Below are 57671 nucleotides of genomic sequence, written 5' to 3'. Positions count from 1 at the left end.
TCCTGGTTACAGCCGGGGCAGCGGTACGTCTTGACGGACGCCCCGGCGCCGATCCCGCGTACCTGCCAGGCACCGTCGGACCACTGCTGCACCGAGGCGACACCCTGCCGGACCCGGTCGGCGTCCAGGTTGGCGTTCTCGTCCCGGCGAGGGCGATTGCGACGGGGGCTCACAGTCACCAAGCGTACGGTCCGTCTGGTGCGGCGGCCCGGCCGGTCACCAGGACGCGGGCTCGTCCAGTGGCTCGCTGACCTGCGCCCCGCCCAGCACCGTGGCCGCGTCCTCCTCGTCGTACCCCTGTGCCGGCCAGCCGAAGTTGGCGGTCAGGTGGGCCCTGGGAAAGCCGAGCAGCTCAAGTTCTCCGACCTGGGTATCGATATGGGCCGGTTTGCCGCCGACAGTCCGGTTCCCCTCGGTGCGGGTCCCGGCGATGCCGATGGCGTACTGCAACTCGACCTGGATCGCGCCCGGGGTGCTCCCGGAGACCATCATCTGCACGCCGAACGCCGCCGGGAACGGTGCCACGGTCACCTCGCACCTCGTGAGCCGTGTGCCCGCCGGCAGCGTGGTGAGCCGCAGCGGGCCACCGCAACGGTGCGCCTGGTCGAGCCGCAGCGCGGCGGCCACGTCGAACAGGTCCCGCTCGTCCGGCCCGCTGCCGCTGGCCCGGGCGTACACCCCGGGGGCGGGTTGCCAGTGTCGCAGCCACGCCAGCACGCCGTAGGGCCCCTCGGCGTGCGACACCGACCCGTCGTAGACGCCGTCCTTGACCAGCTCCGGGACCAGGGCCGGCAGGCCCTGGGCGCGCATGGGCAGGGCGTCCGCGGAGGCGGCCAGCTCCACGGTGACGGTGCGTCCGCCGACGTCGAGCCGCGCCAGCTCCACGCCGCTCTGCACCGACCAGGAGAGATATCGGGGCCCGTCCGGGGCGAACCCGAAGTGCAGCACGTTCGGGTCCGTGCCGACCAGGTCGGGTCGGGCGGCCGCACCCGGCACGCCGTCGAGCCGGGGCGGCGTCACGGCCTGCACCGCGTCAGTCGGCGGGCCCAGCCCTGGAATGACGACGTCCAGGCCGGAGCCGGAGAGACTCACCGGGCCGAGGGCCACGCCCGCGCCGAGCACGGCCACCACCCCCAGCACCGAGGCGGCGGTGGTGCGTCGGCGGCGGATCCGGGCCCGGCCACGGGACACCGCGACGGCCAGCAGCCGGTCGGTGTCCACAGTGCCCTCGGCGCGCTCGCGCAGCGTCTGGTCGATCCGCTGGTCGAGGTCTGTCACGGTCGGCTCCCGTTCGTGGCCGGGGCACCGCAGCGCTCCCGGAGGTTGGCGAGCGCCCGCATCGCGTGGGTGCGGACGGTGACCGGTGAGCAGTCCAGGATCTGGGCGATGGTCTGGTCGTCGAGGTCCTCGTAGTAGCGCAGCACCAGCACCGCCCGCTGACGGTCGGGCAGGCCGAGGATCAGCCGCCACATCTCGTCGCGGTCGGCCGCCTCGCCGCCGAGGTCGCCACGGTGCGCCCGCTCGGCGAAGGACTCGACGACCAGCTCACGGCTCGATCGACGGCGCCACCAGGAGTTGTTGGCGTTGACAAGCATGCGACGCACGTACACGTCGGGCCGGTCGGCGCGGACGATCCTGCGCCACTGCACGTACGCCTGGGACAGCACCTCCTGGGTGAGGTCCTCGGCCCGGTGCTCGTCACCGGTCAGCAGCCGGGCGAGCCGGACCAGCGCCGGTCCCCGGCTGCTGACGTACTCCTCGAAGGTCACACCCTGCAGACGCCCTGGGCGCCTCGTGGCGTTTACCCGCTCAGTGGTGCGAGTGGTCGCGGAAACCGCGACGGGCCTTGCGACCCAGGTAGCCGGCGGTGACCAGATGCTCCAGCAGCGGCGCGGGCGCGAAGCCCGGCTCGCGCAACTCCAGGTACAGCTCGCGCTGGATCGCCAGCGCGACGTCCAGCCCGACCACGTCGAGCAGCTCGAACGGGCCCATCGGGTAGCCGCAGCCCAGCTTCATGGCGTGGTCGATGTCGTCGGCCGTCGAGTAGCTGGCCTCCAGCATCTTCACCGCGTCGTTGAGGTAGGGGAAGAGCAGCGCGTTGACGATGAACCCGGACCGGTCCGCGCAGACCACGCCGGTCTTGCCGAGCGTGGCGCAGACGGCGCGGGCGGTGGCGGTGGCCTCCGGGGAGGTGCGGATCGTGCGGACCACCTCGACCAGGGGCATGACCGGGGCCGGGTTGAAGAAGTGCAGCCCCACCACGTCGGCCGGTCGGTGGCTGGCCATCGCCACGTCGATCACCGGCAGCGAGGAGGTGGTGGTGGCCAACACCACGCCCGGCTTGCAGATCTCGTCGAGGCTCGCGAAGAGCGCCTGCTTCACGCTCAACTCCTCGACGACCGCCTCGACCATCAGGTCGACGTCGGCGAGGTGGTCGAGCGTGGCCGACCAGCTGATCCGGCCGAGCGCGGCGTCCCGGTCGGCCTCGGCGAGCTTGCCGCGCACCACGCCCTTGTGCAGCGAGGTCTGCACCGCCTCGCGGAGCGTCGCGGACTTCTCCAGGCCACGGGCCACCGACACGACCTCGTAGCCGGCCCTCGCGAAGACCTCGACGATCCCGGTGGCCATCGTCCCGGAACCGACCACGCCAACCTTGGCGATCGCGCGCGCCCCGTCGGCGGCCGCCGCGTCCGTGGCCAGCGGCGTCGCCTCGTCCGGTACGACCACCGGCGAGCCGGGCCGCTCGTAGGTGTAGAAACCCCGACCGGACTTCCGGCCGAGCAGTCCCGCGGTCACCATCTGCTTGAGCAGCGGCACCGGGGCGTGCCGGCGGTCCCGCCCGCCGCGCCGGTACATGGTGTCCAGGATCTCGTACGCGGTGTCCAGGCCGATCAGGTCCATCAACGCGAGCGGGCCCATCGGCAGGCCGCAGCCGAGCTTCATCGCGGCGTCGATGTCCTCCCGGGCGGCGTAGTGCGACTCGACCATGGCGACCGCGTGGTTGAGGTAGCCGAAGAGCAGCGCGTTGGCGATGAAGCCGGCCCGGTCGTTGATGGTGACGTCGACCTTGCCGAGGCGGGCGCAGAGCGCCTCGACATCGGCGACCACCTCGGGTGCGGTGACGACCGTGCGGACCACCTCGACCAGCTTCATCACCGGCGCGGGGTTGAAGAAGTGGATCCCGATCACCTGGTTGGGCCGGGTGGTGGCCACCGAGATCTCGGTGACGCTCAGCGACGAGGTGTTGGTGGCGAGGATGGCCTCCGGCCGGCAGACCCGGTCCAACTCCGCGAAGATCCGCTGCTTGAGGTCCAGGTGCTCGGGCACCGCCTCGATGACCAGGTCGACGGAGTGCAGCGCGTCCAGCCCAACCGCGAAGTGCACCCGCTCGTGCAGGGCGTCTCGGTCGGCCACGGCGAGCTTGCCCTTGGCGACCGCCCGGTCGGTGGAGCGGGTCAGGGTGGCTCGGCCACGCTCCAGCGCCGGCTCGGAGATCTCCACCGCCACCACGTCGACACCGTTGCGGGCGAAGACCTCGACGATGCCGGCACCCATGGTGCCCAGCCCCACCACACCCACGGTGCTGAACTCGCGCGCCACGACCGGCCTCCCCAGACACTCCGCACGGCCCCTGAACGGCCGCTAAGGCTATGCGCGCGAGTCTGCCACGTGACGATTGGTTGTCGCGACGCCGTGGCCTATTTCACCGCCGGCGACGTGACGTCTCACCGCCGGCGACACGACACGGACCCTAGGCGGCGGGACCGGTGGTCAGGGCCAGCAGCTCCGCCACGAACTCCGCCGGGCGCTCCAGGTGCGGGCTGTGCCCGCAACCGGGCAACACCACCTCGTGGTACGCGCCGCCGGCCGCCGCGTACCGCTCCAGCACCGACCGGGTCTGGCCGATCATCGGCTGCGGCGGGCAGACCTCCTCGCCGGGCCAGCCGGGCACGAGACCCAACGAACCCAGGTACGCCAGGTCGAACAGTGAGGTGTCCGAGACGATGACGTCGGCGTCGCCGCGTACCCAGGTGATCGGAGGCTTCTCGGCGACGGCCACCAGCTCGTCGGCGAGCCGGAAGTGGGTCGGCGCGAGGGCGTTGAGCACCCCGCGCGTGCCCGGCGCGGTGCCCGGCCAGTTCTCCGACGGCTCCGCCGTGCCCGGGTAGCTGTCGTCGCCGGTGGCGGTGGAGAGCACGGTGTCCAGCAGCAGGTCCTCGTCGGCGCCCAGCGCGGCGGGATCGGCCACATAGGTGGCTCGCAGGACGGCGCGCGGGCTGGCCGGAGTGTCCGCGCTCCGGTCGCCGGCGGCGAGCAGGGCGACGAAGTCCGGATTTGCCGTGCCGGCGCCGGTGCCGGCGAAGTCGGGGGTGGTCGGCGTGCCGGTCAGGTCGCGGGTGCCACCGAAGCCGTACGGGGAGACCGGTGCCGCGAGCAGGAGCGCGCCCACCCGGTGTGGATTGTCGACGAGCAGTCGCATCGCCACTCCCCCACCGAGGGAGTGCCCGACCACCACCGGGCGGGTGTCGCCGGCGCCGAAGAGCGTCGGGTCGTCCAGCAGCGCGGCCACGTCGTCGGAGAAGTCCCGCAGGCCGCGAGTGGCGTCCACCGGGGCCGTCGCGGAGTCGCCGTACCCCCGCAGGTCGGGGGCGACCACCCGCAGCGTCGGCGGCAGCCGACGGACCAGCGGCTCCCAGAACAGCGCGGACGAGCAGTTGCCGTGGATCAGTAGCACCGGGGTGCCGTTTGGCGGGCCGGCCACCCGGACCGCCTGGGTGATGCCGTTCGCCGTCACGATCCGTTGCTCGGTTTCCATCCGCGGCATGCTGCCACGCCCGCCGGTGCCGGTCCAGGTGCCGAGCAGCCACCCCGGGTGCGGCCCAGGTGTGGGCCGCACCCGGGTCGCCGGTCAGCGCCGGGCGCCGGGCGGCGTGGCCAACGGCAGCGGAAGGGTCGGCCGGACGTCCCGCCGGGACGGCCCGAAGCTGAGCCCCACCGGGTCGGTGTGTGCCACCCCCGGGTCGAACAGGCGCAGCTCGGTACGGCCGAGTCGGATCACGTCACCGTCGCAGAGCCGTTCCACCTCGGTGATCCGACGGTCGTTGAGCCAGGTGCCGTTGGTCGAGCCAAGGTCCCGCAGCGACGGGCCCTCCGGGGCCAGCCACACCTCCGCGTGGCGGCGGCTCAGATGCGGGTCGCTGATGACGACGTGACCGGTCGGCGCCCGGCCGACCACCTGCGGTTCGACTCGAAGTCGGAAGCTCGCCCCGCGCATCGGCCCACCCGCCACCGTCAACAGCGGCATAAGTTCTGGAAGTTCCTCCATGGACAGTCAGCCCTCCACCCCACACCGTCACTCCGCGCGTCAGCCTGCCACCAGACGGTAATCATCGACACCGACCGGCCGGTCAGCTCCTCGTCACCTCCCGGCCACCCGCCGTTCGACGATTCGGCCGGACCGCGTTCGTCATCGATGGCCTGACCTGCACTGACAAACGATCAGGCGAAACGGCACGACGCCGGGTCGGCCGGTTACGATCCGGACCTACCAGTGAGTAATCCTCGGGTCTAGACTTCCGCCATGACGGCTGTGCATGTCCCGGGTCTTCCGATCATCGAGGCGGGTCGACTGGTCTCCACCAGCCCGGCCACCGGCGCCGAGGCCGGCCGCTTCCCGGTCGCGACCGAGGCCGACGTGCGGCGGGCCGTCGAGGGCGCCCGCGTCGCCGGCGGATGGTGGGCCGGGCTCGGCTTCGCCGACCGCCGCGAACGGATGCTGCGGTGGCGTGCCCTGCTGGCCACACGCATCGAGGAGCTGGCCGAGCTGGTGCACGTCGAGGGTGGCAAGCCGATCGCCGACGCCATCGTCGAGGTCGTCACCGCGATCGAGCACATCGACTGGGCCGCCCGCAACGCCAACCGCGTGCTCGGCCCGCGCCGGGTGCGGTCCCGGCTCATCCTCGCCGAGTTCTCCGCGCACCTCGAATACCAGCCGTACGGCGTGGTCGGCGTGATCGGCCCGTGGAACTACCCGGTCTTCACACCGATCGGTTCCGCCGCGTACGCGCTGGCCGCCGGCAACGGTGTGGTGCTCAAGCCGAGCGAGTACACGCCCGCCGCCGGCCAGTGGCTGGTGGACAGCTTCGCCGAGGTGGTGCCCGAGCAGCCGGTGTTCGCCGCCGTGCACGGGCTGGGCGACGTGGGCGCCGCGCTGTGCCACTCCGGGGTCGACAAGCTGGCCTTCACCGGCTCGACCGCCACCGCCCGCAGGGTGATGGCCGCCTGCGCCGAGACGTTGACCCCGGTGCTGATCGAGGGCGGCGGCAAGGACGCCATGATCGTCGACAGCGACGCCGACCTGGACGCCGCCGCCGAGGCGTGCGTCTGGGGCGGCATGACCAACGCGGGCCAGACCTGCATCGGCATCGAGCGGGTCTACGCCGTCGACTCGGTCTTCGACGCCTTCGTCGACAAGGTGGTCACCCGCGCCGGCCGGCTGACCGTCGGCCCGGAGGGCACCGACATCGGCCCGATCACCATGCCCCGGCAGATCGACGTGATCCGCCGGCACATCGACGCCGCGATCACCTCGGGCGGGCGCGCCGTGCTCGGCGGTCCGAGCGCGGTGCAGCCGCCGTACGTCCACCCGACCGTGCTGGTGGACGTCCCGGAGGATTCGGCCGCCGTCCGCGAGGAGACCTTCGGCCCCACGCTGACCATCAGCCGGGTCCGCGACGCCGACGAGGCCGTCACCCGCGCCAACGCCCTGCCGTACGGCCTGGGAGGTTCGGTCTTCGGCCGGCGCCGCGCGGTGTCCATCGCGCGGCGGCTGCGCTCCGGAATGGCCTCGATCAACTCTTCACTGACCTTCGCCGGCATGTCCACCCTGCCGTTCGGCGGGGTCGGCGACTCCGGCTTCGGGCGGATCCACGGGGAGGACGGGCTGCGCGAGTTCGGCCGGGCCAAGGCGGTCACCCGGCGTCGGGCCCGATCGCTGTTGCCGTCGATGACCTTCGAACGCACCCCGACCGACGTGGCACGACTCGTCAAGGCCATCAAGGTGATGTACGGGAGATGAGTGTCGGATAACCGATCTCGGCGAAGATCAGCGTATCCACATGTTTATAGGCGGTGTCTGCGGCGGTACATTGCGTTAAATGGGCCCCAATCGATTGCGCTACCGCCTTGTCGACAGCGAGCAGTCGTGGAGTGCGCGGCGGCGCCAGCACCGCTCGGACTGGCTGGCGCGCACCTTCCCCGAGATCGGCGACATGCACGTGGTCGATCTCGGTGGCCGGCTCGGCACCTGGCACCGCGCGACCGTCCGGCCGGCCCGGGTGACAGTCGTCAACCTGGAGCAGCCGCCCGCCGCCGTGCCGGACTGGGCCCACGTCGAGCAGGCCGACGCCTGCGACCTGCCCCCGCGCATCGTCAAGGGCGGCTACGACCTGGTCTTCTCCAACTCGGTGCTGGAGCATGTGGGCGGGCACGAGCGCCGGCTGCGCTTCTCCGCCGCCGCCCGGGCGATGGCCGACCGGCACTGGGTGCAGACGCCCTACCGCTACTTCCCCATCGAGCCACACTGGATCGCGCCCGGGATGCAGTTCCTGCCGGTGCGACTGCGCACCGCGCTGGCCCGACGTTGGCCGTTGGGGCACAAGCCGACCCGCAGCCACGACGCGGCCATCCACCAGGTGCTCTGGACCGAGCTACTGGACCGTTCGCAGATGCGCCACTACTTCCCCGACTCGACGATGCTGGTCGAGCGGGCGTTCGGCCTGCCCAAGTCGTTGATCGCGGTGCGTAACGGCGGGTGAGCCGATCAGAAGAGCGTCAGCTCGTCCTTCTCGATGCCCCGCAGCCGGTCGTAGTTCACGACCACGCACCGGATGCCCCGATCGGCGGCGAGCACCCGGGCCTGCGGCTTGATCTCCTGGGCGGCGAAGACCCCGGCCACCGGGCTGAGCAGCGGGTCACGGTTCATCAACTCGAGGTAGCGGGTCAACTGCTCCACGCCGTCGATGTCGCCCCGCCGCTTGACCTCGACGGCGACCGCGCCGGCGTTGGCGTCCCGGCACAACAGGTCGACCGGGCCGATCGCCGTCATGTACTCGCGGCGGACCAGCGTGAACCCCTCACCCAACGCGCTCGGGTTGGCGGCCAACAACTCCTGTAGGTGCGCCTCCACCCCGTCCTTGCGCAGGCCCGGGTCCACACCCAGCTCGTACGAGGTGTCCTGGAAGATCTCCTCCAGGGTGATCCGCAGCTCCTCGCCGGCCTTGTTGACCACCCGCCACACGCCGGGCGCCTCCTCCAGCCGACAGGGCGGGCTCATCCAGTTCAACGGCTTGTAGGCCCGGTCGTCGGCATGGATCGACACCGACCCGTCCGCCTTCACCATCAGCAACCGGGTGGCCGGCGGCAGGTGAGCCGAGAGCCGTCCGACGTAGTCCACCGAGCACTTCGCAATGACCAACCGCACCCGACGAGGGTAGCCGAGGACCCACCGGTCGCCACCGAGCGGCACTGGCGCGTCGATGCGATGCTGAGTTCGTGTTCGAAGTCCTCACCGGCACCGGCCTCGCCGCCTCAGCGGGGTTGAACGCCTACATTCCCCTGCTCGCCCTCGGTCTGCTCGGTCGCTACACCGACCTGATCGACCTTCCCAGCGGCTGGACCTGGCTCGGCAACGGCTGGGTCATCGTCATCCTGGCCGTGTTGCTCGCCGTGGAGATGGTGGCCGACAAGGTGCCGGTGGTCGACCACGTCAACGACGTGGTGCAGACCGTGGTCCGACCCACCGCCGGCGGCCTGGCCTTCGGCGCCGGCTCCTCGTCGGAGACGGTGACGGTCAGCGACCCGGGGAGTTTCTTCTCGTCCCACCAGTGGGTGCCGGTCGCCACCGGCGTGCTGCTGGCCCTGGGCGTGCACCTGCTCAAGTCCGCGGCCCGTCCGGTCATCAACGCCACCACCGCCGGGTTCGGTGCGCCGGTGGCCAGCACCGCCGAGGACGCCACCAGCGTGGTGGTCTCCCTGGTGGCGATCATCCTGCCGGTGCTGGTGCTGGCGTTCCTGCTCGGCCTGGTGGTCTTCGTCTACTGGTTCCTCCGACGGCGCTCCGAGCGCCGCCGGGAACGCGAGGCGGCCCGCGCCGCCGGCTTCCGCGTCTGACGCTCGATCGACTCGGGTTCCTGCAAACCGGGCCATCCCCGCGGCGGGACACCCCGCCTTCCGGAAACCCGAGTCGATCACCCTGGCCGGCGGGCAGGTGAATCGAGGGATGGCCGACTCGACAAAAGCCTAGGATCGGGGCAAAGACCTAGAGGAGGTTGGCATGACCGCAGCGTTGGAGATGCCCCGGGTCCAGGAGTGTGTGGTCGCCGCGTGCGCGTACAACCAGTCGGGTGACTGTCACGCCTTCGCGATCACGATCGGCAGCATGGACCACGCGCACTGCCACACCTTCGTCGAGTCGCCCATCCGCGGTGGCGTGGACGGCCTGACCGCCCAGGTGGGCGCCTGCCAGCGGTCCGACTGCCGGCACAACGAGCAGTTGGAGTGCCACGCGTCCTCGATCAGGGTCGGCCCGGACAACGACCTGGCCGACTGCATGACCTACGCCGGCCGCTGACCACCCACAGCGGGGTCAGGCCAGGTCGTTGGCGCGTCGGATGACAGTCACCAGGTCGTCGATGATGCCGGTGAGGGCGAAGTCCTTCGGGGTGAACACCCGGGCCACCCCGGCCGCCCGCAGGGTGTCGGCGTCACCGGCGGGGATGATGCCGCCCACGACCACCGGCAGGTCGGCCCGGCCGGCGGCGCGCAGCCCGTCCAGCACGGCGGGCACGGCGGCCAGGTGCGATCCGGAGAGCACGGACAGCCCGACCAGGTCGACGTCCTCCTCGACGGCGGCGGCGACGATCTGCCCCGCGGTCAGCCGGATGCCCTGGTAGACGACCTCGAAACCGGCGTCGCGGGCGCGTACCGCGATCTGCTCCGCGCCGTTGGAGTGCCCGTCCAGCCCGGGCTTGCCGACCAGCAGCCGCAGCCGGCCGCTGCCCAACTCCCGAGCGGTGGCGGTGACCCGCCCGCGGACGGCGGCCAGGCCCGGGTCGCCACCGCTGCCGGCGGCACCGGCCAGGCCGGTCGGCGCCCGGTACTCGCCGAAGACCTGCCGCAGCGCCCCGGCCCACTCGCCGGTGGTCACCCCGACCCGCACGCACTCCAGGGTGGCGGGCATCAGATTGGCGGTGGTCGCGGCGTCCGCGCGGAGCCGGGTCAGGGCCGCGTCGACGGCGTCCGCGTCCCGGTCGGCACGCCACCGGTGTACGCCGGCAGCGGCGGCCGCCTCGACCGCGGGGTCCACCCGCTCGACGGCCTGCGCGCCGGCGGCGGTCAGCGGGGAGGGCTCGGTCTCGGCGTACCTGTTGACCCCGACGACCACGTCGGCCCCGGACTCCATCCGACGGCGGCGCTCGGCCAGCGAGGCGACCAACGCGCTCTTGAGGTAGCCGGACTCCACGGCGGCGACCACGCCGCCCGACTCCAACACCTTGTCCAGCTCGACCCGCGCCCCGGTGACGATCTCGTCGACAAGCGCGGTCATCACGTGCGAGCCGGCGAAGAGGTCGGGGTATTCGAGCAGGTCCGACTCGTACGCCAGCACCTGCTGCATCCGCAGCGACCACTGCTGGTCCCACGGGCGGGGCAGGCCGAGCGCCTCGTTCCAGGCGGGCAGTTGCACGGCGCGGGCCCGCGCGTCGCGGGACATCGTCACCCCGAGCATCTCCAGCACGATGCGCTGGATGTTGTTCTCCGGCTGCGCCTCGGTGAGGCCCAGCGAGTTGACCTGCACGCCGTAGCGGAACCGCCGTTGTCTGGCCTCGGTGACCGCGTACCGGTCCCGGGTGATCTCGTCCCAGAGCACGCCGAACGCGCGCATCTTGGCGATCTCCTCGACGAAGCGCACCCCGGCGTTGACGAAGAACGACACCCGCTGCACCACGTCGCCCATCCGCTCGGCCGGGACCTGACCGGAGTCGCGGACCGCGTCGAGCACGGCGACCGCGGTGGCCAGCGCGAACCCGACCTCCTGCACGGGCGTCGCGCCGGCCTCCTGGAGGTGGTACGAGCAGATGTTGACCGGGTTCCACCGGGGCATCTCCCGCAGCGCGTACGCCACCACGTCGGCGGTCAGCCGCAGCGACGCCGCTGGCGGGAAAATGTACGTCCCCCGGGACAGATACTCCTTGACGATGTCGTTCTGCGTGGTGCCGGCGCAGCGGGCCAGGTCGGCGCCCTGTTCCCGCCCCACGGTGCCGTACAGGGCGAGCATCCACATCGCCGGGGCGTTGATGGTCATCGAGGTGTTCATGTCGGCGAGCGGGAGACCGTCGAAGAGCGCCCGCATGTCGCCGAGGTGGGCCACTGGCACGCCGACCCGACCGACCTCACCGGCGGCCAACTCGTGGTCCGGGTCGTACCCGGTCTGGGTGGGCAGGTCGAAGGCGACCGAGAGGCCGGTCTGCCCCTTCGCCAGGTTGCGGCGGAAGAGGGCGTTGGTCGCGGTGGCCGACGAGTGGCCGGCGTAGGTGCGCATCACCCACGGGCGGTCCCGCTCGGGCAGCCGCCCCGAATATGCCGTCTCATCCATGGCCGGAGTTTAAGTTACCCCCCGGTAAAACGGGTTGTGGAAAACCACACACGTCCATGTCGGGGACGTCCGGGTGGGAAACGGCCGCGGTGGCGCGCACCGCCACCCCCGGGGCACCGGGCCGGCCTGGTCAGGCGCACACTTGACGACATGGATGACGAGCTGGCCATCTCCGTCCGGGGGCTGCGCAAGGCGTACGGCGACAACGTCGCGGTGGCGGGCGTGGACCTCGACGTCCACCGCGGTGAGGTGTTCGCGTTGCTCGGGCCGAACGGCGCCGGCAAGACCACCACGGTGGAGATCCTGGAGGGTTACCGACGCCGCGATGCCGGCGAGGTCACCGTGCTGGGCACCGACCCGGCGCACCCGGACGCCGACTGGCGCTCCCGCGTCGGCATCGTGCTCCAGGGCACCGGCGAGTTCGACGAGCTGACCGTGGCCGAGGTGATCCGGCACTTCTCCGGCTTCTATCCCGACGCGGACGACCCGGACAAGGTGATCGAGCGGGTCGGGCTGGCCGACAAGGCGAGAGCCCGTACGCACAGCCTCTCCGGTGGGCAGCGGCGTCGCCTGGACGTGGCGCTGGGCATCATCGGTCGCCCCGAGCTGCTCTTCCTCGACGAGCCGACCACCGGTTTCGACCCGGAGGCCCGCCGCGAGTTCTGGGAGCTGATCCGCGACCTCGCCGCCGCCGGCACCACCATCGTGTTGACCACCCACTACCTGGACGAGGCGGAGGCGCTCGCCGACCGGGTCGGCGTGATCGCCGGCGGCCGGCTGGTCGCGGTGGCCGCCCCCGCCCAGCTGGGCAACCGGCAGGAGGCGCTGGCGACGGTTTCCTGGCGTACCCCGGACGGGGCGCTGGAGAGCACGCAGAGCGCGACGCCGACGGCCCTCGTGGCCGATCTGGCCGCGCGCCACGGCGGCGAGGTGCCGGGGCTCACGGTGACCCGGCCGACCCTGGAGGACGTCTACCTGAAGATGATCGGACACGCGCGATGACGACCACGACGAAACCGGCCTCCGCGGTCGCCGCTCCTCGGGGCCAGCGGCCGAACGCTGGCGCGCTCGCCCTGCGCCAGGGCCGACTGGAGATCACCCAGTTCCTGCGCAGCCGGGAGTCCGTGGTCTTCACGATGGGTTTCCCCATCATCATGATCCTGATCTTCGCGTCGATCTTCGGCGGCACGATCGGCGGCGGGGTCAAGTTCACCCAATACTTCATCACCGGCATGATCGCGACCGGCCTGATGACTGTCAGCTTCCAGAACCTCGGCATCTGGATCCCGATCGAACGGGACCGGGGTGTGCTCAAGCGCTACCGGGGCACCCCGATGCCCAAGTGGGTCTGGTTCGCCGGCAAGGTGATCATGGTGGTGGCGATCGGCATCGCCGAGACCGCGCTGCTGCTGGCCGTCGCGGTGGCGCTGTTCGACCTCGACCTGCCCGGCACCGCCGGGAAGTGGTTGACCTTCGGTTGGGTCGCCGTGCTCGGGGTGACCGCCTGCACCCTGTGCGGCATCGCCATCTCGTCGCTGGCCCGCACCGCCCGCAGCGGCTCGGCGGTGGTCACTCCGGTCGCCCTGGTGCTCCAGTTCATCTCCGGGGTGTTCTTCGTCTTCACCGACCTGCCCACCTGGATGCAGCAGGTCGCGGCGCTGTTCCCGCTCAAGTGGATGTGCCAGGGCCTGCGATCGGTCTTCCTGCCGGAGAGCTTCGGCGCCCAGGAGCCGGGCGGCTCGTTCGAGCTGGGGCGGGTCGCCCTGGTGTTGGCCCTGTGGTGCGTGATCGGTGTGGTGCTCTGCCTGACCACCTTCCGCTGGACGACCAAGCGCGACGGCTGACCCGTTCCCTGGGCCCCGGATCGCCCCGAGGCCTGTCAGACTTTGCCGATGGCCGCTCGACCAACCCGGCGTGGTCTCCTGCTCGCTGGTGCGGGAGCGACGGCGCTGGCGGTCGGGCTCGGCTGGGCGGCCCGCGACCTGATCCGTCCCTCGCCGGCACGGCCGACGCCCCCGGACGCGCCGGCCGGTGACGAGCGCCTGACCAGCCGGCCGTCCACCGCACGGGGCCGCTCGGTCGACTTCTACACCGCCGTCCCGGACGGGCACGGCGACGGCCAGGGGCTGCCGGTCTGCCTGGTGCTGCACGGCGCGTCCACCACCGCACGCGACTTCCCCGGGCTCGGCCTGGGGCGCTTCCTGACCGACGCGGTACGCCGAGGCGCACCGCCGTTCGTGCTCGCCGGAGCGACAGGCGATCGCCTCTCCTGGCGCCCCGCCGGACGAGACGACCCGCAACGGATGGTGCGGGAGGAGTTGCCGGCCTGGTGCGCCGAGCGGGGCTTCGACACCACCCGGCTGGCGGCCTGGGGCTGGTCGATGGGGGGCTATGGCTCGCTGTTGCTCGCCGAGACCTGGCCGGGCCTGCTCCGGGCGGTGGCGGCCTGCTCCCCCGCCGTCGCGCCCGGCGACGCCGTCTTCGCCGGTGTCGACCGGCTGCGCGGCACCCCGCTGGGCCTCTGGTGCGGTCGGCAGGACGACTTCCTCGACGACGTGCAGGCGCTGGAGCGGGCCCTGCCGGAGCCGGCGGTCCGCGTGGAGTACGCCGACGGCCGACACGACTTCCACTACTGGGGCTCGGTCGTCCCCAGCGCGTTGGACTTCGTCGCGGCGGCGCTGGACGCGCCGGCCGGCCCCACCTGAGCCGGCCGCGAGGCCCGCGAACGGGCCCGCGCGGCTGCCGGTCTCAGTACGTGTAGAAACCCTTGCCGCTCTTGCGGCCCAGGTCACCGGCGGTGACCATCCGCTGGAGCAGCTCCGGCGGGAAGAACTTCTCGTCGGCCGTGTCGGCGTAGATGTTCTTCATGGCGTGCAGCAGCACGTCCACGCCGGTGAGGTCGATGGTGGCCAGCGGGCCCATCGCGTGCCCGAAGCCCAGGCGGCAGGCCGTGTCCAGGTCCTCGGCGGACACCACGCCGGACTCCACCAGCTTGGCCGCCTCGGCGACCAGAACGGTGATCAGCCGGGTCGTGACGAAGCCGGCGATGTCCCGGTTGACCACCACCACCGTCTTGCCGACCTCCTCGGCGAAGGTCCGTGCGGTGGCCAGCGTGGCGTCGCTCGTCTTGTAACCGCGGACCAGCTCGCAGAGCTGCATCATCGGCACCGGGGAGAAGAAGTGGGTGCCGACGACCGCCTCCGGCCGCTCGGTCACCGCGGCGATCTGGGTGACCGGAATGGCCGAGGTGTTGGTGGCGAGCACCGCGTCGGCCTTGCAGATCTTGTCGAGGGCGCGGAACACCTCGTGCTTGATCTCCAGCCGCTCGAAGACGGCCTCGACCACGATGTCCGCGTCCGCCGCCGCCTCCAGGTCGGTGGTCGGGGTGATCCGGGCCAGCGTCGACTCGACCTCGGACGCCTCGATCTTGCCCTTCTCGGCGAACTTCTCCAGTGACTTCCGGATGCCGCCGAGCCCTCGGGTGGTGGCCGCGTCGTCCAGGTCGCGCAGCGTCACCTGCCAGCCCGCCTGCGCCGCCACCTGGGCGATGCCGGAGCCCATCAACCCCGCCCCGACGACCGCGAGTCGACCCGCCATCTACTTCTCCCTCGCTGCGATTGGGTGCCTGCCTGGCACCCTAAGGGTCTGTGTCGAAGCCCCGGGCCGGCCCGTGGCGGGCCCAGGACTCTGACACAGACCCTAGTCGGCGAGCCTGAACGATGGCTAAGTGGCGGTCGGGCCGGGTGGCGGGGTTCCGGCCTCAGATCTCCAGCGACGGCTCCTGCGGTGTGGTGCCCCGCTCCACCGCCACCCCGAGCGCCCGCAGGTCGGCCACGAAGTCCGGATAGCCCCGGTCGACGTGATGCACGTGGGAGACCTCGGTGACCCCCAGCGCACACAGCCCGGCGATGATCAGCCCGGCACCGGCACGGATGTCGGTCGCCTGGACCGGGGCACCGGAGAGCCGACCCCGCCCACGGACCACCGCGTGGTGCCCGTCGGTCTTGATGTCCGCGCCGAGCCGCATCATCTCGTTGGCGAACATGAACCGGCCGTCGAAGATGTTCTCGGTGATCAGGGAGGCGCCGTCGCTGACCGCGGCCAGCCCGATCGCCATCGGCAGCAGGTCGGTGGCGAAGCCGGGGTACGGCAACGTCACCACGTCCACCGCCCGGGGCCGGTCGTCCATCCGTACCCGGAAGCCGTCCCCCCGGGTCTCCACCAGGCCGCCGGCCGCGACCACCTTGTCCAGCGCGACCTCCAGGTACGCCGGGTCCAGCCCGGTCACCGTCACGTCGCCCCGGGTCATCGCCGCCCCGAACGCCCAGGTGCCGGCGACGATCCGGTCCCCCACCGTGGCGTGCCGGACGGGGTGCAGACCCGGCACGCCGGTGATCCGCAGGGTGGACGTGCCCGCGCCGGAGATCCGGGCGCCCATCTGGTTGAGCATCGTGCAGATGTCGACGATCTCCGGCTCCCGGGCCGCGTTGTCGATCATCGTGACGCCCTGGGCCAGCACCGCCGCCATCACCAGGTTCTCGGTCGCGCCGACGCTGGGAAAATCCAGCACGATCTCCGCGCCACGCAGCCCGTGCGGAGCGGAGGCGATGACGAAGCCGTGCTCACCGGAGATCTCCGCGCCCATCCGGGTCAGCCCGGAGATGTGCATGTCCAGCCCTCGTGACCCGATGGCATCACCGCCGGGATGGGCCACCCGCACGTACCCCCGGCGGGCCAGCAGCGGGCCGAGCACACAGATCGAGGCGCGCAACCGGCGAACCAGGTCGTAGTCGGCCTCCGCCCCGGGCTGCTCGGGCACGTCGATGGTCACCGAACGGGACCGGGCCACGCCGCCGCGGGCGACCATCGGGTCGACCGGGTCGTCCGCGTCGAACCGGACGTCGCAGCCCAGCCGACGCAGCACCTCGCCCATGATCGCGATGTCGGTGATCCGGGGAACGTTCGTGATCACGCTGCGGCCCGGGGCGAGCAGCGCGGCGGCCATCAACTTCAGGGCCGAGTTCTTGGCGCCGACCACGTGTACGGTGCCGGCCAGCCGGACGTCACCGTGGACCCGAATGACGTCGACATCGTTGACCGCCGGGTCGCCCGCGTCGCCGGGGCCCACCACCACCGGCCAACTGGGGGCGCTGTCCGGCCGCGCCGGGATGGTCAGGTCGGGAATCCGTAGGCTGTGCGTCATGGCCGTCCACCTCACGCGCATCTACACCAAGGCCGGCGACGCCGGCATGACCAGGCTGAGCAACAACGAGCAGGTGCCGAAGACCGATCCACGGATCGCCGCGTACGCGGACGTCGACGAGTGCAACGCGGCGATCGGCGTCGCGCTCGTCCTGGGCGGGCTCGACCAGGAACTGCGGGACGTGCTGGGGTCGGTGCAGAACGACCTGTTCGACGTCGGCGCCGACCTGTCCACCCCGGTCGAACCGGAGCCGAAGTACCCGCCGCTGCGGGTGACCGAGGAGTACGTCGAGCGCCTGGAAGGCTGGTGCGACGAGTACAACGCACGCCTGAGCAAGCTCGACTCCTTCATCCTCCCCGGCGGCACCGCGGGCGCGGCGCTGCTGCACGTGGCGCGGACCACCGCCCGGCGCGCCGAACGGGCAGCGTGGGCGCTGGTCAGCCACGATCCGGAACGAACCAGCACGCTCCCGGCAAAGTATCTCAACCGGCTCTCCGATCTGCTCTTTATCCTGTCAAGAACGGCAAATCCGGCGGGAGACGTGCTATGGGTGCCGGGCGGCAAGCGCTAGAACGTCGGCGCACCGCACCACGTCGAGGTATGAGTTCCCAATCTGCCCGCCACCACGCGTAGCCAGGGCCCGACTCCCGCCCCCATGATCCACTCGGGATCATGAATACGCGGCATCCAGCCCAGCGGAACACCCCGACTTCAAGAGAGTCGAGTCGAAAACCGCGCCAGACCGACGCACAGCGGCAACATGGGGTTTCCGGGGGAGCCCGCCCGGCGCAGGGATCAAGCCTGACCGCCCGGAGCCGGGTGGGCTCCCCCGGAAACCCCGAGCGCAACCACAAGCGAGCCAGGCGGGGCCCCCAAGAACCCAGGAGCAACCACAGACGACCCGATCAGGCAGCCGGCCAGTCCTGGGAGGCCATACGCGGCGAGACCGCCCCCGGAGGGGCGGCCTCGAGCCAGGACAGGAAACCGGTGACGGTCGACCGCGCCATGGCGATCTCCACCGGTGCGTGGTGACTGGTACACCGGAGGATCACCCAGTCGGCCGGCATGGAGAGCCGTTCCTGACCCTCCGGGAGTCGTCGGCGCTCGACCGCCAAATCTTTGCGGGAGAGAACCCGCTTGGGTCGGATCGCGAAGCTGAACATCCTGTACCACCGCAGTTCGTCACCGGCGAACCGGCCGAAGCCGGGCGACCAGCCACGGCCGTCGAGCATGGTGGTGACGCGGACGCTGAGCCGGATGATGCCACCGCTGCGGGTGACCAGGGCTCGCCGGACGAAGAGGGTGAGCAGCGCGCCGACGATGACGACAACGCCGATCCCGATTCCTTCGACGATGTCCATCCCCGGTGTGACTCAGCGGCTCTGCGCGGAGACCGGGGTTGCGCTCTCGGCCAGCACGATGACGCCGTCGGCGCTCACCGAGAGGAAGCCGCCGGCCACCTCGTAGGAGACCTGCTCACCGCCGGCGAGCTTGATGCGGACCTGACCGGGCTCCGCGAGCTGGCCGAGCAGCGGCGCGTGCCCCGGCAGGACACCGAGCTCGCCTTCGGTCGTCCGGGCGACGAGCATCTCTGCGTCACCGGACCAGACCTTCTCCTCGACGGCGACGAGCTCGACGTGAAGCTGCTTTGCCACGCTGTCTCCTTGCTGCGGCGACGGATTGCCGAAAGTCTAGCCTGACGCACAGGCGCTCCCAACGCGGGTGGCGAGAACCGCGTCACGACTACTTGGTCTTGTTGACGAAGTCCGGATGCTCCAGCAGGAACGGATCGAGCTGCTCGCTGTGCAGGGCGGTGAAGAAGTCCGCAACGGCCGGCTGGAACTGCTCGCCGAGATAGACACCCCTGTTGTTCGTGAGTTCACCACCGGCGAGCTTGATCATTTGGATGGTGTTGGGGCGGATGTCCTTCAGGGCGAGCCCGAAGTCGACAACGCTGCTGCCCCGACCGTTGAAGATCAGCGACTGGCCGGCGGCGCGGAGCACCTTGTCCAACTTGATCGGGTTGGCCACCACGTCGGCGCTGAACGCCTGGCCGACCATGGCCTTGACGAACTGCTGCTGGTGGCGCTGCCGGCCGTAGTCGGAGTCCGGGACGCCGTTCTTCGGATAACGCTGCCGGACGTAGTCCAGGGCCTGCCACCCGCTGAGGTGTTGGTTGCCCTTCTTGTAGATCGCCTGCGGGCCGACGTAGCCCTCGCCGTACGTCTTGCCCGGCCGCGGCTTACCGTCGGGCTGCTTGTGCTCGGACTTGACCTCGCGCTCGATGTACATGTCGACGCCGCCCATGGCATCGACGATCTTCTGGAAGCCGGTGAAGTTGATGATGGCGCCGGCGTCGAACCGTTTGATGCCTGTCACGTTCTGCACCGTGGTGGCCAGCAGTTCGAAGCCGCGCGCCGCGTCGGGGTTCGCTCCCGGCACCTTGCTGCCGAACGACATGGCGGCGTTGATCTTCGTGGTCTCGCCGGGGAAGTCGGCCTTCTTGAACGCCGGGATGGGCACGTAGAGGTCGCGCGGCAGCGAGAACAGGTAGGCCCGGTCCATCGAGGCCGGCACGTGCAACACCATGATCGAGTCGGCCAACGGCGCGGCCGTGGGCGTACGCGGGTCGATGCCGACGAGCAGGATGTTGAGTGGGCCCTTGATGTCGCTCTTCTTCGGCTGGGCGCCGGCCGCCTGGTCGCCGAACAGGTCAGCCTTGCCGACGGCGCCCTCGTAGCGGGCCATCAGGACCTCCGCGCCGACCAGCACCGCACCGCTGAGCACGACCAGCACGGTGCCGAACACCGTGCAGATCCTGGCCCAGCGCGGGACGCCCCGCCAGACGGACGACTTGCGGCCACGCTTGCCGGCCTTACCCACGAGCAGCTCCGTTCGTTACGCCCACACGAGGGAAGACGGGCGCACGTCGTCGAAAGGTTGCAAAGATCAACGCTCGTCGGGTGAGCGTGCGGATCGACCGTATCTCGGGTGGCGCGCAACGAACGACCCCGAGTAACGGACCGCGACGATGGTAAGACGCGAAGGTGAACAAAAGACTGCCCCGGCATTGCCGGGGCAGTCTTTTTGTTACGGGTCGAATCGGGGCTGATCAGCCCTTCATCAGCTCCTCAGCCTTGCGCTCCAGGTCCTCGAGACCGCCGCACATGAAGAACGCCTGCTCGGGGAAGTGATCGTACTCACCCTCGCTGATCTTCCGGAACGCCTCGATGGTCTCCTTGATCGGGACCGTCGAGCCCGGTACGCCGGTGAACTGCTCCGCCGCGTAGGTGTTCTGCGAGAGGAAGCGCTCGATCCGCCGGGCCCGCGCCACAGTGATCTTGTCTTCCTCGGAGAGCTCCTCGATACCGAGGATGGCGATGATGTCCTGCAGGTCGCGGTAGCGCTGCAGGATCCGCTTCACCTCGGTGGCGACCTGGAAGTGCTCCTGACCGACGAACTCCGGGGCGAGGATCCGGGACGAGGACGCCAGCGGGTCGACCGCCGGGTAGATGCCCTTGTCGGAGATCGACCGCTCCAGGTTGGTGGTCGCGTCCAGGTGGGCGAACGTGGTGGCCGGGGCGGGGTCGGTGTAGTCGTCCGCCGGCACGTAGATCGCCTGCATGGAGGTGATGGCCTGGCCCCGGACCGAGGTGATCCGCTCCTGGAGCTCGCCCATCTCGTCGGCCAGGGTCGGCTGGTAACCCACGGCGCTCGGCATCCGGCCGAGCAGGGTGGACACCTCGGAACCGGCCTGCGTGAAGCGGAAGATGTTGTCGATGAAGAGCAGCACCTCCTGCTTCTTCACGTCGCGGAAGTACTCCGCCATGGTCAGCGCGGAGAGCGCCACCCGCAGCCGGGTGCCCGGCGGCTCGTCCATCTGGCCGTAGACAAGTGCGGTCTTGTCGATGACGCCGGACTCGGTCATCTCGGCGATGAGGTCGTTGCCCTCACGGGTGCGCTCACCCACGCCGGCGAACACCGAGGTACCACCGAAGTTGCGGGCAACCCGGGTGATCATCTCCTGGATGAGCACCGTCTTGCCCACGCCCGCGCCGCCGAACAGGCCGATCTTGCCGCCCTTGACGTACGGGGCGAGCAGGTCGATGACCTTGATGCCGGTCTCCAGCATCTCGGTCTTCGGCTCCAGGTCCGCGAAGGCCGGGGCCTTGCGGTGGATGCCCCACCGGTCGTCGGCCTCGAACGTCTCACCCTCTTTGAGGTTGAGCACCTCGCCGATCGCGTTGAACACGTGGCCCTTGACCGCGTCGCCCACCGGCACCGTGATCGGCTCACCGCGGTCGCGCACCTCGGCGCCACGGACCAGACCGTCGGTCGGCTGCATCGAGATGGCACGGACCAGGTTGTCACCCAGGTGCTGGGCGACCTCCAGGGTCAGCGTCTTCTCACCGCCGGACAGGTTCACCGTGACGTTGAGGGCGTTGAACAGGGGCGGCATGGCGTCGCGCGGGAATTCGGCGTCGACGACCGGGCCGATGACCCGGACCACGCGACCCGTGGCCGTCTTGGTCTCTACTGGTGCAGTCATCACACTTCACTTCCCGACGCGGCCAGCGCGTTGGCGCCGCCGACGATCTCGCTGATCTCCTGGGTGATCCCGGCCTGGCGAGCCGAGTTCATCTCGCGCGTGTACTTCTCGATCATCTCTTCGGCGTTGTCGGTGGCGCTCTTCATCGCCCGCCGCCGTGCCGCCGACTCACTCGCCGCCGACTCGATCAACGCCGCGTAGATCCGCGTGTTGATGTACCTCGGCAGGAGCGCGTCGAGCAGCGCCTCCGCCTCCGGCTCGAACTCGTACGCCGGCAGCAGCCCCTCGGAGGGCGGCCGGTCCTCCACCTGCATCGGACCAATGATCTTGGTAACCGGGTTCTGCGTCATGAGCGAGTGGAACTCGGTGTAGACGATGTGCAACTCGTCGACGCCGAGCACCCCGTCCGCCCCGGCACTGCCGTCGGCGTCGTCCGCACCGGCCGTGAACGCCTTGATCAGCGTCTCACCGACGGTACGGGCGTCCTCGAACGACGGCTGCTCACTGAAGCCGGTCCAGTTCGCCTCGATCGGCCGGTTGCGGAACCGGTAGAACCCGACGCCCTTACGCCCGATCACGTAGAGCACCGGCTCCTTGCCGTCCGCCTTGAGCCGCGCGATCAGCGACTCCGCCATCCTGATCGCGTTGGAGCTGTAGCCGCCGGCCAGACCACGGTCACTGGTGACCAGCAGGACGCCCGCCCGCCGCACCCGCTCGCGCGGGGTGAGCAGCGGGTGGTCGATCCGAGCGTTGGACGCCAGCGCCGTGAGCACACCGGTGATGGCCTGGGCGTACGGCAGGGACGCCTGCACCCGGGCCTGAGCCTTGGCGATCCGGCTCGTCGCCACGAGCTCCATCGCCTTGGTGATCTTCTTCATCGACTTCGCCGAGCGGATCCGTTGACGAAGAACGCGTACCTGGGCGGCCATCAGATCAGCTCTCGGCCGGGCGGTCGGTCGCGCTGTCGCGGAAGCGGGTCACCGTCTCGCGGTTCTCGTCGCCCTCAAGCGGTGCGGCCGGCGCGTCGTTGACCGTGCGCTCGTCGTCCTTGTTGAGGAAGACCTGCTTGAACTCGGCGATCGCCGCGTCCAGCGAGCCGACGATGTCGTCGCCCCACTGGTTGTCGGCGATCCCGGCCAGCACACCCTGGTGCTTGTGCCGCAGGTACTGGAGGAACTCCGCCTCGAAGCGACGGACCTCGCCCACCGGGATGTCGTCGAGCTTGCCCTCGACACCGGCCCAGACCGAGACGACTTCCTGCTCGACCGGGAACGGCGAGTAGTTCGGCTGCTTGAGCAGCTCGACGAGGCGTACACCGCGGTCGAGCTGGGCCCGGGAGGCCCGGTCCAGGTCGGAGGCGAAGGCGGCGAACGCCTCCAGCTCGCGGTACTGGGCGAGGTTGAGCCGCAGCGAACCGGCGACCTTGCGCATCGGCTTCACCTGCGCGGCGCCACCGACCCGGGAGACCGAGGTGCCGACGTTGATCGCCGGACGGACGCCCTGGTTGAACAGGTCGGTCTCCAGGAAGATCTGGCCGTCGGTGATCGAGATGACGTTGGTCGGGATGAAGGCCGAGATGTCGTTGGCCTTCGTCTCGATGATCGGCAGACCGGTCATCGAGCCGCCACCCAGCTCGTCGGAGAGCTTCGCGCAGCGCTCCAGCAGGCGGGAGTGCAGGTAGAAGACGTCACCCGGGTACGCCTCACGGCCCGGCGGGCGACGCAGCAGCAGCGACACGGCGCGGTACGCCTCGGCCTGCTTGCTCAGGTCGTCGAAGACGATCAGGACGTGCTTGCCGCCGTACATCCAGTGCTGCCCGATGGACGAGCCGGTGTACGGGGCCAGGTACTTGAAGCCGGCCGGGTCGGACGCCGGGGAGGCCACGATGGTCGTGTACTCCATCGCGCCGGCCTCTTCCAGCTGGCCCTTGATCGAGGCGATCGTGGAGGCCTTCTGACCGATGGCGACGTAGATGCAGCGGACCTGCTTCTTCGGGTCGCCGGTGCGCCAGTTGTCCCGCTGGTTGAGGATCGCGTCCAGGGCGACGGTGGTCTTACCGGTCTTACGGTCACCGATGATCAGCTGCCGCTGGCCCCGACCGATCGGGGTCATCGCGTCGATGGCCTTGATGCCGGTCTGCAGCGGCTCGAACACCGACTGGCGGGACATCACGTTCGGAGCCTGCAGCTCCAGCTCGCGGAAGCCCTCGTTGGCGATGTCGCCGAGGCCGTCGATCGGCTTGCCGAGCGCGTCGACCACGCGGCCGAGGAAGGCATCGCCGACCGGAACGGAGAGAACCCGCTCGGTGCGCTTGACGCGCTGCCCCTCCTCCAGCTTGGCGGAGTCACCGAGAACGACGACACCGATCTCCCGGACGTCGAGGTTCAACGCCACGCCGAGCGTGCCGTCCTCGAACTCCAGGAGCTCGTTGGTCATGGTCGAGGGCAGGCCCTCGACGTGGGCGATGCCGTCACCGGTGTCGGCGACGGTGCCGACCTCCTCGCGGGAGACGTCGGACGAGTAGGAAGAGACGTAGCGCTCCAGGGCGCCGCGGATCTCCTCCGTCGAGATGGTCAGCTCGGCCATCCTCTGCTTCCTTAAAATTCAGGGGCCCGGGATACCTAGTACCGACCGGTCCGAATGGCGTCTGTCATTCCGGGCGCTGCGGCGGCGAAGCCGCCCCAAACGCTGAGGCGGCGGAGCCACCGCATCGCTTGGGCGGCGAAGCCACCGCATTGCTGGGCGGCGAAGCCGTTCAGCGCTTCGCGAGCGCGTTGCGGGTCTCGTTGAGGCGGCGCAGGATGGTGCCGTCGTACAGGTCGGAACCGACCCGCACACTCACGCCACCCAGGACGTGCGGGTCGACCGTCTGCTTGACGGAGACCTCTCGACCGTATATCGCGGCGAGGCTCGCACCCAGCCGGCGTTCGTCCTCGTCACTCAACGGGGCCGCGACTGTCACGTACGCCACCTGCCGGTCGCTCCGCTCGGCGGCGAGCTCCACCAGCCGGGTCAACGCGCCGGTGAAGGAGCGCCCCCCGAACCCGCTGAGCGCCACCTCGACGAGGCGGACGGTGACCGGGCGGGCCTTGTCGGCGAGCAGCTCGCGGGCCAGGGTGGCCCGCTGCTCGACCGGGGCGACCGGGTCGGCGAGCGTGTTGCCCAACGCCGACTGACCGGCCACGACCTGACCGAAGCGGAACAGCTCGTCCTCGACCTCGCCCAGCTCTCCGGCGGAGTCGGCGCTGGCCAGCAGCGCCTCCACGCCGAGCCGCTCGGCACCGTCGAGCAGCTCCGACGGTGCCGACCACCGGCCGGCGACGAGCGACACGAGCAGGTCGAGCGCGTCCGCGCCGATCCGCCCGCCCAGCATGTCGCCGAGCAGGGCCCCGCGGTCCTCGCCGGACCGGGACGGCTCGGAGAGCGCCCGGCGCAGCCGCGGCTCACGCCGCAGCAGGGTCGCCACGGAGAGGATGGCGTCGGCGGTGGAGGCCACCGCCGACGGCTCCGCGCCGCGGACGTACGCGTCGAGGCGCTCGGCCGCGACCTTGTACGACTCCCGGCTGGCGGCCTGCATCAGCGGGCCCCCGTGCTCTCGAGGCCGCTCAGGAACCGGTCGACGGTGCCCTTGCGTCGCGCCTCGTCGGCCAGCGACTCGCCAACGATCTTGCTGGCCAGGTCCACCGCGATCGTGCCGACCTCGGCGCGCAGCTCGCGCACGATGGTGGCCCGCTCGGCGGCGAGTGCGTCCTTGCCCGCCTGGATGACCCGGTCGGACTCTTCCCGCGCCTTGGCGAGGATGTCCTGTCGGATCCCCTCGGCGTCGGCCCGCGCGTCGTCACGGATCTTGGCGGCGTCGGTCCGGGCCTCAGCGAGCTGGGCACGGTACTGCTCGAGCAGCTGGTTCGCCTCGGCCTGGGCGGCCTCGGCACGCTTGATGCCGCCCTCGATCGCGTCGACCCGAGCCTGGAACGTCTGCTCCATGCGGGGGAAGACGAACTTCATCAGCACGAAGCAGAGCACGGCGAAGGCAACCGAACCGACGATCAGCTCCTGCCAGAGCGGGATGATCGGGTTGTGGGTCGTCTCACCACCCTCGGCGGCAAGGAAGTACATGGGAAACCTCCCGGTCAGAGGGGCTGGATCAGCCGGCGGTGCCGGACCAGACGAAGCCGAACGCGACACCCAGCAGCGCCAGGGCCTCGATAACGGCGAAGCCGATCCAGACGTACGGCAGGGTCATCCGGGACGACTCCGGCTGGCGGGCGGTCGACTGGATGTAGGCGGCGAAGACCAGGCCGACGCCGATGCCCGGGCCGATAGCCGCGAGGCCGTAGCCGATGGCGGCGGTGCTGCCGGTTACTTCGGCGAGAACGCTAGCGTCCATTGGTGGTTCCTCCTGGTGATCACGCGTGACTGTCACGCGGGACGACAACGGTTGGTGCGAAGTGGATCAGTGCCCGTCGGCGAGCGAGCCCTGCACGTAGCTCGCGGACAGCACCGTGAAGACGTAGGCCTGCAGAACGATCACCAGGAACTCGAGGAAGGTGAGCGCCACGGTCATCACCCAGGACAGCACCGACACCGGCGCCAGCCAGGCGTTCGACTGGATCATCGCGAACCCGCCGAGCGTGAAGACCAGCAGGATCATGTGACCCGCGAACATGTTCGCGAAGAGACGGACGGCCAGAGTGAACGGCCGGAAGAGGAAGGTCGAGGCGAACTCGATCGGAACCAGGATCGGCAGGATGTACCACGGAGCCGGCGGGATCATCGCCGACTTGAAGTACTTGAAGAAGCCGTGCTTGCGGATGCCGATCCAGATGAACATCACGTAACTGATGGCGGTGAGGATCACCGGGAACGCGATGTGCGAGTTCGGAGAGATCTGGAAAACCGGCACGATCGCGAACAGGTTCGTCACCAGGATGAAGCAGAACAGCGTGGTGAAGTACGGAGCGAACCGCACACCCGCGTGCCCGATCATGTCGACCGCGATGTTGTTCCGCACGAAACCGTAGATCGACTCGGCGAGCCACTGCTTCTTGGTCGGCACGAGCTGCGGCTTCCGGTACGTCGCCAGGAAGAAGATGATCAGGACGCCGACCGCGATCCAGACCATCGCCGTGATCTTGGTGAACCAGTAGGAGTCGTGTGCGCCCCAAGGCAGGATGCTGGGCAGGTAGAAGTCTTCCACGCTGGGTGGGAATATCGCCTGGCCCGCTGCCAGAACGTTCGCCTGTCCGAACACCGCGTCCCTTCCTAAGTAGGCGTGCCGAGCCGGCGGACGACCAGGATGATGCCCCCGGTCATGCCGAGCACGACGCCGATGCCGGTGGCGATGCCGCCGGTCTCGAGCCACTGGTCGACCAGCCAGCCAACGAAACCCCACACGAGCATGCCTCCGATGAGGTAGCTGAGCGCGGTCCAACCCTGACCGGCGCCGGACGGAATGTCGTCCGGTTCGCCGGCGGGACGGGGGGTTTGGTCACCAGCCATGACGGGGCGAACGATATCAGCTGGGAAGACGAGGCTGTGCCTCACCCCCCGCACAACCGTCGTTGTGTGGGCACTTCGTGGGCTCCGTCGTCTGTGGGCACGGTACTCCCCTTCCGCCCGTCGCAAAATGACCGGAGGCCGACACGTTGCCGCGCGTCCGACAGGTGGGACGACCGGGTCGTGGCCAGGTCAGTCCCGCGGTCGGCGAGCGTGCACCGTGGTCAGCCACCAGATGTGCACCGCCGTCCACACTGCCACCCCGGCAACGATGCCGAGGCAGAGCGGGATCAATCCGGCCCAACCGGACGAGGCCACCGCCACCATCACCACACCCAGGAGGGTGAACTTCACCGCGTACAGGCCCAGCCCCAGCGGCAGCAGCAACTGTGGGTTGATCTGGTCGGCCCAGGCCAGCACCACTGTCGTGAGGGTGTAGCTGAGCACCGTGACGCCCACGCCAGCCGCCGCGCCGAGCGCGGCCGTCGCGCCGTCGGTCACCCCGCCCACCACCGCGGCGAGCACCGCCAACGCCGCCGACGCACCCAACAGGACCGGCAGGTGCCGCAGCCGCCACCGCCGATCGGTCTCGGGCGCGACCACCCCGGGCTCAGCCACGGGGGTACGCCGGAAACGCCGCGACCAGCTCGGCCACCTCGGCACCGATCCGGGTCAGCTCGTCGGCACCACCCGGTGCTCCGGGATCGGTGCGCACCGCGCGGGTGATGAGGGTGGCCACCTGCCGCAGCTCCCCCTCCCGCATGCCCTGGGTGGTCACGCTCGGAGTGCCCACCCGCAGGCCGGAGGCCACCATCGGCGGCTGCGGGTCGTACGGGATGGCGTTCTTGTTCAGGGTGATCGACGCGGCGTCGCAGCGTCGCTCGGCCTCCGCGCCGGTCACCCCCACCTCCCGCAGGTCGATCAGGGCGAGGTGGGTGTCCGTGCCACCGGACACCTGGCGCATCCCCTCGTCGGCCAACCCGGCCGCGAGCGCCTGGGCGTTGCTGACTACCTGCCGGGCGTACGTCTGGAACTCGGGCTGGGCGGCCTCGCGCAGCGCGACCGCCTTGGCCGCGACGGCGTGCATCAGCGGGCCACCCTGGGTGAACGGGAAGACCGCCTTGTCGATCCGCTGGGCCAGCGACTCGCGACAGAGGATCATGCCGCCGCGCGGGCCGCGCAACACCTTGTGGGTGGTGGCGCAGACGACGTCCGCGTACGGCACCGGGGACGGGATCGCCCGGCCGGCGACCAGGCCGATGAAGTGCGCGGCGTCCACCATCAGGTACGCCCCCACCTCGTCGGCGATCTCCCGGAACCGGGCGAAGTCGATCAGACGGGGGTACGCGGTCGCGCCACAGATGATCAGCTTGGGTCGGTGCGTCCGCGCCAGATCCCGTACCTCGTCGTAGTCGATCAGCTCGGTGTCCGGGCGGACCGGGTAACCGACCGGGCGGAACCACTTGCCGGAGAAGTTCACCCGGCTGCCGTGGGTGAGGTGCCCGCCGTGCGGCAGGTCCATCGCCAGCACGGTGTCCCCCGGCTGCACCAGCGCGGCGTACGCGGCCAGGTTGGCGCTCGCCCCGGAGTGCGGCTGGAGGTTGGCGTGCTCGGCCCCGAAGAGCTCCTTGGCCCGGGCGATGCCGATCTCCTCGGCCCGGTCCACCTCGGCGCAGCCGCCGTAGTAGCGCCGGCCCGGATAGCCCTCGGCGTACTTGTTGGTGAGCGTCGAACCGAGCGCGGCCAGCACCGCCGGCGAGGTCAGGTTTTCGCTGGCGATGAGCTGCAGGCCACCCCGCAACCGGTCCAGCTCGCCGAGGACCACCCCGGCGATCTCCGGGTCGGTGGCCCTGAGCTGGGCGAAATCCGGCCCCCAGAAGGTGCTCGTCTCGGTCTCCACAGCGAACGAGTCTAGGGGGCCGCACACTGGGACCTGTGAGATGCCTGGTCACCGGAGCCACCGGATACATCGGCGGGCGGCTGACGCCGCTGCTGCTCGCCGAGGGTCACACCGTGCGGTGCCTGGCCCGCAAGGCGGTCCGGCTGCGCGATGTGCCCTGGGCCTCGGCGGCCGAGATCGTCGAGGGGGACCTGAGCCGGCCGGACACGTTGCCCGCCGCCTTCGCCGACGTGGACGTCGCGTACTTCCTGGTGCACTCACTCGGCCGGCCCGACTTCGAGGCGGCCGACCGGGCGGCGGCGACGAACTTCGCGGCGGCGGCCCGCGCGGCGGGCGTACGCCGAATCGTCTACCTGGGCGGGCCGCAGCCGGCGTCCGACGCGGAGGTCCCCTCCCCGCACCTGCGGTCCCGCGCCGAGGTGGGCCGGATCCTGCTGGCCAGCGGTGTGCCCACGGCGGTGCTCCGGGCCGCGGTGATCATCGGCTCCGGCTCGGCGTCGTTCGAGATGCTGCGGTACCTCACCGAGCGGCTGCCCGCCATGGTCACCCCCCGCTGGGTGCGCAACCGGATCCAACCCATCGCGGTCCGCGACGTGCTGCGCTACCTGGCCGGCTGCGTCGACCTGCCGCCGGACGTCAGCCGGGGCTTCGACATCGCCGGACCCGACGTGCTGACCTTCCGCGAGATGATGCAGCGCTACGCCCGGGTGGCCGGGCTGCGCCGGCGGATCATCGTGCCGGTCCGCCCGCTCACCCCGTCGCTCTCCTCGCACTGGGTCGGCCTGATCACCCCGGTGCCGAACGCGATCGCCCGCCCCCTGGTGGAGAGCCTGATCCACGAGGCGGTCGCCCACGAACACGACATCGCCCGGTACGTTCCCGACCCGTCCGGCGGGCTGACCGGCTTCGACAACGCGGTGGCGCTGGCGCTCGCCAAGGTCCGGGACGCCCAGGTGGAGACCCGCTGGTCGACCGCGAGCGGCCCGGACGCGCCCGCCGAGCCACTGCCCAGTGACCCGGGCTGGTCCGGCGGCACCGCCTACACCGACGTCCGGGAGAGAACCGTGGACGCGCCGGCCGTGGCGCTCTGGCGGGTCATCGAGGGGGTCGGCGGCGAACACGGCTGGTACTCGTTCCCACTCGCCTGGTCGGTGCGCGGCTGGCTGGACCGGCTGGTCGGCGGGGTCGGGCTGCGTCGCGGCCGACGGGACCCGCACCGCCTCCAGGTCGGCGAGGCGCTGGACTTCTGGCGGGTCGAGGAGATCGTCCCCGGCGAGCTGCTGCGCCTGCGCGCCGAGATGCGGCTGCCCGGCCGGGCCTGGTTGGAGATGCGGGTGCTGCCGGCCGAGGGTGGCCGCAGCCGCTACCAGCAACGCGCGGTCTTCCTGCCCCGCGGCCTGGCCGGCCACGCCTACTGGGGCTCGGTGGCGCCCTTCCACGCGCTGGTCTTCGGCGGAATGGCCCGCAACATAGCCCGCAACGCCGAACAAACTCCCTGATCGGCAGTCGGGTCGGGTTGGTCCCTGTCGCGCGGCGAAGGGGCACGGCAGACCACCCCACCCCCGACCCCTTTGCTCTGCACCCCGATATGCACCGATCACGGAACGTAGCCGTCGCATCCGCGGGTGCAGAGCAAAGGGAACGGTGGAGGGTGGTCCCTGTCGCCTCTTAGGTACGGTTCGCTGTCGAGTCAGTTGCCGGTGCGGGCTTCGGTCAGCTGGTAGGCCGTGCGCTCGCTGGGCGGGACGAAGTCGCGAATCGGCTGGTCGCGCAGGGCGGTGGCGAGCACCTCGCCGACCGCGTCGACCATCCGGGCCTGTACGGCCTGACCGACCGCGTCGCGGGGGTCGTCCGGGTTCGCCGCCATCGAGGCGACCGCGAGTTGCGGTGTGAACGCCACGACCGTCTCCGTCTCGTACCGTTCCGAGCTGCCGGTCTTGCCCGCCACCGGACGGCCGAGCCGTGCGCGCAGGCCGGGCGCGGTGGCACCGTCGCAACGCCCGTACATCGACTGGTCGCCGACCGGGCAGCGGGCCGCGTCGGTGGCCGCCCGCGCCACGTCGGCGTCGAGCACCTGTCGGCAGTCCGGCTTGGCGGCGTCGACCGGTCGGCCGCCCGAGTCGGTGATCGACACCACTGGCAGCGGCGCGCACCGGATCCCCTCGGCCGCCACCGTGGCGTACGCGGTGGCCAGGTCCAGCGGCGTGGTCGCGGCAACGCCCAGGGTGAACGGACCCCAGTCCTTCGCGCCGTAGCGGGCCAGTCGGGCGTCGGCGTCGGCCCGGAGCACGATGCCGAGTCGCTCGGCCATCTCCACCACCCGGTCGGCGCCGACCTTCTCGGTGAGCCAGGCGAAGTACGTGTTCACCGACCGGCCGAACGCGCTCCACATGGTGCGGGGGCCGTCCATCGCCGACGGGCTGGCGTTCGCCGGGCACCAGTGGCCGTCACAGCTCGCCTCCCCGGTCACCGGGAAGCGGGTGAGCAACTGGGTGGGGGCCACGAAGTCGGTCGACAGCGGCAGGCCCGCCTCCAGCGCGGCCAGCATGGTGAAGAGCTTGAACGTCGAACCGCCCTGGTACCCCTCGATCGCACCGCCACCGGCGATCAACTGGTTGACGGTGTTGGGGCGGTTCTTCTGCCCGACCGGGTTGTCCCGCACGCCGTAGGCGCGGTTCACCGACATCGCCAGCACCCGTCCGGTGCCCGGCTGCACCACCGCGGTCGGCACCGTCTCGGCATCGGTCGGCTGATAGATCTTGAGCACCTGCTCGGTGGTGGCCCGCTGCACCCCGGGGTCCAGCGACGACACGATGGAGAAGCCGCCCCGGCGTAGCGCCCGCTGCCGCTCGTCGGCCGTCGCCCCGAACGCGGACTGGCTGCTCCACCAGCGGGTGAACCAGTCGCAGAAGAACCCCCAGTCGTTGTGCGTCTCGGGCACCGCCGTGCAGTCGTTCGGGGTCTCGCTGGGCCGTAGTTGCAGTGGCTCGGCCCGCGCCGCCGTCGCCGCGTCCGCCGGCACCTGCCCCGACTCCACCAGCCGCTCCAACACGTACGACCGCCGCGCCAGCGCGCTGTCGGCGTCACCGTTGATCGGGTCGTCGCTGTCCGGCGAGCGGACCAGACCGGCCAGCAGTGCCGCCTGGGCCAGGGTCAGCTCGGCCGGAGAGCGGGAGAAGTAGCGCTTGCTGGCCGCCGCGATGCCGTACGCCCCGGCGCCGAAGTAGGCGATGTTGAGGTAGCGGGTGAGGATCTCCTCCTTGTCGAGTTCGCGCTCCAACGCGAGCGCGTACCGCATCTCCTGGAGTTTGCGGGCGGTGGTGACCTCGGTGGCCGCCACGCGCTGCGCCTCGGTCAGCCGGGGGTCGCTGCTGAGCACGTTGCGGACGTACTGCATGGTCAGCGTGGAGGCGCCCTGCCGGGTCTGGCCGTCGCGCCGGTTGACGGTGAACGCGCGTACCACGCCCCGCAGGTCCACACCGCTGTGCCGGTAGAACCGGACGTCCTCGGCGGCCACGATCGCCTGGCGCATCACCGGGGCCACCTCGTGCAGCGGCACGTCCACCCGGTCCTCCTGGTAGAAGGAGGTGATCAGGGTGGTGCCGTCGTTGGCGTAGAGGTTGGAGCGCTGGGCGGTGGGCGGCGTGCGGAGCGTGTTCGGCAGCTCCGAGTACGGCGTGGACAGGGCACTGAAGCCGATCCCGAACACCAGTGCCGCCGGCAGGGCGGCCGCGGCCAGCACCAACCCGGCGAGTACGCCGGCGATCACCACGGTCAGCAGTTTGTGGAAATGGGCCCGGATCATCAGCTCTCCCCGCAGGAGCCGGTCACGCTAGGACCCGTTCAGAATGACCCGCAACGCCCCTTTCACCCCGGGTTTTCCCCAAACCCGGAGGAAACTCGCACCGCGCTCAGGGCAGCAGCGCGCCGGCCAGCGGGTGGACCGTCTCCTCGATCTCGTCGGCGACCCGGCTGAAGCACTGGTCACCACGACCCCACGGGTCGTCCAGATCGTCCGTCGGCAGCGTCGAGGTGCCCACCCGGGCATCGTGAGCGGCGGCCACCAGGGCCACACCCCGGGCGTACACGGCATCCGGGGTCGCGTCGCCCGGCGGCAACGCGGCGGCGTCCACCGCGGCCAGTAGCCGGCCGAACTCGCCCAGCACGAACGTGCGGGCCGCCGCGTCCGGTCGCAGCGCCACCACGTACTCCTGCTGGTCGGCAGTGGCGGTCAGGACCAGGTCGGCGGCGTCGATGTGGTCCGAGCGCAGCTTGCGCGCGGCGAACCCCTCCACGTCCCCACCACGGCCGGTGACCTGCCGGGCCGCCGGCGGGTTCATCTCCTCACCCGCGTGCCAACCACCCGTGCCGGCGCTGTGGCTGTGCACCAGCCCGTCGGCCTGGGTCGGGTCCTGCGCACGCCGGGTCAACCGCTCCCGCACCGCGAGGGCGAGCAGCCGCTCCGCCATCGGGGAGCGGCAGATGTTGCCCATGCAGACGTGCAGGACCGTGAACGGGGGCACTCAGACCCCCCGGACGTCGACGAGGTCCGGCACGACGTCGCGCAGCTTCTCCAGCGGGATCGCACCGGCCCGCAGCAGTTGCGGCACCTCACCGGTCAGGTCCACGATCGTGCTGGGCACCGGGTCCGGGCACGGACCGGCCTCCAGGTAGGCCCGCACCGAGTAGCTGAGCTGGTCCCGTGCCTCCTCGGCGGTCACCGCGGCGGGCTGACCGGTCTTGTTGGCCGACGAGACCGCCATCGGGCCGGTCTCGCGCAGCACTTCGAGGGCCACCGGGTGCAGCGGCATCCGCACCGCCACCGTGCCCGTCTTGTCGCCCAGGTCCCACTGCAGGCTCGGCGAGTGCTCGACCACGATCGTCAGCGCACCCGGCCAGAACGCCTCCACCAGGTCCCGTGCGGCGGTGGGCAGCGAGAAGACCAACCCGTCCAGGGTGTGCCGCGAGCCGATCAGCACCGGCGGCGGCATCTGCCGATCCCGGCCCTTGGCATCCAGCAGGGCCTTGACCGCGTACGGGGTGAACGCGTCCGCGCCGATCCCATAGACGGTGTCGGTGGGGAGGACGACAAGCTCGCCGTTCTTGACCGCCTCGATCGCCGCGGCGATGCCGCGGTCCCGATCGGCGGGCGACCGACAGTCGTAGAGCATCACGAGGAGTCAGTCTGCCACGCCGCCCCGGCCGGGGCGTGCTGGCCGTCCGCCCGTCGGGACGCGGTGGCGTAACGGGGCCGTCCGGTGAGGTCCAGATGTTCCGTGACGGCGGTGAATCCGCCGTCCTCGGCCAGCAGGCCGGGGACCGCCGCGCCGTGGGTGTCGTCGTGCTCGACCCCGAAGACGCCGCCCGCGCGCAGCAGCACCGCCGCCCGGCCGACGACCGGACGGATCACCGTCAGGCCGTCCGCGCCGCCGAAGACCGCCTCGGCGGGGTCGTGCCCGGCCACCTCCGGCGGGACCACCACGTCGTCGGGCACGTACGGCGGGTTGCAGAGCAGCACGTCCACCGAGCCCACCAGAGCCGCCAGCAGGTCCGGCGCGGTCACGTCGGCCTCGACCACCTCGATCGGCCGGTCCCCCGCCCCGGCCCGCTCCGCCGCGTTGCGCCGCAGCCAGGCCAGCGCCTGCGGGGACCGCTCCACCGCGATCACCCGCGCACCCGCCACCTCCTGCGCCACCGCCAGCGCGATCGCGCCCGAGCCGCTACACAGGTCGACCACCACCGGGTCGACCCGCCCCCGGGCCTGCTCGATGCCCCAGCCGGCCAACAACTCGGTCTCCGGCCGGGGCACGAAGACACCCGGGCCGACCGACAGTTCGAGGTGCCGGAACCCGGCCCGGCCGGTCAGGTGCTGCAACGGCTCGCGCGCGGCACGCCGACGCGTCAGGCCGTCGAGCCGCGCCACCTGCTCGCCGCTGAGGTCGTCGGCGAGCGCCAGCCGACCGCGGGGCACCCCCAGCACGTACGCCGCCAGCACCTCGGCCTCCACCCGGGCCGAGCCGACCCCGGCGGCGGCGAGCGCGCGGGCCGCTCGGGCCACCGCGGCCGACGGGCGGACGGGACCTGTCCCTTCGGGGGGGTGTTGCGGCAGAGTGGTCACGCGATAATCATGATGCGTCGCGGGCGGCGCGACCAACGGGTGCGCGGACGGCGCACACGACAGGAGGTTGGCGGGTGGGCTGGCTCGACCGGGTCGATGACCAGGTTGATGCCCTCACGCGCGCCCGGGCGTTGCAGGAGGCCAGCCGCTCCGCGGAGTCGTACGTGCTGCTGGAGCGTGTGATCCGCACCACGACCGACCCGGCGGCACGGGCGGACGCGATGGTGCAGCGCCTCTCCGCACTGATCAATCTCGGTCGCACGGCGGAGTTCACCCGGGCCATCGAGGAGGCGTCGGCGGCCGTCCGTGATCTCGCCGAACCGTACCTGCACGGGCACCTCAACGCACTCGCCGCCCTCGCCGCCCACCACCAGGGCGCACTGGACCGCTGCGTCACGCACCTCGTCCGAGCCGCCCGGGCGCTGGGCGCCGTCGAGGACCCGGACCGGGACACCGCCTGGGGCTGGCACGACCTGGCGATGGCGTACAGCTACCTCAGCTTCCACGGGTACGCCCTGGGGGCCATCGAACGGGCCCGGCAGCTCGGGCTCACCGCCGGGATCCCCGAGGAGACGTTCGCCGCGCCCGGCATCCGGCTGCGCAACGCCGTGGCACTGGACCACAACGGCGACAGCGACGGCTGCCTGCGGGTGCTCCGGGACGTGGCCGCCGACCTGGCCCGCTTCGTCCGCTCCGGGCGGGCCGGCCGGCTACGCCCGAGCAGCCTCGCCGCGTACGGCTACGCGGCGGCCCGGCAGGCCGCGCTCGGCGACCAACTGGAGACCGACCGGAAGACCGAACCGGCCCGCCTGATCAGCCACGGTGGGGACAGCGCCCGCGCCCGCGACATGCGTCAGCTCGGGCAGGTGTGCCTCGCCGTCGCCGACGGGCGGCCGATCGAGGCGGTCACCCGACTGGACACCATCCACGTGTCCAACGAGACGCTCGGGGCGGCCGAGCCGGCCCGCCTGCGCAGCATCGCACTGGCCTGTGCCGGTGACCATCCGGCGGCGCACCGGGCCGACCGGCTGGCGTTCCGGCTCGCCGCCCAACGCAACGATCGGCTGCGTGACGTCTACATCGACGGCATCGCCGCCCGGATCGACCACGAGGAGATGCGCCGCGAGGCGGCACGATTCGAGGGCGAGGCGTTGACCGACCCGCTCACCGGGCTACCCAACCGGCGCCGGCTGGAGCGCTACATCACCGCCGTGGTCAGGCGGGGCGAGCGGGTGGTGATCGGCGTCTGTGATCTGGACGGCTTCAAGGCGGTCAACACCCGCCACGGGCACCACTCCGGTGACCTGGTGCTCCAACGCATCTCCGGGGTGATCAACCGGGTGATGCGCCGGGGTGACTTCGTGGCCCGCTACGGCGGGGACGAGTTCGTGGTGGTGCTGCCGGACACCGGCATGACCGAGGCCGCCGAGGTGGCCCGCCGGATCGAGGCCGCCGTCCGACTCGAAGACTGGGAGTCGCTGGTGCCGGGGACCCCGGTGGGAGTGAGCATCGGCTTCGCGGAGGTCTCCGGCGGCGGGCTGCGGGACGCGCTCAGCGTCGCCTTCGAGCAGGCCGACCGGGAGATGCTCCGCGCCAAGTCCCGCCCCCGCGCGAGCTGATCGCCCGCGCGCCCGCGCGAGCTGGCGTCGATCAAGGAGTTGTGGTGCCTCACGAAGGCCGTGCGGCGTGACAATCCGCCCACCACAACTCCAAGATCGACGAGGGGTGGCGCCGGGTCGGGGGTCGCGGTTAGCGGCGGGTCAGCTCGGTGTCGCCGGCCAGCCGGGCCGCGCGGTCGGCCTCGGCGAGCGCGTCCAGCACCCCGTCCAGGTCGCCGGCGAGCGCCAGATCCAGGTTGTACGCCGTGTAGCCGATCCGGTGGTCGCTGATCCGGTTCTGCGGGAAGTTGTAGGTGCGGATCCGCTCCGAGCGGTCCACGGTGCGCACCTGCGCCTTCCGGGCGTCCGAGGCGGCGGCGTCGGCCTGCTCCTGCGCGGCGGCGAGCAGCCGGGCCCGCAGGATCCGCATCGCCTGCTCCCGGTTCTGCAACTGGGACTTCTCGTTCTGGCAGGAGACGACGATGCCGGTCGGCAGGTGGGTGATCCGCACCGCCGAGTCCGTGGTGTTCACCGACTGGCCACCCGGGCCGGACGACCGGAACACGTCGATCCGCAGGTCGTTGGCGTCGATGGTGACGTCGACGTCCTCGGCCTCGGGCAGCACCAGCACCCCGGCGGCGCTGGTGTGGATGCGGCCCTGCGACTCGGTGACCGGGACCCGCTGCACCCGGTGCACGCCGCCCTCCCACTTGAGTCGCGACCAGACGCCGTTGCCACCCTCCGGCACACCCTTGGTCTTGATCGACAGCGAGACGTCCTTGACCCCGCCGAGGTCGGAGTCCTGTGCGTCGATCACCTCGGTGATCCAGCCGTGCCGCTCGGCGTACCGGGTGTACATCCGCAGCAGGTCGGCGGCGAAGAGCGCCGACTCCTCACCACCCTCACCGGCCTTGATCTCGACGATCACGTCCTTGGCGTCGTGCGGGTCACGCGGGATGAGCAGCTCGGCGAGGCGCTCCTCCAGCATCGGCAGGGACGCCGCGATCGCCTCGGTCTCGGCCGCGAAGGACGGGTCCTCGGCGGCCAACTCGCGGGCCGCGGCCAGGTCGGCGCGGGCCTGTTCCAACTCATCGGCGGCCTTGTGCAGCGGCACCAGCTCCGCGTAGCGGCGACCCACCCTGCGCGCGGTGGCCTGGTCGGCGTGGATGGCCGGATCGGCCAACCGCTTCTCCAGCTCCGCGTACTCGTCGAGGAGGCCGGCCAGACGCTCGCTGCTCATGCTGCGGATGCTCCTTCGACGGTGCGACGCCGGCCGGGTCGGGCCGAAGGCCGACCGCCGGATGCGTAACAGGGCACAACGCGGACGGCGCCCGCGCCCGGTGGGAAACCGGACGCGGGCGCCGAACGAGGAGTTACTTGGCCTTCTTGGCCTGAACCTTGGCGTACTTCTGCTGGAACTTCGCGACCCGGCCGGCGGTGTCGAGAACGCGCTGCTTACCGGTGTAGAACGGGTGGCAGGCGCTGCAGGTCTCGGCGTGGATCGTGCCGCCCTTGGCGGTGCTGCGGGTCGTGAACGTGTTGCCACAGGAGCAGCTGACCTCGGTGGTCACGTACTCCGGGTGGATGTTTGCCTTCATCTCGCCTCGGTCCTCTCGTTGGTGGTCGCCGGGTCGCCGTCAACACTCGTCGCGCCGTACACGACGGGCTCGGGCGTGAACCGGAACCGGTGGCCGATTGACCAGTGTGCCATGGGCCTGAGCCGACCCGGTAATCGGGCCGCACACCTCGTCCGGCATCGTCAACACGTGCTCCCCCCTGCGCATTCCCGCCGCCCGGCAGGGCATTCGCCCACCCGGCGGGCCACCGCCACGTGCCCCACCGGGGGTACGCGCACGAGCGCGCGTCTCGGACGTGCCGGCTCGACCGGCACGTCCGAGACGCGAACCGAGCCGGAGGTGCGCCGATGACCCGACTGATCGCCACCCGAGGACTGCCCGCCTCGGGCAAGACGACCTTCGCCCGTACGCTTCAGCCGTCCGTCCTCCGGGTCAACCGGGACGACCTGCGCCGGATGTTGCACGGCGAGCGGCTCTTCACCCAGTGGGCCGAGGCGCAGGTGACAGTCGTCCAGCGGGCCCAGGTCGAGGCCCTGCTGCGGGCCCGGGCGGACGTCTGCGTGGACGACACCAACCTGCGCGGGCGGACGCTGCGGGGCTGGGCCGACCTGGCCGCCCGGCACGGTGCGATCTTCGAGGTGCACGACTTCACCGACGTGCCGCTGGACGAGTGCCTGCGCCGTGACGCCGCGCGTGCGCCCGCCGACCAGGTCGGTGCGGACGCGATCCGCCGGCTGCACGAGCGGTACCTGAGGGGGCGGGCACTGCCGTTGCCGGTGCCGCAGGCCCGCACCGGACGCCCCGCCGCCGTGCACGCGCCGTCGAGTGAGCCACCGGAGATCGTCCTGGTGGACATCGACGGCACCGTCGCGCTGGCCGTCTCCCGCAGCCCGTACGACATGACCCGGGTGGGCGAGGACCAGCCGAACACGGCGGTGATCGCGGCGGTCCGGGCGATGCACGCCGCCGGGTACGGGGTGGTCTTCTGTTCCGGGCGGGACGCCTCCGCCCGCCCGGCCACCGAGGCGTGGCTGGCCCGGCACGTGCGGATCCCGTACCTCGGTCTACACCTGCGTGCCGTCGGCGACTCCCGGAAGGACTCGATCGTGAAGCGGGAGATCTACGACCGGGAGATCCGGGACCGGTTCCGGGTGGCCGGTGTCTTCGACGACCGGGTCCAGGTGGTCCAGATGTGGCGAGCCCTCGGCCTCACCGTCTTCCAGGTGGCCGACGGCGACTTCTGAGGGCCGCCTCTCGGGGTACGACGAAGGGGCACGGCCGGACGGCCGTGCCCCTTCGTCGTCGGTCACCCGGGACGTGTTACTCCCCCGGCGTCGACTTCGCGATCTGCATCAGGAACTCGATGTTGGTGCGGGACTGCTTGAGCCGGTCCAGCAGGAGGTCCATCGCCGCCTGCGAGTCCAGCGAGTGCAGCACCTTGCGGAGCTTGTGGATGATGGCCAGCTCTTCGGGTGCGAGCAGGACCTCTTCCTTACGCGTACCGGACGGGTTGATGTCGATGGCCGGGAAGGTCCGCTTGTCGGCGATCTTCCGGTCCAGCTTCAGCTCCGCGTTGCCGGTGCCCTTGAACTCCTCGAAGATGACCGTGTCCGCCATGGACCCGGTCTCCACCAGCGCCGTGGCGATGATGGTCAGCGACCCGCCGTTCTCGATGTTGCGGGCCGCGCCGAGGAAGCGCTTCGGCGGGTAGAGCGCCGTGGAGTCGATACCACCCGACATGATCCGACCGCTGGCCGGAGCCGCCAGGTTGTACGACCGGCCCAGCCGGGTCACCGAGTCGAGCAGCACGACCACGTCGTGGCCAAGCTCGACGAGGCGCTTGGCCCGCTCGATGGCCAACTCGGCCACGGTCGTGTGGTCCTGCGGCGGACGGTCGAACGTGGCCGCGATGACCTCGCCCTTGATCGACCGCTGCATGTCGGTGACCTCTTCGGGCCGCTCGTCCACGAGCACCACCATGAGGTGGCACTCCGGGTTGTTGCGGGTGATCGCGTTCGCGATCGCCTGCAGCACCATCGTCTTACCCGCCTTCGGCGGCGACTGGATGAGTGCCCGCTGACCCTTGCCGATCGGCATGACCAGGTCGATGACCCGGGTGGTCAGGATGTGCGGCTCGGTCTCCAGGCGCAGGCGCTCCTGCGGGTAGAGCGGGGTGAGCTTGTAGAACTCCGGCCGGCGCCGCGCCTCCTCCGGCTCCATCCCGTTGATGGTGTCCAGCCGCATCAGCGGGTTGTACTTGTCGCGCCGCTGGTCGCCGCTGTTGCCGCCCTCGCGGGCCGCCCGCACCGCACCGGTGATCGCGTCACCGCGGCGCAGGCCGTACTTCTTGATCTGGGACATCGAGACGTACACGTCGTTCGGGCCGGCCAGGTAGCCGGTGGTCCGCACGAAGGCGTAGTTGTCGAGCACGTCGATGATGCCGGCCACCGGGACGAGAACGTCGTCCTCGCTGACCTGCGGCTCGCGACCGCCGGTCTCGGCACCGGTCTCGGTGCGCTCGCCGCGCCCGCGTCGACGGTCCCGGAAGCGGCTGCGCCGACCGCGCCGGCCGCCACCCTCCTCGTCGTCGCCGTCGCTGTCCCGCTCGACACGCTGACCACGGTCGTTGCGGTCGTTGCGGTCGTTGCGGTCGTTGCGGTCAGCGCGGTCGTTGCGCTCTGGACGGTCGTTGCGCTCGGCACGCTCGCCCCGGTCGGAACGCTCTGCGCGGTCGTTGCGCTCGCCCCGCTCGGCGCGGTCGCCCCGGTCGTTGCGCTCGCCCCGCTCGGCACGCTCGCCCCGCTCGGCACGCTCGCCCCGGTCGTTGCGCTCGCCCCGCTCGGCACGGTCGCCCCGCTCGGCACGCTCGCCGCGGTCGGCACGCTCGGCGCGCTCCGGACGCTCAGCCCGGTCACGGCGATTCTCGCCGCGGTCGGTCCGCTCGCCGGCGCCAGCCTCTTCGGTACGCGCCTCTTCGGTACGGGCCTCGGTCGGACGTGCCTCGGTCGGACGTGCCTCAGCGGGACGCGTCTCGGTCGGACGGGTCTCCGCTGCCGCGGTCCGGCTCCGCCGGGTGCGAGTGCGGCCTTCGGTCTCGGCGGCCGGCTCGGCGGGCGCCGGCTCGGCGCTACGCCCTTCGGCTGCCGGCCGGTCGGCGGTCTCCCGCACTTCGGCACGCACCCCCTCGCGGGTCGGGGCGGCCGCGGCCGCGACCTCGGCCCGCGGTCGAGGGGTCCCGGCGGCGTTGCCGCCCTGCCGCTCGGAGATCGCGGCGATCAGCTCGCCCTTGCGCATGCGAGCCGTGCCGGAGATGCCGAGCGACGCAGCCAGGCTCTGCAGCTCTGGCAGCAGCATCGCCGACAGACCGGTGCCGCTACGCCGCCGACGGGCGGGAGCGGCGGCGGTGGCATCGCCAGCGACGTTGGAAACATCCGACGTCACGTCGGTGGTGTCGCTCAATGGATTCCTTCCCTCGATAAAGGCCGGGACTGCCCGGAGTCGGAGCTCAGGTGGCCGGGCGGCCTCGGTGCACCCGCCTCGCAAGGACGCGTCGCGGGAGTCTGTGACACAGCAGCCGGTCGGTATCCCGACTCACCAACGTCGGTGAGCAGGTCTCGCCGTCTGCGGCGACCTGTGGAATCTGCGGTGCGGCGTGGGCCTTTGGCAGGGGTGTGACGGGCTGACCGCCGAGAGCTTCGGGGGTGCGCCGCCTCGCAGGAGATCGCGTGCTTCGCGGCTGTGCTAGGTCTAGAGCGTAATCAACTCTTCCGACCTGCGGCAACAGGGTCCCGCTCGGCGTGTCCCAGTCTACCCCGAGCAACCCGCGCACCGCTGACGTCTATCGGTAACTGCCAAATCTGCCAGTCTGTTCCCACCGGGAAGCCCGCCGGCGGCTCGCTGAACGCCAGCACGGTCGGCCCGGCACCACTGACCACAGCCGCCACATCCGCCGCTCGCAACGCTCTGACCAGGGCCGATGTGCCTGGCATCCCGGGTGCGCGGTAGTCCTGGTGGAGCCGGTCGACGGTCGCCGGCAGCAGCAGGGTCGGGTCGGCGGTGAGCGCGTGCACCAGCAGCGCCGCCCGCCCCGCGGTCAACGCGGCGTCCTGATGCGGCACGGTGGCCGGCAACGCGGCCCGCGCGGCCGCGGTCAGCCCGCGCTCCGCCGGGACGAAAACGGTGGGCCGGACCCCGTCCGCGACCGGCAGGGAGACCGCCCGCGCGCCCCCCGGCTCGGACCAGGCCACCGTGAAGCCGCCGAGCAGGCACGGTGCGACGTTGTCGGGATGGCCCTCGATCTCGGCGGCCAGCCGGAGCGCGGCCGGGTCGTCCAGCCGGTGCTCCCCGTCGGTGACCAGGGCACGGGCCAGCAGCACCCCGGCGACGATCGCGGCGGACGAGGAGCCCAGACCGCGCGCCTGGGGGATCCGGTTGACGCACTCCACGCTCAGGCCCTCGGGATGGGCGCCGAGCACGTCGAACGCGGCCCGCATGGCCCGCACCACCAGGTGCCGGTCGTCGGCCGGCAGCTCACCGGCACCCTGCCCGGTCACCGTCACCCGAACCCCGCCCGACGCGACCTCGGCGGCCACGTCGTCGTAGAGCCCGAGGGCGAGACCCAACGCGTCGAAGCCCGGACCCAGGTTGGCGCTGGTCGCGGGGACCCGGACACGGACCGGCCCGGCGGTGAAGTTCGTCGGCACGCGCTCATGCTAGGGCGTGTGTCAAAGCCCTCGGTCGAGCCGAGGCGGAGTCCAGGGGCGGTCCGGCGGTCGTCGTCCGGGCCCGCCACAGGCCGACCAGGGGCCTTGACACCCGCCCCGGGGCTAGGGGATCGACAGACTCAGCCGGCCGGGCTCGGCACCTGCTCCGCAGCCGGATCGCTGAGCGTGAGCCGGCGGGTGGCGATCCGCCAGCCGACCGCGTACACGAGGGTGATCAGCCCGCAGCCGGCGAGCACCACCCGTTCGTCCACCACGTCCACCACCAGGGCCACCGCCAGCTGACTCACCGAGATCGCCAGCGTCGCGAGCATCATGTCGGTGGCGAAGACACGCCCCCGCAGCCGGTCCGGAACCTCGCCCTGAAGGGCGAAGTTCGACATCACCCAGTTGCTGCCGCCGGCGAAGTGCGCCACGAAGACCAGCAGCAGCACCAGCGGAAACCAACGCGCCGCCGACGCGCCCAGATAGGACAGCCCGTAGAGCGACATCGACAGCGCGAGCCCCGGCAACAGCCACGCCCGTCTGGTGAGCACCCGGCGCATCAGGATCGGCCCCACCAGCGCCCCGGCGCCGCGTACCGCGAAGAGCAGGCCGGCACCGAGCGAGCCGACGCCGTACACGCCGGCCAGCAGCGGGAACACGGTAAGCACGCCGTTGCCCAGGCCCACCGCCGACTTCACCGTGACCAGCGCGAGCACCCGGGGGCGGTGACCGATGTAGCCGAGCGCCTCGCGGACCGCGGCCCAGGTCCGCTGGGGCGGCAGGTCGGTGTCCCGTGGTGCCTGCAACGGGCGGCGGATCCGCGTGGCGAGGGCCGCGGCCAGCACCAGGCTCACCGCCGCCACCCAGAAGCAGGCGTACGGGCCGGCAGCGGTGCTGAGGACGCCGCCGAGCGAGGCACCGACCACGGTCATGGTGCCCCAGGCCGAGCCGGCCACGGCGTTGCCGGCGGCCAACTCGTGCGGTTCCAGCACGTTGGGCAGCGCGGCCTGGGCGGCCGGCGAGTAGAACGCCTTGGCCACCGCGACCACCCCGATCGCGACAAGCGCCAGCCACGCCGTTCCGGCGCTGCGCACGCCGAGCAGCAGCAACACACCCACCAGGGTGGCCACGTTGGCGCCGATCATGATCTTCCGGCGGTCGACGCGGTCGGCGATGGTGCCGGTGTACGGCAGCAGCAGCGCCACGATGCCGGTGTCCACCGCCAACACCAGCGCGCCCCAGACGCCGCTGCCGGTCAGCTGCGGCAGCAGCACCAGCAGCGGCACCATGACGAACCAGTCGGCGCCGAAGACCACCAGTTCGGCCAGGAAAAGGTTGCGGAAACTCCGATTGCCGGTCAGGACCGAGAGGGTGGACGCCACGGAGCCGGACCCTACCGGGTCGGTGTGGGTGTGGGCCGCACACCCGCTGCGAGCAGCGCGGAGACGGTGACGAACGTGAAGCCCCGGGCCCGCAGCCCGTTGATCATGTCCGGCAGACCGCGGAGGGCGACCAGACGTCGCCGGTCACCGACGTCGTGCCCGAGCACGATCGTCCCCGGCCGGACCTCGGTCGTGATCTGCCGGGCGTGGCCGGCCGGGTCGTCCGGAAACTCGCGCTCCACCATCTGCAGCGACCAGAGCACCAGTCGATAGTCGAGTCGCGCCGCGGCGTGCAGCACCGCCCCACCCAGGTGACCGTACGGCGGGCGGACCAGTTGGGGTGCGCTTCCGGTCGCGTCGGCGATCGCGTCGTGGCTGCGGCTCAGGTCGTCGTACACCTCGGCGGCGTCCATCTGGGCCAGGTCGCGGTGTTTCCAGCTGTGGTTACCCACCTCGTGGCCGGCGAGTCGACCGCGGACGACGTCGGCGTGCCGCTTGGCCTGCGCCCCGACCAGGAAGAAGGTGGCGGGCACCCGGTGCTGGGCCAGAGCGTCCAGGACCATCGGGGTCCACTGTGGTGCCGGGCCGTCGTCGAAGGTGAGTGCCACAAGTCGTTGCCCGGTCGGCACCGACCAGATGACCGCCAGCTCACCGGAGTCGACTCCCCGCCCGTTGCCGAGCGTGGCGCTGGCCGGGCCTCCCGCCAGTGGCAACCGGCGATGGGTGCTCCGCCACACCTCGGATGCCCCCACGCCGACGGCCACGCCGCCCACCACCAGGGCGCCCCGGCGCAGCAGGTCGCGGCGGGACCAGCCGCGCGCGCCCTCGCTCATCCGTCCGCCCCACTCCGCACCGCACGTCCAACAGACCACTAGGAGTATGCAAGACGTAACGCAAAGTGCAGGCCCGGATCCCCCCATCGGAGTGTCCCCGGGCCGGGTGGCGGCAACGCCCCCGGCGGAGGCCGCCGGGGGCGTTGCGCAGTGCCTGTCGGAGTCAGGCCCTACTCGGTCGGCTCCGACGGGGGCAGCGGCGAGGTACGGCTACGGGGCAGGCGCAGCACCTCGAACTGGTCCGTGCCGTCCACCAGGGCACCCGACGGGGCGGCCGACTGTGCACTCCCGGCCGTCGCCGGGGCGGACACGTCACCGGGCACCGCCACCTGGTTCGGGCTCGTCGCCTCGCCGGTCTCCGCCGCCGTCACCGCCGGCTCGCCGGAGCGCCGCCGGTCGCGTCGGGCCCGCAGCGACTCCTTGGTGTGCTCCACCATCGTGTAGAGCGTCGGCACCAGGATCAGGGTGAGCAGCGTGGAGCTGAGCAGACCGCCGATCACCACCACCGCCAGCGGCTGCGAGATGAAGCCGCCCTCGCCGGTCAGCCCGAAGGCCATCGGCAGCAGCGCGAAGATGGTCGCCACGGCGGTCATCAGGATCGGGCGCAGCCGACGCCGGCCGCCCTCGACCACCGCCTCCCGGACCCCCATGCCCTGCGCCCGGTACTGGTTGATCAGGTCGAGCAGCACGATCGCGTTCGTCACCACGATGCCGACGAGCATCAGCACACCGATCAACGCCGGCACGCCGAGCGGCGTCCCGGTGACCAGCAGCAGCCCGATCGCGCCGGTCGACGCGAACGGGATGGAGATCAGCAGGATCAGCGCCTGGGTGAGGCTGCGGAACGTGGCCACCATGATCAGGAAGACGATCGCGATCGCCACCAGCACCGCCAGGCCCAGATCACCGAAGGCATCCGCCTGGTCCGCGCTGACGCCACCGATCGTGAAGCTCGCGCCCGGCACGTCGATGCCGTCCAGCCGCTTCTGCAGCTCCTTGCTCGTCGCGCCCAGGTTCGAGCCGGTCGCCGCACCGGTCACCGACACGCTGCGCTCACCGTCGATCCGGGTGACCTGCTGCGGCCCCTCGCCCTGGGTGACGTCCGCGATGTCGTCCAGCTTGACCGAACCCACCGGCAGCGCCCGCAGCTCCTCCACAGTCATCGGTGGTTGCGAGCCCAGCCGCAGGACGACGTTCTGCTGCTGACCGTCGAGCGCGACCTCACCCAGCGGCGCTCCCCGGAACGCCTGCGACACGAGCTGCCCCACGGCGGCCTCGGTGAACCCGGCCCGACCGGCGGCGACCCGGTCGACAGTCACGTCGACCCGCGGCACCCGGTCAGCCAGGCTGGTGGAGACATCCTCGACGTCCGGGACACCGGCCATCGCCGCCCGAGCCTCCTCGGTGGCCCGGGTCAGCGCCTCCGGGTCGCTGGCCTGGACGATCACCTCCAGTTGGCTGGTCGACGCCTCCTGCCCGCCACCGAAGCTGATCTCACCCACACCGGCGCCGAGCCTGTCGAACTCCTTGCGCAGCACCTCACGCATCTGCTTCGCGTCGGTGTCACCGTCGAGCGCCAACGACCAGTTGGCGACGTTGTTGCCGCCGCCACCCGCCCACGGGTTGTCCCCCGCGCCGGCGGTCACCTGGTACGTCTCGACGCCCTTGGTGGCCGACAGCACCGACTCGACCTGCTTGGCCGCCGCGTCGGTGGCCGCCAGGCCGCTGCCGGCCGGCAGCTCCTGACTCATGTTCAGGGTGTCCTGGCCGGAGTCGTCCAGGAAGTTGGTCTCCAGCTTCTGGGCCAGGCCGAAGGTGCCGAAGAGCACCAGCAGACCGAGCCCCACGGTGATCCACCGGGTCGACCGCTTGCGGGTGGCGAACCCGACCACCGGCAGGTACGCCCGCTGCAACGGGCTGCGCAGCTCCTTCTCCTCCGCGACACGTCGCACCGCCTCGTCGTCCGCGGTGCCGCCGCGCGGCTTGAGGAACCAGTACGCGAGCACCGGGATCACGGTCAGCGACACCAGCAGCGACGCGAGCAGCGCCACCGTCACGGTGATCGCGAACGGTGCGAAGAGCTGGCCCACGAACCCGCCGACCAGCGCGATCGGCGCGAACACCGCCACCGTGGTGAGGGTGGACGCGGTCACGGCGCCGGCCACCTCACGGACGCCGGTGACGATGGCGTGCCGCTTCTCCTCGCCGTACTCCAGATGTCGTTTGATGTTCTCCAACACCACGATCGAGTCGTCCACCACCCGACCCACCGCGATGGTCAGCGCGCCGAGGGTGAGCAGGTTGAGCGAGTAGTCGCCGATCCACAGGGCGATCAACGCCACCAGCACGGAGAGGGGGATGGAGACCGCGGTGACCACCGTCGACCGCACCGACAGCAGGAACACGAGGATGACGAGGACCGCCATCACCAGGCCGAGCAGGCCCTCGGTGGTCAACGACTCGATCGACTTCTCCACGAACGGCGCCTGGTCGAAGACCACCGTCAGCTCCGCGCCGGAGGCGTCCTTCAGGTCGGCGAGCCGGTCGCGGATCTCGTGCGAGATCTGCACGGCGTTGCCGTCCGGCGCGGCGGTGACCGCGATGCCGAGGCTGTCCTTGCCGTTGGTCCGGGTGATCGCGGTGGCCGGAGCGAGCTGCTGCTCGACACTGGCCACATCACCGAGGCGGACCGGCGACGCGCCCGGGGTGATCACGATGCCGCGCAGATCCTCCAGGCTGGCGATCGGCGTGCCGACCTGCACCGGCAGGGTCAGCCCGTCGTCGGTCACCGCGCCGGCCGGAACGGCAACGCCGTTCGTCTTCAGCGCCGCGCCGATCGCCGTCGGCTGCACCTGCGCCGCGGCCAGCTTCGCCGGGTCCGGGGTGACCACCACGAGGTCGTCGCGGGTGCCGGTCACCTCGACCGTGCGGACGCCCTCGATGCCCTCCAGCTCCGGCACCACTGTCGCCCGCAGCTTCTCGGCCAGCGCCCGCTCGTCCGCCGCGCCGGCCGCGGCCAGCACCACCGCCGGCAGGTCGTCGGTGCTACCCGCGATGACCTGGGGGTCGACGCTCGACGGCAGCTGGGCGTCGATCCGGCTCAGCGCGGTCTGCATCTTGTTGACCACGTCGTCCAGGTCGGTGCCGAACTCGTACGTCACCTGGACGGTGGCCGACCCCTCGCGGGAGGTGGAGGTGACCTTGTCCAACCCCTGGATGCCCTGGAGGGCGTTCTCGATCGGCTCGGTCACCTGCGACTCGACGATCTCGGGGCCGGCACCGGGGTAGGCGGCCACGATGAACGCGGCCGGGAACTCGAGCGACGGCAGCAGTTGCTGCTTCAGCGACGGAACGGCGAACGCTCCGAACGCCGTGGTCACCACCGCGATGAGGGCGATCAGCCCTCGGTTGGCGAGGCTGAATCTGGCGAGCAGCGACATCGGCCTGGTTCACTCCTGAACGAGAATGCGGGCGGGGATACCCGAAAGTGTGCCGGACTCACGTAGCCCGACCCCCGCCGCCCCCGGGCCGTCCCGAGGCCCGCCGCCGATCAGCGGCCGGACGGCGGCTCGCTCAGGCCAGGTCGAGGGCGCGGGCGGCGGCCAGCGAGTCGTTCGCGATGGTCAGCGGCGCCGGGGCCGTGGAGATCGCCCACTCCGGGTCCTTCAGGCCGTGACCGGTCACCGTGCAGACCACTGTCGACCCGGGCGGCACCGCGCCCGCCGCGGCCTGCTGGAGCAGGCCGGCCACGCTGGCCGCGCTGCCCAGCTCCACGAAGACACCCACCTCGCGGGCGAGCAGCCGGTACGCGGAGAGGATCTCCCGGTCGGTCACCGCGGCGATCAGGCCACCGGAGGTGTCCCGGGCGTCCAACGCCCTGGTCCAGCTCGCCGGGTTGCCGATCCGGATGGCGGTGGCGATCGTCGACGGCTCCGGCACCACCTGGCCGGTCACGATCGGGGCCGCACCGGAGGCCTGGAAGCCGTACATCTTCGGCGCGCGGGTGGTGGCGCCGGCGGCCTGCTCCTCCGCGTAGCCCATCCAGTAGGCGGAGATGTTGCCGGCGTTGCCGACCGGCAGGCAGTGGATGTCGGGCGCGTCACCGAGTGCCTCGACGATCTCGAAGGCGGCGGTCTTCTGGCCGTGCAACCGGTCGATGTTGACCGAGTTGACCAACGCGACCGGGTGGTCCTGAGCGAGCTTCGCGGCGAGCGACAGGCAGTCGTCGAAGTTGCCACTGACCTGGAGCAGCTTCGCGCCGTGCACCAGGGCCTGGGCCAGCTTGCCCAACGCGATCTTGCCCTGCGGCACCAGCACCGCGCAGGTCAGCCCGGCCCGCGCCGCGTACGCCGCGGCGGAGGCGCTGGTGTTGCCGGTGGAGGCGCAGATGATGGCCTTGTTGCCGGCCTCGACCGCCTTGGACACCGCGAGGGTCATCCCCCGGTCCTTGAAGGAGCCGGTCGGGTTGGCACCCTCCACCTTGAGGTGCACGTCGCAGCCGATCCGCGCGGACAGCACCGGCGCGGGCAACAGCGGGGTGTTGCCCTCGTGCAGCGTGACAACCGGCGTGGCCGCGGTGACCGGCAGCCGATCCCGGTACGCCTCGATCAGACCCCGCCACATGTCGTTCTCCTCGCCTCTGACACTGCGCCGACCCGCGCATCGGGCCACCTTGGACCAGCCTGCCGGAGTGGTCAAGGGCACACCCCGGCTTACCCACCTGGCGGGACGCGCGAGCCAGCCCCACCCATGGGTGTCAACGAATCAGGCGCCGCCCTCGACCCGCAACACACTGGTCACGGACCGGACAATGTCCAGACCGCGCAGCTCGCCGACTGTCGCGGCGAGCGCGGCATCCGGTGCGACGTGGGTGACGATGACCAACTCGGCGTCGCCGTCCCGGCCGGGCGACCCACTCGCCGAACCCTGCCGCACCGTCGCGATCGACACGTCGTGCCGGGCGAACACGTTCGCCACGGAGGCCAGCACACCGGGACGGTCGGCCACGTCGAGGCTGACGTGGTAGCGGGTCAACGCCTCGCCCATCGGCCGGACCGCCAGGTCCGCGTACGCGCTCTCGCTGGCCGCGCGCACCCCGGCGAGCCGGTTGCGGGACACCGCGACCACGTCACCGAGCACCGCGCTGGCGGTCGGCGCACCCCCGGCGCCCCGACCGTAGAACATCAGCTGCCCGGCCGCGTCCGCCTCCACGAAGACCGCGTTGAACGCGTCGCCGACGCTGGCCAGCGGGTGACTGCGCGGGATCATCGCCGGGTGCACCCGGACGCTGACGGTCTCCCGGCCGCTGCGGTCGACGCCTCGGGCCGCGATGCAGAGCAGCTTGATCGTGCAGCCCATCGCCTGAGCGCTGGCCATGTCCGCGGCGGTCACCTCGGTGATGCCCTCGCGGTGCACGTCGGCGGCGCCGACCCGGGTGTGGAACGCCAGCGAGGCGAGGATCGCCGCCTTCGCCGCGGCGTCGAAGCCCTCCACGTCGGCGGTCGGGTCGGCCTCCGCGTACCCCAGGGAGGTTGCCTCCTCCAGGGCCTCGGCGAACCCGGCGCCGGTCGCGTCCATCGCGGAGAGGATGAAGTTGGTGGTGCCGTTGACGATGCCGGTGACCCGGTTGATCCGGTCACCGTGCAGCGACTCGCGCAGCGGGCGCAGCAGCGGGATCGCGCCGGCTACGGACGCCTCGTAGTAGAGGTCGCCGCCGCCCTCGGCCGCCGCCTCGTGCAGGGCCACGCCATCCTCGGCGAGCAGCGCCTTGTTGGCGGTGACCACGCTCTTGCCGGCCCGCAGCGCCTCGACCAGCCAGCCCCGGGCCGGCTCGATGCCGCCCACCACCTCGATCACCACGTCGACGTCGTCGCGCTTGATCAGGCCGAGCGCGTCGGAGGTGAACAGGGCCTCGTCGACCGGCAGATCACCCCGATCGCGGCCGAGCCGACGGACGGCGATGCCGGCGATCTCCAGTGGAGCGCCGATGCGGGCGGCCAGGTCGGCCGACTGCTCGTGCAGCAGCCGGACCACCTCCTGGCCGACCGTGCCACAGCCGAGCAGCGCCAAGCGCACAGGTGACGTCATCCCACATCCAATGCCAGCAGATCGTCTTCGGTCTCCCGCCGGACGATCAGACGCGCCTGACCGTCGCGCACCGCGACAACCGGCGGCCGGGGCACATGGTTGTAGTTGCTGGCCATGCTCCGGCAGTACGCGCCGGTGCCGGGCACCGCGACAAGATCTCCGGGCTGCACGTCGGCGGGCAGGAATTCATCCTTCACCACGATGTCCCCGGACTCACAGTGCTTTCCCACCACGCGGGCGAGCAACGGCTGCGCGCCCGACGCGCGGGAGGCCAGCGTCGCCGAGTAGGACGCGTCGTAGAGCGCGGTGCGAATGTTGTCGCTCATCCCGCCGTCGACGCTGACGAACGTGCGGATGCCGTCGAGCTCCTTGACCGTGCCGACCTCGTAGAGGGTGAACACGGCCGGCCCGACGATGGCCCGCCCCGGTTCGATCGACAGGTGCGGCACGGCCAGGTTCTCCGCCGCGCACTCCGAATCGACGATCTTGCGCAGCCGCTTGGCCAGGTCCTGCGGGGTGGCCGGGTCGTCCTGGGTGGTGTACGCGATGCCGAAGCCGCCGCCCAGGTCCAGCTCGGGAAGCTCCACCCCGCGCGCGTCGCGGATCTGCGCCTGCAGGGCGAGCACCCGGCGGGCCGAGACCTCGAAGCCACTGGCGTCGAAGATCTGCGAGCCGATGTGCGAGTGCAGACCGCGCAACTCCAGCACACCCTCGTCGAGGATCTTGAACGCGGCGTTCGCGGCGGCGCCGCCGGCCAGCGAGAAGCCGAACTTCTGGTCCTCGTGGGCGGTGGCGATGAACTCGTGGGTGTGCGCCTCGACGCCGACGGTGACCCGGACCAGCACCCGGGGCCGGACCCCCCGTTCGCGGGCCAGCGCGGTGAGCCTGTCGATCTCGGTGAACGAGTCGACGATGATCCGGCCCACCCCGGCGTCCAGCGCCCGGCCCAGCTCGGCGACCGACTTGTTGTTGCCGTGGAAGCCGATCCGCTCCGGCGGCATCCCGGCCGACAGCGCGGTGGCCAGCTCACCCCCGGTGCAGACGTCCAGGTGCAACCCCTCCTCGGCGATCATCCGGACCACCGCCCGGCAGAGGAACGCCTTACCCGCGTAGAAGATGTCCTCGGTCGGGAAGGCCGCCCGGAAGTCGCGGCAGCGCGACCGCAGGTCGGCCTCGTCGAGGACGTACACCGGGGTGCCGAACTCGGCCGCGATGTCGCGGACGCTCAGGCCCGCGACGGCGACCGCGCCGTCCGCGCCGCGCGTCACCGACCGCGGCCACAGCGCCGGCAACAGGGCGTTGACATCCTCCGGGGTACGCAGCCAGGCCGGCCCCCGGCTGTTGATGTCCGCGTGCAGCGCACCCGCCTCATGAGCCCTCATGTCACATCCTCTCCGGTGCGGAGACGCCCAGCAGGTGCAGCCCGTTGGCGATCACCGTGCGGGTGGCGTTGTTGAGCCAGAGCCGGGCGCGGTGCAGGTCGGTGACCTCCTCGTCGCCCAGCGGCAGCACCCGGCAGTTGTCGTAGAAGCGGTGGTAGGAGGCGGCGACGCCCTCCTCCAGGTAGCGGGCCACCCGGTGCGGCTCCCGCAGCTCGGCGGCCGTCGTCACCACGGCGGGGAACTCGGCGAGCGCCTTGAGCAGCTCGTTCTCCTTCTCGTGATCGAGCAGCTCGGGGCGGAACGCGTCGGCGTCGCCCGGGACCAGCCCCACCTCGGCGGCGTTGCGGGCCACGCCCGCCGTCCGGGCGGCGACGTACTGCACGTAGTAGACCGGGTTGTCGCGGGTCGCCCGGGTCCACAGCTCGATGTCGATGTCGATCGGGGAGTCGCTGGAGTAGCGGGCCAACGCGTACCGGGAGGCGTCCACGCCGATCGCCTCGACCAGGTCCTCCAGGGTGATCACCGTGCCGGCCCGCTTGCTCATCCGCATCGGAGCGCCGTCGCGCAGCAGGTTGACCAGCTGCCCGATGAGGATCTCCAGGTTGCGCTCCGGGTCGTCGCCGAAGCAGGCGGCCATCGCCTTCATCCGGCCGATGTAGCCGTGGTGGTCGGCACCCAACATGATCACGACCCGCTCGAAGCCGCGCTCGCGCTTGTCCAGGTAGTAGGCGCAGTCCGCGGCGAAGTACGTCCACTCGCCGTTGGACTTGCGCAGCACCCGGTCCTTGTCGTCGCCGAAGTCGGTGGTGCGCAGCCAGGTGGCGCCCTCGGACTCGTAGAGGTGCCCCTGCTCGCGCAGCCGGTTCAGCGCGAGGTCCAACTCGCCCCGGTCGTGCAGGTCCTTCTCGTTGAAGTAGGTGTCGAACTCGACCCCGAAGTCGCGCAGCGAGGAGCGGATCTCGTCGAACATCAGCGCGACGCCCTCGACCCGGAAGACCTCCTGGGCGGCGTCGTCGTCGAGGGTCCGCACCTCCGGCCGGCGGGCCCGCACCTCGGTGGCGATCTCGGCGATGTACGCCCCGCCGTAGCCGTCCTCCGGCGCCGCCTCACCCTTGGCCGCGGCGAGCAGCGAACGGGCGAACCTGTCGATCTGCGAACCGGCGTCGTTGAAGTAGTACTCCGTGCCGACGTCGGCGCCGGTGGCCCGCAGCAGCCGGCTCAACGCGTCACCGACGGCCGCCCAGCGGACCCCGCCGATGTGCACCGGCCCGGTCGGGTTGGCCGAGACGAACTCCAGGTTGATCCGCTCGCCGGCGAGCCGGTCGCTGCGGCCGTACTCCGCACCGGCCTCGACGATCACCCGGGCGAGCTGACCGGCGGCGGCCGCGTCGAGCCGGATGTTCAGAAAGCCCGGACCGGCGATTTCGACCGACTTGATGCCCGCTGACCGGCCCAGCTCGTCGGCCAGGGCGGCGGCCAACTCCCGGGGCGCAACACCCACCTTCTTGCTCAACTGCAGGGCGAGGGTCGAGGCGTAGTCGCCGTGCTCGGGATTGCGCGGTCGCTCCACCACCGTGTGCTCCGGCAGGGCTGCGCGGTCCAGGCCGCGCTCGACGAAGACGGCGTGGGCGGCGGCAAGGACGACCGAGGCGAGTTCTGCAGGAGTCACCCAGCCATGTTATCGGGGGTAGACTCGGGCACTCGGCGGCTACCCTGCGCGTCATCCGGCCCGCCACTCCCCTGACCGACCGACTTGACGAGGCACGATGAGCATCAGCACCCCCGGTGGCCCTGAGCGCCGCCCGACCGTGGTCAGCACCGGGAAGAAGCCGGCCGCGGGCCGGCCGGCACCCGGCGCCAAGGCCGGTTCCGGCAAGCCGGCGGGCTCCCCGCGGGCAGGTGGCAAGGGCCCGCGCAAACCGGTCACCCCGGTCAAGGTGAGCCAGGGCCGCGCCTGGGGCCCCATCGCGCTCTTCGTCGCGGTGGGCGTGCTCGCGGCCGGCATCATCGGCTACGGCGCCTACGCGGCGTTCCAGGGCTCCAAGCCGTGGGACAAGCGGGCCAACGCCATCGACGGCATCGCCAACATCCGCAAGACCGACGGCGAGAGCCTGAAGTACGAGTCGCACAAGTCAGGCCCGCTGACCTGGAAATACTCCCCGCCGGTGGGTGGCGTGCACAACGCCGCCTGGCAAAACTGCATGGGCGACGTCTACGACGCCCCGATCGCCAACGAGCACGCGGTGCACAGCCTGGAGCACGGCGCGGTGTGGATCACCTACCGCCCCGACCTGCCCGCCGACCAGGTCAACAAGCTCGCCGGCAAGGTGCGCGGCGTCGAGAAGATGATGATGAGCCCGTACGAGGGCCTGGACAAGCCGATCTCGCTGCAGGCCTGGGGCTACCAGCTCAAGCTCGACAACGCCGACGACTCGCGCATCGACGAGTTCATCAAGGACCTGCGGGTGAACGCCTCCGCCGAGGGCCCGACGGCGCTGTGCAACACCGGCATCACCGCCACCGGCACCACGCCCCGCGAGCTCCCGCAGCAGCAGCAGCCACCCCAGCAGTAAGGACGCCGATGACCGCCCCCGCCACCACCGACAGCGAGTACGACGACACCCCGGCCGTCCCGGACGAGGACGGCCGGGCCCCGGCGTCGCGCTACGGCGTGCTGGCGCTCGCCGTCATGGTGGTGGTGGGGCTCCTCCTCGGGTACGCCGGCGGCCTGCTCACCCCGCGACTCACCCGGCCGGGTGACGCGTCGGTCGAGGCGGGCTTCGCCCGGGACATGACGACCCACCACGCGCAGGCGGTGGAGATGAGCCTGATCGCGTACCGGTCGGCGACCCTCCCCGAGGTGCGGCAGATCGCTGTCGACATCGCCACCGGTCAGCAGGGCGAGATCGGCGCCATGCAGACCTGGCTGCGCGAATGGGGTCTGAGCCCGACCGGGTCGCAGCCGCCGATGTCGTGGATGTCCGACGGGGCCCGCCTCAACAAGGACGGGCTGATGCCGGGGATGGCCACGCCGCAGCAGATGACCGCCCTGCGCGACGCGCGGGGCATCGAGGTCGACAGGCAGTTCCTGACCCTGATGTACGACCACCACCTCGGCGGCATCCACATGATCGACGCGGCGCTCGACGAGACCGACAACGCCGAGGTGGTGCGGGTGGCGAAGACCATGAAGGCCACCCAGCAGACCGAGCTGAACAACCTCCGGCAACTCCAGGCACAGGCGGCCAAGGGCTAGCTAGCCCACTCGCGACGGCCGTACCGGGCCCGCGCCACCGCCGCTCATCGGCGCGGGCGCGGGCCCGCCCCATACCCACCCCAGCCCCAGTCGGCGCAGCACCCGACGCCCAGCGCCCAGCGGCCCGGCGCCCAGCGGCCCGGCGCCCGGCGCATGATCGACTCCGGTTTCAGGAAACCGGGCTGTCCGCGCGACCGGGACGCCCCGACTTACAGAAACCCGAGTCGATCAAGTTGCGCACGTGGGGAATTGTGGACTGAATGTCACTTGTGTCCGGTGTGGGGTATTTGACCGGGACAGGCGATTACGTTGCTTAGAGAGTTTTCTCCGCACATATCGTGACCAGTTGCGATTCGTGCTCGTTGCCCAAGACGTGGGGGTTGCACTCAGAGACGCACGGCGTTCGGTCACCAGCTGGTGCCGACGCCACACCATCGGTGGTGACGGGGCGGTGGCAGCCGTCCGTCGCGGACAGCGGCAGGGCGAGCCGGGAATGCTCAGCCGCGAACAGGAACTCGAACTGATCGACACACTGCGGGGCGTCCACCCCGACGACTTCGGCCTGGACGAAGAGCTGTGGACCAGGCAGAGCCTCACCACGCTCATCACGCGCCGATTCGATCTGCCGTTGGACGTGGGTGCGGTCGGGGCGTACCTGCGGGCCTGGGGGTTGGGTCCGCGCGAGCCGCGCGAGCGCGCCTGCGGGCTCTGCGTCAGCGCGGTCGAGCGTTGGGTACGCAGTGAGTACCCGGCGATCACCCGGGCCGCCCAGGAGCACCTCGCGGAGGTCTACTGGATCGGTCGGGTGCGGCTGCGCGGCACCATGCCGGCAGCCGACGTGATCTCCGCGATCTCGTCCCGCGGCCGGGTGCGCTTCATGATCACCACGCCGACGGTGGACCCGCCGCTCCCCCGCGACTTCGTGCTGCGGCTCAGCGGCGCGGAGCAGCGCACCGTGCACCTGATCGTGGACGGCTCCTGGCCGCGCAACGAGTGGCCACGCCGGCTGCCGCGGCGAGTCGTCCTGCACCCGCTGCCCAGTTGTGGGCGGGCGGTCGCGGCCTGAGCGCAGGGGTGAGCCGGTCGCCGACACGATCGGCTCACCCGATACCGATTCGGCGTACGCAGGGGAGGTTTGCTAGTCTTCTCCAGTCGCTGAGCCCCCGTAGCTCAGGGGATAGAGCACCGCCCTCCGGAGGCGGGGGCGCAGGTTCGAATCCTGCCGGGGGCACACTTGCCAAGAAATCAGGCCGGGCGCAGGAGCATGTTGGCTCCCCGCGCCCGGTTTTCGCATTCCCGCTGGTCGTAGCCGCCCAACGGGGGTCATCCTGCCGCGGCGGCGAAACGGCGGGCGAGACCCGCGAAGGCGGCCCTGAGCTCCGCGGGCCCGACAACCTCGATGTCGGCGTCGAACCTGCCGAGGGCGGCTGCGAGACCGGTCCAGGACCAGGAGCCCTGCACGAGTCGGCACCGGTCGGGGCCAAGTTCTTCGACGAGCCCGTCGTTCGTGTACGTGGCGGCCACGGCGGCGGGAAGGTCGAGGATGACCTCACCGAGGCAGGGCCACGCCGACGCGTCGGTGGACCCTCGGAATCGGGCGGCCACGAAAGTGGCCACGTCTGTCGCGGGGAGCCGTCGGGGGGCGAAGCGCGGTCCGGTTGGGGTACGCGGGCTGACGCGGTCGACCCGGAACGTGCGCCAGTCGCCACGGTCGAGGTCCCAGCCGACGAGGTACCAGCGTCCCTTCCAGGTGACGAGGTGGTGGGGCTCCACGCGGCGGGGTGGCGCGTGGCGGTCGGACGTCGTCGAGGCGTAGTCGAAGCGCAGGACATCGTGGGCGTGCACGGCCGTCCCGATGGCCGTCAGCACACTGCTGTCGACCGGCGGGTCCGGGCGGGTGGTGGGTTGTTCGACGGCGGTGACCCGCAGGG

The 57671-nt window shown here is 71.3% G+C and carries 53 protein-coding genes and 1 tRNA gene (2 of these 54 only partly in view); 15 read left to right on the top strand and 39 right to left on the bottom strand.

What is annotated here, in order from left to right; translation table 11 throughout:
• The 6 genes from AB0B57_RS08955 to AB0B57_RS08930 form a co-directional block, all read right to left on the bottom strand.
• A protein-coding gene (locus AB0B57_RS08955; protein ID WP_357066927.1) for a hypothetical protein crosses the window boundary here: on the bottom strand, positions 1–179 show its 5' portion. The gene continues 151 nt to the left of window position 1, outside the view; 179 of the gene's 330 nt are visible here — the first part of the coding sequence; its start codon is at positions 177–179; its stop codon lies beyond the left edge, outside the window.
• Between the two features lie 37 nt (positions 180–216).
• The gene (locus tag AB0B57_RS08950) at positions 217–1278 is read right to left on the bottom strand and encodes a hypothetical protein (protein ID WP_357066925.1); all 1062 of its coding nucleotides are present in this window, start codon (positions 1276–1278) and stop codon (positions 217–219) included.
• Entirely contained in the window at positions 1275–1769 is a 495-nt protein-coding gene (locus AB0B57_RS08945; RefSeq protein ID WP_357066923.1) for a SigE family RNA polymerase sigma factor, read from the bottom strand. The genes AB0B57_RS08950 and AB0B57_RS08945 overlap by 4 nt, the downstream gene beginning before the upstream one ends.
• A gap of 40 nt (positions 1770–1809) precedes the next feature.
• Entirely contained in the window at positions 1810–3600 is a 1791-nt protein-coding gene (locus AB0B57_RS08940; protein WP_357066921.1) for a 3-hydroxybutyryl-CoA dehydrogenase, read from the bottom strand.
• Positions 3601–3751: 151 nt separating this feature from the next.
• The gene (locus AB0B57_RS08935) at positions 3752–4825 is read right to left on the bottom strand and encodes an alpha/beta hydrolase (protein ID WP_357066919.1); all 1074 of its coding nucleotides are present in this window, start codon (positions 4823–4825) and stop codon (positions 3752–3754) included.
• Positions 4826–4909: 84 nt separating this feature from the next.
• Complete coding sequence (locus AB0B57_RS08930; RefSeq protein WP_357066917.1) at positions 4910–5275, bottom strand: FHA domain-containing protein; 366 nt, start codon at positions 5273–5275, stop codon at positions 4910–4912.
• Positions 5276–5581: 306 nt separating this feature from the next.
• Here AB0B57_RS08930 and AB0B57_RS08925 point away from each other — a divergent pair, with 306 nt between their 5' ends.
• Both AB0B57_RS08925 and AB0B57_RS08920 read left to right on the top strand, forming a co-directional pair.
• Entirely contained in the window at positions 5582–7078 is a 1497-nt protein-coding gene (locus AB0B57_RS08925; protein ID WP_357066915.1) for an aldehyde dehydrogenase family protein, read from the top strand.
• 79 nt (positions 7079–7157) lie between these two features.
• Positions 7158–7817 (top strand): class I SAM-dependent methyltransferase, encoded by a 660-nt coding sequence (locus tag AB0B57_RS08920; RefSeq protein WP_357066913.1) that lies wholly within the window; start codon positions 7158–7160, stop codon positions 7815–7817.
• Positions 7818–7822: 5 nt separating this feature from the next.
• Here the strand turns inward: AB0B57_RS08920 and nucS are convergent, their stop codons facing one another.
• On the bottom strand, positions 7823–8482 hold the full coding sequence (gene nucS / locus AB0B57_RS08915) for an endonuclease NucS (protein ID WP_357066911.1): 660 nt from the start codon (positions 8480–8482) through the stop codon (positions 7823–7825).
• Between the two features lie 71 nt (positions 8483–8553).
• Here nucS and AB0B57_RS08910 point away from each other — a divergent pair, with 71 nt between their 5' ends.
• Positions 8554–9171 carry a DUF4126 domain-containing protein gene (locus AB0B57_RS08910; protein WP_357066909.1) on the top strand — a complete coding sequence of 206 codons (618 nt, stop codon included), beginning with the start codon at positions 8554–8556 and terminating at the stop codon, positions 9169–9171.
• Positions 9172–9334: 163 nt separating this feature from the next.
• Entirely contained in the window at positions 9335–9631 is a 297-nt protein-coding gene (locus AB0B57_RS08905) for a DUF1540 domain-containing protein (RefSeq protein WP_357066907.1), read from the top strand.
• Between the two features lie 15 nt (positions 9632–9646).
• Here the strand turns inward: AB0B57_RS08905 and AB0B57_RS08900 are convergent, their stop codons facing one another.
• Positions 9647–11653 carry a protein meaA gene (locus AB0B57_RS08900; RefSeq protein ID WP_357066905.1) on the bottom strand — a complete coding sequence of 669 codons (2007 nt, stop codon included), beginning with the start codon at positions 11651–11653 and terminating at the stop codon, positions 9647–9649.
• A gap of 150 nt (positions 11654–11803) precedes the next feature.
• On the opposite strand from AB0B57_RS08900, the gene AB0B57_RS08895 reads away from it, so the two are divergent.
• From AB0B57_RS08895 to AB0B57_RS08885, 3 genes are read left to right on the top strand one after another with little or no spacing between them, the layout of a single operon-like run.
• The gene (locus tag AB0B57_RS08895) at positions 11804–12655 is read left to right on the top strand and encodes an ABC transporter ATP-binding protein (RefSeq protein ID WP_357066903.1); all 852 of its coding nucleotides are present in this window, start codon (positions 11804–11806) and stop codon (positions 12653–12655) included.
• Positions 12652–13497 carry an ABC transporter permease gene (locus tag AB0B57_RS08890; protein ID WP_357066901.1) on the top strand — a complete coding sequence of 282 codons (846 nt, stop codon included), beginning with the start codon at positions 12652–12654 and terminating at the stop codon, positions 13495–13497. Before AB0B57_RS08895 ends, AB0B57_RS08890 begins: the two co-directional genes overlap by 4 nt.
• A gap of 48 nt (positions 13498–13545) precedes the next feature.
• Entirely contained in the window at positions 13546–14358 is an 813-nt protein-coding gene (locus AB0B57_RS08885; protein ID WP_357066899.1) for an alpha/beta hydrolase-fold protein, read from the top strand.
• Between the two features lie 43 nt (positions 14359–14401).
• Here the strand turns inward: AB0B57_RS08885 and AB0B57_RS08880 are convergent, their stop codons facing one another.
• Entirely contained in the window at positions 14402–15250 is an 849-nt protein-coding gene (locus AB0B57_RS08880; RefSeq protein WP_357066897.1) for a 3-hydroxyacyl-CoA dehydrogenase family protein, read from the bottom strand.
• Positions 15251–15413: 163 nt separating this feature from the next.
• The gene (gene murA / locus AB0B57_RS08875) at positions 15414–16856 is read right to left on the bottom strand and encodes a UDP-N-acetylglucosamine 1-carboxyvinyltransferase (protein WP_357066895.1); all 1443 of its coding nucleotides are present in this window, start codon (positions 16854–16856) and stop codon (positions 15414–15416) included.
• Here murA and AB0B57_RS08870 point away from each other — a divergent pair.
• Entirely contained in the window at positions 16855–17427 is a 573-nt protein-coding gene (locus AB0B57_RS08870; protein ID WP_357066893.1) for a cob(I)yrinic acid a,c-diamide adenosyltransferase, read from the top strand. The two genes, murA and AB0B57_RS08870, sit on opposite strands and share 2 nt — an antisense overlap.
• Before the next feature lie 334 nt (positions 17428–17761).
• On the opposite strand, the gene AB0B57_RS08865 is transcribed toward AB0B57_RS08870, so the two are convergent.
• The 13 genes from AB0B57_RS08865 to glyA all read right to left on the bottom strand — a co-directional run bounded on the left by AB0B57_RS08865 (position 17762) and on the right by glyA (position 28801).
• Positions 17762–18217: a DUF2550 domain-containing protein gene (locus tag AB0B57_RS08865; protein ID WP_357066891.1), complete on the bottom strand. Its 456-nt coding sequence runs from the start codon at positions 18215–18217 to the stop codon at positions 17762–17764.
• Between the two features lie 12 nt (positions 18218–18229).
• Positions 18230–18511 carry a F0F1 ATP synthase subunit epsilon gene (locus tag AB0B57_RS08860; RefSeq protein ID WP_357066889.1) on the bottom strand — a complete coding sequence of 94 codons (282 nt, stop codon included), beginning with the start codon at positions 18509–18511 and terminating at the stop codon, positions 18230–18232.
• Positions 18512–18599: 88 nt separating this feature from the next.
• Entirely contained in the window at positions 18600–19745 is a 1146-nt protein-coding gene (locus AB0B57_RS08855) for an LCP family protein (RefSeq protein WP_357067218.1), read from the bottom strand.
• A 223-nt stretch (positions 19746–19968) separates the two neighbouring features.
• Entirely contained in the window at positions 19969–21405 is a 1437-nt protein-coding gene (atpD, locus tag AB0B57_RS08850) for a F0F1 ATP synthase subunit beta (protein WP_357066887.1), read from the bottom strand.
• Positions 21405–22334, bottom strand: coding sequence for a F0F1 ATP synthase subunit gamma (locus tag AB0B57_RS08845; RefSeq protein WP_357066885.1), 930 nt, complete (start codon positions 22332–22334; stop codon positions 21405–21407). The genes atpD and AB0B57_RS08845 overlap by 1 nt, the downstream gene beginning before the upstream one ends.
• Positions 22335–22338: 4 nt before the next feature.
• Positions 22339–23991: a F0F1 ATP synthase subunit alpha gene (atpA, locus tag AB0B57_RS08840; protein WP_357066883.1), complete on the bottom strand. Its 1653-nt coding sequence runs from the start codon at positions 23989–23991 to the stop codon at positions 22339–22341.
• 169 nt (positions 23992–24160) lie between these two features.
• Positions 24161–24982, bottom strand: a complete 822-nt coding sequence (locus AB0B57_RS08835) for a F0F1 ATP synthase subunit delta (protein WP_357066881.1) — start codon at positions 24980–24982, stop codon at positions 24161–24163.
• Positions 24982–25521: a F0F1 ATP synthase subunit B gene (locus AB0B57_RS08830; protein WP_357066879.1), complete on the bottom strand. Its 540-nt coding sequence runs from the start codon at positions 25519–25521 to the stop codon at positions 24982–24984. Before AB0B57_RS08830 ends, AB0B57_RS08835 begins: the two co-directional genes overlap by 1 nt.
• A gap of 28 nt (positions 25522–25549) precedes the next feature.
• Complete coding sequence (locus AB0B57_RS08825) at positions 25550–25792, bottom strand: ATP synthase F0 subunit C (RefSeq protein WP_357066878.1); 243 nt, start codon at positions 25790–25792, stop codon at positions 25550–25552.
• A 66-nt stretch (positions 25793–25858) separates the two neighbouring features.
• A complete protein-coding gene (gene atpB / locus AB0B57_RS08820) occupies positions 25859–26656 on the bottom strand; it encodes a F0F1 ATP synthase subunit A (RefSeq protein ID WP_357066876.1) in 798 nt (265 codons plus the stop codon).
• A gap of 11 nt (positions 26657–26667) precedes the next feature.
• Positions 26668–26904: a hypothetical protein gene (locus tag AB0B57_RS08815; protein ID WP_357066874.1), complete on the bottom strand. Its 237-nt coding sequence runs from the start codon at positions 26902–26904 to the stop codon at positions 26668–26670.
• Between the two features lie 189 nt (positions 26905–27093).
• Positions 27094–27519: a hypothetical protein gene (locus AB0B57_RS08810; protein WP_357066872.1), complete on the bottom strand. Its 426-nt coding sequence runs from the start codon at positions 27517–27519 to the stop codon at positions 27094–27096.
• Positions 27512–28801 carry a serine hydroxymethyltransferase gene (gene glyA / locus AB0B57_RS08805; RefSeq protein WP_357066870.1) on the bottom strand — a complete coding sequence of 430 codons (1290 nt, stop codon included), beginning with the start codon at positions 28799–28801 and terminating at the stop codon, positions 27512–27514. Before glyA ends, AB0B57_RS08810 begins: the two co-directional genes overlap by 8 nt.
• Positions 28802–28836: 35 nt before the next feature.
• Between glyA and AB0B57_RS08800 the strand changes: the two genes are divergently transcribed.
• Complete coding sequence (locus tag AB0B57_RS08800) at positions 28837–30300, top strand: SDR family oxidoreductase (RefSeq protein ID WP_357066868.1); 1464 nt, start codon at positions 28837–28839, stop codon at positions 30298–30300.
• A gap of 191 nt (positions 30301–30491) precedes the next feature.
• Here the strand turns inward: AB0B57_RS08800 and AB0B57_RS08795 are convergent, their stop codons facing one another.
• The 4 genes from AB0B57_RS08795 to prmC all read right to left on the bottom strand — a co-directional run bounded on the left by AB0B57_RS08795 (position 30492) and on the right by prmC (position 34919).
• Complete coding sequence (locus AB0B57_RS08795) at positions 30492–32606, bottom strand: transglycosylase domain-containing protein (protein WP_357066865.1); 2115 nt, start codon at positions 32604–32606, stop codon at positions 30492–30494.
• Positions 32607–32712: 106 nt separating this feature from the next.
• Positions 32713–33324 carry a phosphotyrosine protein phosphatase gene (locus AB0B57_RS08790; RefSeq protein ID WP_357066863.1) on the bottom strand — a complete coding sequence of 204 codons (612 nt, stop codon included), beginning with the start codon at positions 33322–33324 and terminating at the stop codon, positions 32713–32715.
• Positions 33325–33972: an L-threonylcarbamoyladenylate synthase gene (locus AB0B57_RS08785; RefSeq protein ID WP_357067216.1), complete on the bottom strand. Its 648-nt coding sequence runs from the start codon at positions 33970–33972 to the stop codon at positions 33325–33327.
• Positions 33972–34919 carry a peptide chain release factor N(5)-glutamine methyltransferase gene (gene prmC / locus AB0B57_RS08780; RefSeq protein WP_357066860.1) on the bottom strand — a complete coding sequence of 316 codons (948 nt, stop codon included), beginning with the start codon at positions 34917–34919 and terminating at the stop codon, positions 33972–33974. Before prmC ends, AB0B57_RS08785 begins: the two co-directional genes overlap by 1 nt.
• 74 nt (positions 34920–34993) lie before the next feature.
• Here prmC and AB0B57_RS08775 point away from each other — a divergent pair, with 74 nt between their 5' ends.
• Positions 34994–36538, top strand: a complete 1545-nt coding sequence (locus tag AB0B57_RS08775; RefSeq protein ID WP_357066858.1) for a GGDEF domain-containing protein — start codon at positions 34994–34996, stop codon at positions 36536–36538.
• A gap of 130 nt (positions 36539–36668) precedes the next feature.
• On the opposite strand, the gene prfA is transcribed toward AB0B57_RS08775, so the two are convergent.
• Positions 36669–37757: a peptide chain release factor 1 gene (prfA, locus tag AB0B57_RS08770; RefSeq protein ID WP_357066856.1), complete on the bottom strand. Its 1089-nt coding sequence runs from the start codon at positions 37755–37757 to the stop codon at positions 36669–36671.
• Between the two features lie 133 nt (positions 37758–37890).
• Complete coding sequence (rpmE, locus tag AB0B57_RS08765) at positions 37891–38115, bottom strand: 50S ribosomal protein L31 (RefSeq protein ID WP_355008073.1); 225 nt, start codon at positions 38113–38115, stop codon at positions 37891–37893.
• A gap of 326 nt (positions 38116–38441) precedes the next feature.
• Here rpmE and AB0B57_RS08760 point away from each other — a divergent pair, with 326 nt between their 5' ends.
• Positions 38442–39338, top strand: a complete 897-nt coding sequence (locus AB0B57_RS08760) for an AAA family ATPase (RefSeq protein WP_357066854.1) — start codon at positions 38442–38444, stop codon at positions 39336–39338.
• Positions 39339–39414: 76 nt separating this feature from the next.
• On the opposite strand, the gene rho is transcribed toward AB0B57_RS08760, so the two are convergent.
• The 9 genes from rho to argS all read right to left on the bottom strand — a co-directional run bounded on the left by rho (position 39415) and on the right by argS (position 54153).
• Entirely contained in the window at positions 39415–41553 is a 2139-nt protein-coding gene (rho, locus tag AB0B57_RS08755; protein WP_357066852.1) for a transcription termination factor Rho, read from the bottom strand.
• A gap of 299 nt (positions 41554–41852) precedes the next feature.
• Positions 41853–42797 (bottom strand): homoserine kinase, encoded by a 945-nt coding sequence (gene thrB / locus AB0B57_RS08750; RefSeq protein WP_357066850.1) that lies wholly within the window; start codon positions 42795–42797, stop codon positions 41853–41855.
• A 140-nt stretch (positions 42798–42937) separates the two neighbouring features.
• Positions 42938–44182: an MFS transporter gene (locus AB0B57_RS08745; RefSeq protein WP_357066848.1), complete on the bottom strand. Its 1245-nt coding sequence runs from the start codon at positions 44180–44182 to the stop codon at positions 42938–42940.
• Positions 44183–44193: 11 nt separating this feature from the next.
• Entirely contained in the window at positions 44194–45015 is an 822-nt protein-coding gene (locus AB0B57_RS08740; RefSeq protein WP_357066846.1) for a polysaccharide deacetylase family protein, read from the bottom strand.
• A gap of 170 nt (positions 45016–45185) precedes the next feature.
• The gene (locus tag AB0B57_RS08735) at positions 45186–48455 is read right to left on the bottom strand and encodes an efflux RND transporter permease subunit (RefSeq protein WP_357066844.1); all 3270 of its coding nucleotides are present in this window, start codon (positions 48453–48455) and stop codon (positions 45186–45188) included.
• Between the two features lie 133 nt (positions 48456–48588).
• Positions 48589–49638 (bottom strand): threonine synthase, encoded by a 1050-nt coding sequence (thrC, locus tag AB0B57_RS08730; RefSeq protein WP_357066842.1) that lies wholly within the window; start codon positions 49636–49638, stop codon positions 48589–48591.
• 141 nt (positions 49639–49779) lie between these two features.
• Positions 49780–51090 carry a homoserine dehydrogenase gene (locus tag AB0B57_RS08725; RefSeq protein ID WP_357067214.1) on the bottom strand — a complete coding sequence of 437 codons (1311 nt, stop codon included), beginning with the start codon at positions 51088–51090 and terminating at the stop codon, positions 49780–49782.
• Positions 51091–51098: 8 nt separating this feature from the next.
• The gene (gene lysA / locus AB0B57_RS08720; RefSeq protein WP_357066840.1) at positions 51099–52484 is read right to left on the bottom strand and encodes a diaminopimelate decarboxylase; all 1386 of its coding nucleotides are present in this window, start codon (positions 52482–52484) and stop codon (positions 51099–51101) included.
• Position 52485: 1 nt separating this feature from the next.
• Complete coding sequence (argS, locus tag AB0B57_RS08715) at positions 52486–54153, bottom strand: arginine--tRNA ligase (protein ID WP_357066838.1); 1668 nt, start codon at positions 54151–54153, stop codon at positions 52486–52488.
• Positions 54154–54250: 97 nt separating this feature from the next.
• On the opposite strand from argS, the gene AB0B57_RS08710 reads away from it, so the two are divergent.
• The 4 genes from AB0B57_RS08710 to AB0B57_RS08695 all read left to right on the top strand — a co-directional run bounded on the left by AB0B57_RS08710 (position 54251) and on the right by AB0B57_RS08695 (position 56971).
• Positions 54251–55057 (top strand): DUF3105 domain-containing protein, encoded by an 807-nt coding sequence (locus AB0B57_RS08710; protein ID WP_357066837.1) that lies wholly within the window; start codon positions 54251–54253, stop codon positions 55055–55057.
• 8 nt (positions 55058–55065) lie between these two features.
• On the top strand, positions 55066–55740 hold the full coding sequence (locus tag AB0B57_RS08705; RefSeq protein ID WP_357066835.1) for a DUF305 domain-containing protein: 675 nt from the start codon (positions 55066–55068) through the stop codon (positions 55738–55740).
• 373 nt (positions 55741–56113) lie between these two features.
• Positions 56114–56806: a winged helix-turn-helix domain-containing protein gene (locus AB0B57_RS08700; RefSeq protein WP_357067212.1), complete on the top strand. Its 693-nt coding sequence runs from the start codon at positions 56114–56116 to the stop codon at positions 56804–56806.
• A gap of 93 nt (positions 56807–56899) precedes the next feature.
• Positions 56900–56971, top strand: a tRNA-Arg gene (locus AB0B57_RS08695).
• Positions 56972–57063: 92 nt separating this feature from the next.
• Here AB0B57_RS08695 and AB0B57_RS08690 read toward each other — a convergent pair.
• Positions 57064–57671, bottom strand: the 3' portion of a protein-coding gene (locus AB0B57_RS08690; protein ID WP_357066833.1) for a WYL domain-containing protein. It continues 361 nt past the right edge of the window; only the last 608 of its 969 coding nucleotides appear in the window; its start codon lies beyond the right edge, outside the window; the stop codon is at positions 57064–57066.

The sequence above is a fragment of the Micromonospora sp. NPDC049101 genome (assembly GCF_040648675.1).
Lineage (GTDB): Bacteria > Actinomycetota > Actinomycetes > Mycobacteriales > Micromonosporaceae > Micromonospora.
The sequence above is the reverse complement of the archived record's forward strand: the minus strand, read 5'-3'. Positions and strand labels throughout refer to the sequence as shown.

Coding starts and splice junctions, on each gene's coding strand:
- AB0B57_RS08865 (WP_357066891.1), bottom strand. CDS start 18,217: ATGGACATCGTCGAAGGAATCGGGATCGGCGTTGTCGTCATCGTCGGC.
- AB0B57_RS08930 (WP_357066917.1), bottom strand. CDS start 5,275: ATGCGCGGGGCGAGCTTCCGACTTCGAGTCGAACCGCAGGTGGTCGGC.
- AB0B57_RS08905 (WP_357066907.1), top strand. CDS start 9,335: ATGACCGCAGCGTTGGAGATGCCCCGGGTCCAGGAGTGTGTGGTCGCC.
- AB0B57_RS08710 (WP_357066837.1), top strand. CDS start 54,251: ATGAGCATCAGCACCCCCGGTGGCCCTGAGCGCCGCCCGACCGTGGTC.
- AB0B57_RS08795 (WP_357066865.1), bottom strand. CDS start 32,606: ATGATCCGGGCCCATTTCCACAAACTGCTGACCGTGGTGATCGCCGGC.
- AB0B57_RS08920 (WP_357066913.1), top strand. CDS start 7,158: ATGGGCCCCAATCGATTGCGCTACCGCCTTGTCGACAGCGAGCAGTCG.
- atpD (WP_357066887.1), bottom strand. CDS start 21,405: ATGACTGCACCAGTAGAGACCAAGACGGCCACGGGTCGCGTGGTCCGG.
- AB0B57_RS08845 (WP_357066885.1), bottom strand. CDS start 22,334: ATGGCCGCCCAGGTACGCGTTCTTCGTCAACGGATCCGCTCGGCGAAG.
- AB0B57_RS08705 (WP_357066835.1), top strand. CDS start 55,066: ATGACCGCCCCCGCCACCACCGACAGCGAGTACGACGACACCCCGGCC.
- AB0B57_RS08835 (WP_357066881.1), bottom strand. CDS start 24,982: ATGCAGGCCGCCAGCCGGGAGTCGTACAAGGTCGCGGCCGAGCGCCTC.
- AB0B57_RS08885 (WP_357066899.1), top strand. CDS start 13,546: ATGGCCGCTCGACCAACCCGGCGTGGTCTCCTGCTCGCTGGTGCGGGA.
- AB0B57_RS08900 (WP_357066905.1), bottom strand. CDS start 11,653: ATGGATGAGACGGCATATTCGGGGCGGCTGCCCGAGCGGGACCGCCCG.
- AB0B57_RS08880 (WP_357066897.1), bottom strand. CDS start 15,250: ATGGCGGGTCGACTCGCGGTCGTCGGGGCGGGGTTGATGGGCTCCGGC.
- AB0B57_RS08935 (WP_357066919.1), bottom strand. CDS start 4,825: ATGCCGCGGATGGAAACCGAGCAACGGATCGTGACGGCGAACGGCATC.
- prfA (WP_357066856.1), bottom strand. CDS start 37,757: ATGAGCAGCGAGCGTCTGGCCGGCCTCCTCGACGAGTACGCGGAGCTG.
- thrC (WP_357066842.1), bottom strand. CDS start 49,638: ATGTGGCGGGGTCTGATCGAGGCGTACCGGGATCGGCTGCCGGTCACC.
- rpmE (WP_355008073.1), bottom strand. CDS start 38,115: ATGAAGGCAAACATCCACCCGGAGTACGTGACCACCGAGGTCAGCTGC.
- lysA (WP_357066840.1), bottom strand. CDS start 52,484: ATGAGGGCTCATGAGGCGGGTGCGCTGCACGCGGACATCAACAGCCGG.
- AB0B57_RS08740 (WP_357066846.1), bottom strand. CDS start 45,015: ATGAGCGAGGGCGCGCGCGGCTGGTCCCGCCGCGACCTGCTGCGCCGG.
- AB0B57_RS08815 (WP_357066874.1), bottom strand. CDS start 26,904: ATGGCTGGTGACCAAACCCCCCGTCCCGCCGGCGAACCGGACGACATT.
- AB0B57_RS08895 (WP_357066903.1), top strand. CDS start 11,804: ATGGATGACGAGCTGGCCATCTCCGTCCGGGGGCTGCGCAAGGCGTAC.
- AB0B57_RS08760 (WP_357066854.1), top strand. CDS start 38,442: ATGACCCGACTGATCGCCACCCGAGGACTGCCCGCCTCGGGCAAGACG.
- AB0B57_RS08870 (WP_357066893.1), top strand. CDS start 16,855: ATGGCCGTCCACCTCACGCGCATCTACACCAAGGCCGGCGACGCCGGC.
- AB0B57_RS08825 (WP_357066878.1), bottom strand. CDS start 25,792: ATGGACGCTAGCGTTCTCGCCGAAGTAACCGGCAGCACCGCCGCCATC.
- atpA (WP_357066883.1), bottom strand. CDS start 23,991: ATGGCCGAGCTGACCATCTCGACGGAGGAGATCCGCGGCGCCCTGGAG.
- AB0B57_RS08735 (WP_357066844.1), bottom strand. CDS start 48,455: ATGTCGCTGCTCGCCAGATTCAGCCTCGCCAACCGAGGGCTGATCGCC.
- AB0B57_RS08925 (WP_357066915.1), top strand. CDS start 5,582: ATGACGGCTGTGCATGTCCCGGGTCTTCCGATCATCGAGGCGGGTCGA.
- AB0B57_RS08890 (WP_357066901.1), top strand. CDS start 12,652: ATGACGACCACGACGAAACCGGCCTCCGCGGTCGCCGCTCCTCGGGGC.
- AB0B57_RS08830 (WP_357066879.1), bottom strand. CDS start 25,521: ATGTACTTCCTTGCCGCCGAGGGTGGTGAGACGACCCACAACCCGATC.
- murA (WP_357066895.1), bottom strand. CDS start 16,856: ATGACGCACAGCCTACGGATTCCCGACCTGACCATCCCGGCGCGGCCG.
- AB0B57_RS08785 (WP_357067216.1), bottom strand. CDS start 33,972: ATGCTCTACGACTGTCGGTCGCCCGCCGATCGGGACCGCGGCATCGCC.